This is a genomic window from Marinomonas pontica (assembly GCF_036322735.1).
Classification (GTDB): Bacteria; Pseudomonadota; Gammaproteobacteria; order Pseudomonadales; family Marinomonadaceae; genus Marinomonas; species Marinomonas pontica.
In genome coordinates, this window is sequence record NZ_AP027271.1 from 3,296,788 (window position 1) to 3,337,500 (window position 40,713).

Sequence of the window (40,713 nt, forward strand, 5' to 3'; positions counted from 1 at the left end):
CAACAGCCATACTGGCTGACTGAACAAGCGCAAGCAAAACAGTACCGTAACGGGTGTACTGAGTAATCTTGCGACGACCAGCCTCACCCTCTTTCTTTAACTGCTCTAGCTGCGGACTCACAACCGTCAATAACTGCATAATGATAGAGGCAGAAATATAGGGCAAAATCCCAAGCGCAAAAATACTCATGCGCTCAAGCGCGCCCCCTGAGAATACATTAAATAAACTCAGAATAGTGCCTTCATTTTGATCAAACAGGGCAGACAATCTATCCGGGTTAATACCCGGAACAGGAATGTGTGCACCAATTCGATATACAATAATCGCTATAAACACGAAACGGATACGAGACCAAAGCTCGCTTAGTCCGTTTTGCATTCCAGCAGGTAGTGAGCCACGCTTTGCCATTTATTCCTCGACTTTTCCGCCAGCAGCTTCGATAGCAGCACGAGCACCTTTAGTCACTTTAAGACCACGAACGGTAACAGCTTTGTCGATAGAACCTGACAAAATTACGCGTGCAGTTTTAATTTGATGACCAAGAATGTCGGCGCCTTTCAAAGCAGCCAAATCTACAACTTCAGCATTTACAGCAGCAAGTTCGTTTAAACGAACTTCAGCAACATACTTTGCCTGACGTGAAGTAAAACCGAATTTTGGCAGACGACGCTGCAAAGGCATTTGACCACCTTCAAAACCAGGTTTTACTGAGCCACCGGAACGAGACTTAAGACCTTTATGGCCACGTCCGCCAGTTTTACCCAAGCCGCTACCAATGCCGCGACCAACACGTTTAGGAGCATGCTTGCTACCTTCGCCAGGACGAAGTGTATTTAAGAACATGTTATTCTCCTACCACTTTAACCATATAATAAACTTTATTAACCATGCCGCGTACAGAAGGAGTATCTTCCAACTGACGTGTTTGGCCAACTTTACGCAAACCCAAGCCTTTAACAGTTTCACGGTGCTTTGGAAGACGACCGATCGGGCTGCGGGTTAGTTGAACTGTGATGGTATTATTCGCCATGACACATTACCCCAAAATTTGATCGACTGACTTACCGCGTTTTGCCGCGATTTGTTCAGGTGCTTTCATATCCTGCAAACCTTTGATCGTAGCGCGAACTACGTTTACTGGGTTTGTAGAACCGTAACATTTAGCCAATACGTTGTGAACGCCAGCGATTTCTAGAACCGCACGCATCGCACCACCGGCAATGATACCTGTACCTTGAGAAGCAGGCTGCATGTAAACATTAGATGCACCGTGGTTTGCTTTAACAGGATACTGAAGAGTATCGCCATCAAGCTTCACAGTAACCATGTTACGACGCGCTTGTTCCATCGCTTTTTGAATAGCTTGAGGAACTTCACGTGCTTTACCACGGCCGAAGCCTACTTTTCCGTTTCCATCACCAACGACCGTCAAAGCTGTGAAAGAGAAGATACGACCACCCTTTACAACTTTAGCAACGCGGTTTACTTGAACTAGCTTCTCTTGGAGGTCGCTAGTTTGTTGATCATTAACTGCCATTTGCTACCCCTTAGAACTCTAGACCGGCTTCACGTGCTGCGTCAGCAAGAACCTGAACGCGGCCATGGTATTTGAAACCAGAACGGTCAAAAGCGACCGTAGTGACACCTGCTTCTTTAGCGCGTGCAGCAATCAAAGTACCCACTTCTTTAGCGGCTGCTTTGTTACCTGTCGCTGTGCCACGAAGAGCTTCTTCAAGTGTAGAAGCGCTAGCTAGCACTTTACTTCCACAAGGAGAAATCACTTGAGCATACATATGGCGTGGTGTGCGATGTACAGTAAGACGATTCGCACCTAAGTCACGAATATGCAAACGAGCACGACGTGCACGACGAATCCGAGATTGTTTTTTAGTGTTCATGAATGCCTACCTACTTCTTCTTAGCTTCTTTACGACGAATTACTTCGTCTGAATAGCGAACACCCTTGCCTTTGTACGGCTCTGGTGGACGGAAACCGCGAACTTCTGCAGCAACCTGACCAACGGCTTGTTTATCAATACCACGGATCACGATTTCTGTTTGAGAAGCACATTCAGCTGTTACGCCTTCAGGTAATTCGTAATCTACTGGGTGAGAGAAACCCAGAGACAGGTTAAGTACATTGCCTTTAAGCGCAGCACGGTAACCAACACCTTGAAGAAACAATCTTTTCTCAAAACCCTGACTAACACCAACAACCATGTTGTTAATCAAAGCACGAGTTGTACCAGCTAAGGCACGGCTTTGTTTTGCACCATCGCGCGCAGCGAAGGTAATAACATTTTCTTCTTTAGACACTTGTACGCTTGCGTGAACATTAAACTCTAAAGAACCTTTACCGCCTTTAACAACTACGGCCTGTCCATTTAGAGTCAAATCTACACCACTAGGAAGCGTCACGGGACTATTAGCAACTCGAGACATACTAACTCCTAGAATACTGTGCAGATTACTTCGCCACCGATACCAGCAGCACGAGCTGCACGGTCTGTCATCACACCTTTAGAGGTTGAGATGATTGCAACACCAAGACCTGCTTCTACTTTAGGTAGAGATGCAGTGCCTTTGTATTGACGCAAACTTGGGCGAGATGCGCGTTTGATTTGTTCGATAACAGGCTTACCTTCGTAGTATTTCAACTCGATAGTAAGTGTTGGTTTTACTGCTTCATCTACAGAAAAGTCACCTACGTAACCTTCTTCGCGTAGTACAGCAGCAATCGATGCTTTCATTTTTGATGAAGGCATACTCACAGATGTCTTAGCAGCCATCTGTGCATTACGAATACGTGTAAACATATCCGCAAGGGTATCTTGCATACTCATTTAAGAGCTCCTAATTTAAAAAACCATTGTGCAGCAAATAGAGCTCGCGCATAGTACACAGCAGCGAGCAGAATGTCCAGTATTTAGACACCCCACTCACTGCCATGTATTATGATCGCGCTCTACTTGCTTACCAACTAGCTTTCTTCAAGCCTGGTACGTCACCGCGCATTGCTGCTTCACGCAACTTAATACGTGACAAACCGAAGCGACGGTAAACACCGTGCGGACGGCCTGTAACTTGGCAACGGTTACGCTGGCGTGAAGAAGATGAATCGCGTGGAAGCGCTTGCAATTTAAGCGTTGCTTCCCACTTTTCATCGTCCGATGCATTAACGTCGCTAATGATCGCCTTTAGAGCAGCACGCTTTTCAGCGAACTTTGCTACTAATTTGGTACGTTTTGCTTCGCGTTGAATCATTGATATTTTAGCCATGATTCCTACCTCTTATTTCTTGAAAGGGAAATTAAAGGCGGCTAACAAAGCACGACCTTCTTCATCGGTACGAGCAGTCGTTGTGATAGTAATGTCCATACCACGTACACGATCCACTTTATCGTAATCGATTTCAGGGAAGATAATCTGCTCTTTAACACCCATGCTGTAGTTACCACGACCGTCGAAAGACTTAGGATTAAGCCCTCGGAAGTCACGGATACGTGGAATAGCAACATCAACCAAACGGTCAAAGAAATCCCACATACGCTCACCACGTAGCGTTACTTTACAACCGATCGGGTAACCGTCACGGATTTTAAAGCCTGCTACAGATTTACGCGCCTTAGTCACTACAACTTTTTGGCCGCTAAGTGCTTCAAGATCGTTTACCGCATGCTCAAGAAGTTTCTTGTCTGCGATAGCTTCACCAACACCCATATTTAGTGTGATTTTAGTGATTTTCGGCACTTCCATCACGTTCTGGTAGCTAAACTCTTCTGTAAGTTTTGCTACCACTTGATCTTTATAAACTTGCTTAAGTCTCGCCATGGCTATAATTCTCGCTCTTAGGCGTCGATCGCTTCACTATTTGATTTAAAGATACGCACTTTAGTGCCGTCTTCGTTCAATTTAAAGCCGACGCGATCCGCTTTACCAGTAGCATTGTTAAAAATGGCTACATTAGAAACCTGGATAGGTGCTTCTTGTTCAACGATACCACCAGTTGAACCCTTCATAGGGTTTGGCTTTTCGTGTTTCTTAACAGTATTAATACCAGAAACAAGAACTCGGTTTTCGTCTACTACCTTAACAACTTTACCGCGTTTGCCTTTGTCTTTCCCAGCAATCACGATAACTTCGTCGTTACGTTTGATTTTGCGCATAATGTCCCCTCTCCCTCTTACAGCACTTCAGGTGCAAGAGAAACAATTTTCATGAACTGCTCAGTACGCAATTCACGTGTTACAGGGCCAAAGATACGAGTACCAATAGGCTGTCCTGAAGCATTCAATAGAACCGCTGAGTTTACATCAAAACGGATTACTGAGCCATCAGAACGACGAACACCTTTCTTAGTTCTAACAACAACTGCGTTTAGAACCTGCCCTTTTTTAACACGACCACGTGGGATCGCTTCTTTCACTGTGACCTTAATGATGTCACCGATAGCAGCATAACGACGATGTGAGCCACCCAGTACTTTAATACACTGAACACGCTTTGCGCCGCTGTTATCTGCTACATCAAGCATCGATTCTGTTTGAATCATTACTGCTCTCCAATCAAATTAGATAACAAGTCTCACGAAGGAAGGAGCAGCTTATACAGCTGCTGCTTTCTCGACAACTTGAACCAGATTCCAAGTCTTAGACTTAGAGTAAGGACGTGTTTCAACGACCTTAACGGTATCACCGATCTGACACTCATTGTTTTCATCGTGAGCGTGTAGTTTAGTAGAACGACGGATGAACTTACCGTATAAAGGGTGTTTCTCTGTACGCTCAACTAGTACCGTGATGGTTTTATCCATCTTATCGCTAACTACTTTACCAGTAGCTGTACGCGCTTTTGTTTCTGCCATCTTAGTTACCTGCCTTATCATTTAGCACGGTTTTAACACGTGCGATATTGCGGCGAACTTGCGAGAGCAAATGAGTTTGCGCTAACTGACCAGTGGCTTTCTGCATGCGCAGAGTAAATTGCTCACGTAGTAGTTCAATCAAGGTCGCTTGTAGCTCAGCTACAGACTTTTCTTGCAGTTCTTTTGCTTTCATCTACATCACCGTACGCGTTACGAAAGTTGTGGACAGAGGAAGCTTAGCAGCAGCCAACGCGAATGCTTCGCGAGCTAACTGTTCTGATACACCCTCAACTTCATAAAGCATTTTTCCAGGTTGAATCTGTGCAACCCAGTATTCTACGCTACCCTTACCTTTACCCTGACGAACCTCAAGAGGCTTTTGGGTAATCGGCTTATCAGGGAACACACGAATCCAGATTTTACCGCCACGTTTGATGTGACGAGTCATTGCACGACGCGCCGCTTCAATTTGACGAGCAGTAAGACGACCACGTTCAGTGGACTTCAATCCGAATTCACCAAAGCTAACTTGGTTTCCGCGAAGAGCAAGACCGCGGTTACGGCCTTTCTGCATCTTGCGGAACTTAGTACGTTTCGGTTGTAACATGACTTACCCCCTACTTAGACTTCTTCTTTTGTGCGCCTTTATCAGCACGCACTTGTTCAATACCGCCCAAGATTTCGCCTTTGAAGATCCACACTTTTACGCCAATGATGCCGTAAGTTGTAGCTGCTTCATAAGTAGCGTAGTCAATGTCAGCGCGTAGAGTGTGTAGAGGTACACGACCTTCACGGTACCACTCAGCACGTGCAATTTCTGCACCGCCCAAACGACCACTTACCTGAACCTTGATACCTTTCGCGCCTGCACGCATAGCATTTTGTACTGCGCGCTTCATAGCACGACGGAACATAACACGACGCTCAAGTTGGCTAGCAATGTTTTGCGCAACCAATTTCGCATCCATTTCAGGCTTACGAATTTCTTCGATGTTGATGTGGACAGGTACGCCCATCATTTCAGAAACTGCATTACGTAGTTTCTCAACATCTTCGCCTTTCTTACCAATCACAATACCTGGACGGGCAGTGTGAATAGTAATGCGAGCTGTTTGAGCAGGACGCTGAATCTCGATACGAGAAACAGAAGCCTGAACCAATTTTTTCTCCAAGTACTCACGAACCTGAAGATCATTTAATAACAGCTTAGAGTAGTTTTGATTATTCGCATACCAAGTAGAAGTATGATCTTTAACTATCCCTAGGCGTATACCAGTTGGATGAACCTTCTGACCCATTGGGTTTCTCCTAATTAGTCAGCGACTTTAACTGTGATATGGCAACCGCGTTTTAGAATACGGTCAGCACGGCCTTTGGCACGTGGCATAATACGTTTCAGAGTCATAGCCTCATCAACGTAAGCCGTAGACACACGCAAGTCATCTACATCAGCACCTTCGTTATGCTCAGCGTTAGCAATAGCAGACTCTAGTACTTTCTTGACAATTACTGCCGCCTTTTTAGGACTGAACGTTAAAATGTTCAGTGCTTCGCTAACAGATTTGCCGCGGATTTGATCTACAACCAAACGGGCCTTCTGCGCTGAGAGGCGAGCACCCTTCAATGAAGCGCTTACTTCACTCATGTTAATACCCCTTATTACCGTTTGGCTTTCTTGTCCGCAGCATGACCACGATATGTACGGGTCGGAGCGAACTCACCCAATTTATGACCGACCATATCTTCAGTTACTAGAACTGGAACATGCTGGCGACCATTATGGACAGCGATAGTCAACCCTACAAAATCAGGGAAGATAGTTGAACGGCGTGACCAAGTCTTAATTGGACGACGATCATTTTTCTCTACCGCAGCCTCTACCTTTTTCAACAAATGAAGGTCGATAAAAGGACCTTTTTTTAGTGAACGTGGCACAGTCGTTTCCTCTTATTACTTAGTACGGCGACGTACAATAAGTTTATCAGTACGCTTGTTGCTGCGCGTTTTGTAACCTTTAGTAGGCACACCCCATGGTGTAACTGGGTGACGACCACCTTTGCTACGACCTTCACCACCACCATGTGGGTGATCCACTGGGTTCATCGCCGCACCGCGAACGGTAGGACGAACACCACGCCAACGCGTAGCACCAGCTTTACCAAGAACTCGCAAGCTGTGCTCGGAGTTTGATACTTCACCTAAAGTAGCGCGACATTCTGTCAATACTTTACGCATTTCACCTGAACGTAGGCGAAGCGTTACGTAACGACCTTCACGAGCAACTAGCTGAGCAGAAGCACCAGCAGAACGTGCAACTTGTGCACCTTTACCTGGCTTTAGCTCGACACAGTGTACGGTACTACCAACTGGAATATTTTGCAGAGGCAAAGTATTACCCGCTTTGATAGGCGCATCTGCACCACTTAAAACAACATTGCCTGCAACCATACCTTTGGAAGCGATAATGTAACGACGCTCACCATCAGCAAATTTAATCAATGCAATATTTGCAGAACGGTTTGGATCATATTCCAAACGCTCAACTACCGCAGGAATCCCATCTTTATTGCGACGGAAATCTACCATACGATAATGCTGCTTATGACCACCACCTACGTGACGCGTAGTGATGCGTCCGTTATTGTTACGTCCACCTGATTTGCTTTTCTTATCAAGCAAAGGTGCATATGGTGCGCCTTTGTGCAAATCGTTGTTAGTAACTTTAACAACGTGACGACGGCCTGCAGACGTTGGCTTACTTTTTACAACAGCCATTGACCTATCTCCCCTTATTCAGCGACCATGAAATCAATGTCTTGGCCTTCTGCCAAACGTACGTACGCTTTTTTAACGTCTTTACGCTTGCCTAGACCACGAACTGTACGCTTTGTTTTACCTTTTTGGTTCAACGTACGAACAGACTCAACTTTGACTTCAAAAAGCGCTTCGATAGCTTGTTTGATTTCAGGTTTCGTTGCATCACCAGTCACACGAAAAACATACTGACCATTGCCTTCAGCTACGATCGTTGCTTTTTCGGAGATATGTGGACCCAACAGAACTTTATATATACGTTCGCCGATCATGCTAGTGCCTCCTCAACTTGTTTCAGAGCACCAACTGTCACCAACACTTTGTCGTAAGCAATCAAGCTAACAGGGTCGATAGACGCTGCATCACGCACATCTACGTTAGGAATGTTGCGAGCCGCTAAAAACAGATTGTCATCCAAATCATGGGAAACAATCAAAGCGTTCTCAATATTCAATTCTGTCATTTTTGCTATGAAGAGCTTAGTTTTTGGAGCTTCCAATTTAAGATCTTCAACCACAACAAGACGGTCTTGACGTACAAGCTCAGACCAGATGGTGCGCATTGCTGCACGATACATCTTCTTGTTCACTTTCTGAGAGTGATCCTGTGGTTTCGCAGCGAAAGTAACACCACCAGAGCGCCATAGAGGGCTACGGATAGTACCTGCGCGTGCACGACCAGAACCCTTTTGTTTCCAAGGTTTGCGTCCACCACCTGCTACTTCAGAGCGAGTTTTTTGTGCACGTGAGCCTTGACGAGCGCCAGCCAAGTAAGATGTAACTACTTGGTGAACCAACGCTTCGTTATATTCACGAGCAAAGGCTACGTCAGAAACTTCAACAGTCCCTTCTGCGCCTGTTAGATTCAAGTTCATTGTCTACCCCTCTTAGCGAGCTTTAACAGCTGATTGAAGAATAACATCACCATTTACTGCACCAGGTACGGCACCTTTCACAAGGATAAGGTTACGTTCTGTGTCTACACGAACCACTTCTAGTGATTGAGTAGTTACTTGTGCAGCACCCATATGGCCAGCCATCTTCTTGCCTTTCCAAACACGACCAGGTGTTTGACATTGGCCGATGGAACCAGGTGCACGGTGAGACAATGAGTTACCATGTGTAGCATCTTGCGTACGGAAATTATGACGCTTAATGGCACCTTGAAACCCTTTACCCTTTGATTGACCAGTTACATCAACCATTTGGATAGATTCGAAATCAGCAACAGTTAGCTCATCACCAACATTGATTTCTTTTTCATCACCAGAAAGGCGGAACTCCCACAAACCACGACCTGCTTCAACGTTCGCTTTTGCGTAATGACCTGCAGCAGCTTTGTTAACGCGGCTCGAACGACGAGAACCCACAGTAACCTGAACAGCTTGGTAGCCATCAGTTTCTGCTGTTTTCACCTGAGTAACGCGGTTCGGTTCAACCTCGATGACGGTTACTGGCACGGATACACCTTCTTCAGTGAAGATACGTGTCATTCCGGCTTTGCGTCCGACTAATTGAATAGCCATTTTTTACCTCATTTGCCAGTTGTGTATGGGGCTATCACCCGCTACGGCTGATCATTCCAGATCATTCCACTATTGTGCATATAGCCGACTGATTCCAGCCGGTTGTCGCACCCCAAACTTTGAGCTATTAACCCAAAGAAATTTGTACTTCCACGCCTGCCGCAAGGTCTAGCTTCATTAGAGCATCAACAGTTTTTTCTGTTGGCTCAACGATGTCTAGAACGCGTTTGTGTGTACGGATTTCATACTGATCACGCGCATCTTTATTTACGTGTGGAGAAATCAATACTGTATAACGCTCTTTGCGAGTAGGAAGTGGAATCGGTCCACGTACTTGCGCACCTGTACGTTTCGCTGTGTCCACAATTTCTTGTGTTGAAGCATCAATCAAACGATGATCAAATGCTTTCAGACGAATACGGATTTTTTGGCTTTGCATTTCCAACTCCAAATACAATGTTTTAATGACTTAACTGTACATTTATTAAGCCACAATCCTTTTTTAAGGACGGCGAATATTAGCCATTCAAAAACTGGTTGTCAAGTAACCAATTTCGAACAGACACAATAAACCACAAAATAAAAAGGCCACCCGATATGGGGTGGCCTTTTTGTTAAATCAAAACTAACAGATATATTTATCTATTACTTGATGATTTTAGCAACAACACCAGCACCAACTGTACGGCCACCTTCACGGATCGCGAAACGTAGACCTTCGTCCATCGCGATTGGGTGAATTAGAGCAACAGTCATTTGAATGTTATCACCAGGCATAACCATTTCTACGCCTTCTGGAAGAGAACAAGCACCAGTTACGTCAGTTGTACGGAAGTAGAACTGTGGACGGTAGCCTTTGAAGAATGGAGTGTGACGACCACCTTCATCTTTACCTAGAACGTACACTTCTGCTTCAAACTCAGTGTGAGGAGTGATTGAACCAGGCTTAGCCAATACTTGACCACGCTGAACGTCTTCACGTTTAGTACCACGTAGAAGAATACCACAGTTCTCACCTGCACGACCTTCGTCAAGCAACTTACGGAACATCTCAACACCAGTACAAGTTGTTTTAGTAGTATCAACGATACCAACAATCTCAACTTCTTCTTGGATTTTGATGATGCCGCGCTCAACACGACCAGTAACTACAGTACCACGACCTTGGATAGAGAATACGTCCTCGATAGGCATCAAGAAAGCACCGTCAATCGCACGCTCTGGCTCTGGAATGTACTCGTCTAGAGTTTCAACAAGCTTCTTAACAGCAGTTGTACCCATTTCGTTGTCGTCTTCGCCGTTCAATGCCATCAAAGCAGAACCTGGGATGATTGGAGTATCATCACCTGGGAAGTCGTATTCAGAAAGAAGGTCACGCAATTCCATCTCAACCAACTCTAGCATTTCAGCGTATTCTTCAGAATCCGCACCGCCACAGTCTTCAGCCAACAAGTCAGCTTTGTTTAGGAAAACTACGATGTAAGGTACACCTACTTGACGAGAAAGAAGGATGTGCTCACGAGTCTGAGGCATTGGGCCGTCAGTTGCACCACAAACTAGGATAGCGCCGTCCATTTGAGCAGCACCAGTGATCATGTTTTTAACATAATCGGCGTGTCCAGGACAGTCTACGTGTGCGTAGTGACGAGTTGGAGAATCGTACTCTACGTGTGAAGTAGAGATTGTGATACCACGCTCACGCTCTTCAGGAGCATTATCGATACCGTCAAAAGCAACAGCCGTTCCGCCGAATACTTCTGCACAAACACGAGTCAATGCTGCAGTTAGAGTTGTTTTACCGTGGTCAACGTGACCGATAGTACCAACGTTAACGTGTGGTTTATTACGTTCGAATTTACTCTTTGCCATGATACATACACCTTAAGAATTAGTAAGTATGATGATTAATCTTCATTTTTGATGATCGCGTCTGCCACACTAGCCGGTGCTTCAGCGTATTTCTCAAACTCCATTGCATAACTCGCACGCCCTTGCGACAAGCTACGCACGTCAGTCGCATACCCGAACATCTCCCCTAAAGGAACTTCAGCTCGAATTATTTTGCCTGACGGGGAATCGTCCATCCCCTGAACAAGACCACGACGACGATTCAGGTCTCCCATCACGTCACCCATGTATTCTTCAGGAGTCACAACTTCCACTTTCATTACAGGTTCAAGAATACAAGGATCAGCGTCAACCGCTCCTTTTCTTAATCCCTGAGAAGCTGCAATTTTAAAGGCCATTTCATTAGAGTCAACATCATGGAATGATCCATCGAATAACACAACCTTCAGCCCCAACAATGGAAAGCCTCCAATTACACCATTCTTCATTTGCTCCGAAACACCCTTTTCTACCGCAGGGATGTATTCTTTAGGAATAGCACCACCAACAATCTCGTTAACAAACTCAAGCCCATCTTTATCCGTTGGGATCAACTTCATTACGACGTGACCGTATTGACCACGACCACCGGATTGACGCACAAATTTGTGATTAACCACCACTTCTTTGCGAATTTTTTCCCGATAGGAAACTTGAGGCTTACCAATGTTCGCCTCCACCTTAAACTCGCGACGCATACGGTCGACAAGAATATCAAGATGCAGCTCACCCATACCGGATATAATTGTTTGACCCGTCTCCTCGTGCGTTTCCACACGAAACGACGGATCTTCTTGCGCAAGTTTACCCAGCGCAACACCCATTTTATCCTGATCTGCTTGAGACTTTGGCTCAACAGCAACAGATATAACAGGCTCAGGAAACTCCATTCGCTCAAGTACAACCACATCATCCATATCGCAAAGCGTATCGCCTGTGGTTACGTATTTCATACCCACAGCAGCAGCAATATCACCTGCTAATACTTCTTTGATTTCTTCGCGATTATTCGCATGCATCTGGACCATTCGACCAATGCGCTCACGCTTCTGCTTAACAGAATTGTAAACCGCATCACCAGAACGCAACATTCCAGAATAAACACGAATAAAGGTTAATGTGCCGACAAATGGATCCGTTGCTATCTTAAATGCCAATGCCGAGAACGGAGCCTCATCATCAGCAACTCGAGTAACAACAGTTTCACCATCCTCAAGCGTTCCTTCGATCGCTTTAACTTCAAGCGGCGAAGGTAAATATTCAACAACAGCATCCAGAACAGCTTGCACACCTTTATTTTTAAAGGCGGAACCACACGTCACCAAAACAATCTCGTTTGCCAACGTACGAGCACGCAAACCGCTCTTAATATCATCAACAGACAACTCACCTTCTTCAAGGTACTTATCCATTAACTCTTCATTCGCTTCCGCTGCGGCCTCAACCATCTGCTCACGCCATTCTAATGCTTCAGAAAGCATGTCAGCAGGAATATCCTCTAAAGAGAATGTCATCCCCTGATCGTCTTCATTCCACATCACAACTTTCATCAGCACCAAATCAATCACGCCTTTGAAGTCTTCTTCAGCGCCAATGTTGATTTGAATCGGAACAGCATTTGCGCCAAGTCGAGTTTTCAGCTGCTGTACAACTGAAAAGAAATCCGCCCCCGTACGGTCCATCTTATTGACGAACACCATACGTGGCACTTCATACTTATTCGCTTGACGCCAAACTGTTTCTGTTTGAGGCTGCACACCCGAAGATCCACAAAGCACAACAACAGCACCATCAAGAACACGCAATGAACGCTCTACTTCAATCGTAAAGTCTACGTGCCCAGGCGTATCAATAATATTAATACGATGCTCTTCAAACTGCTTATTCATCCCACTCCAGAAGCATGTTGTAGCCGCTGAAGTAATAGTAATACCACGCTCTTGTTCTTGCTCCATCCAATCCATTGTTGCGGCACCATCGTGCACTTCACCAATTTTATGAGACAAACCTGTGTAGAAAAGAACGCGTTCAGTTGTCGTCGTTTTACCTGCATCAACGTGCGCACAAATACCGATATTACGGTAGCGGTTGATAGGTGTTTTACGTGCCACTGTGTATCTTTCTCCGGATGATTAGAAACGGTAGTGAGAGAATGCTTTGTTAGCTTCTGCCATGCGATGAACGTCTTCACGTTTCTTAACAGCAGAACCTTTGTTTTCAGCAGCATCTAGAATTTCGCCAGCAAGACGCAAAGCCATGGATTTTTCACCACGCTTACGAGATGCATCAACCAACCAACGCATAGACAATGCTGCGCGGCGAGCCGGACGCACTTCAACAGGAACTTGGTAAGTTGCACCACCAACACGGCGAGATTTAACCTCAACCATTGGCTGGATAGATTCTAGTGCTTTTTCGAAGATAGCCATTGGCTCTTCAGTTTTTGCGCGAGTTGCAACAGTATTAAGCGCATTATAAACAATGCTTTCTGCTACAGATTTCTTGCCACTAACCATTACATGGTTGATGAATTTAGCAAGAAGTTGGCTTCCGTGTTTAGGATCCGGAAGGATCTCACGCTTAGCGACGACGCGTCTTCTAGGCATATCTATATCCTCTTCAGGTTCGCCCGAGACAATTAAAATATTGCTCGGCCTTACTGTATTAAAAAATTATGTCTAAACGATGACTCAAGAAGCTTACGCTTACTTAGGACGTTTAGTACCGTATTTAGAACGACCTTGCTTACGATTTTGTACGCCAGAAGTATCCAAGCTACCACGAACTGTGTGGTAACGAACACCTGGAAGGTCTTTTACACGACCGCCGCGAATCAGCACTACGCTGTGTTCTTGCAGGTTGTGACCTTCACCACCGATGTAGGAAGTTACTTCGAAGCCGTTAGTCAAGCGAACACGACATACTTTACGCAAAGCCGAGTTAGGCTTTTTAGGTGTAGTAGTATATACGCGAGTGCAGACACCGCGGCGTTGCGGACAAGCTTGTAACGCAGGAACGTCACTCTTTGCCACTTTACGTTTACGTGGTTTACGAACCAACTGGTTAACGGTTGCCATTAGACAAGCTCCACAAATCCAATTCTTATGGCGGAAATCGCCAAAATTAAGGAGGCGCAAGTTTAATTTGCGCCTATAAAACAGTCAATAGGGAGGCGACTAAAAAATCACCTCCCTCGCGATTTAACAGCAAATAACTAGTCTTTCAGCGCAGCACTCAATGCTTCTTCTACATCAGAGGCACTTACTGTTGAAATTCCGTCTTTTGCCGCTAACGCAAGCTCTTTCTTACGCTTGCGCTCATTGTGGTATGCCAAACCGGTACCCGCTGGGATCAGTCGACCTACTACAACGTTTTCTTTCAAGCCACGTAAGTGATCTTTCTTACCAGTTACCGCACCTTCCGTTAGAACTCGAGTTGTTTCTTGGAAAGACGCTGCTGATATAAAGGACTCAGTCGCCAAAGAAGCTTTTGTGATACCCAGAAGCACGCGCTCAAACTTAGCAGGGAACTTGCCTTCTGCTTCCGCTTTCTCGTTTGCATCCAGTAGTTGAGTGTACTCAACCTGATCACCTTGGATAAGATCCGTATCGCCAGACTCACCAACTTCCACTTTACGCAACATTTGGTTAACGATAACTTCAATGTGCTTATCGTTAATTACTACGCCTTGTAAACGGTAAACTTCTTGCACTTCATTCGTAATGTAGTCAGCTAACGCCTCTACACCCTGAAGACGCAAAATATCATGAGGGCTCAAAGGACCGTCGGCGATAATTTCACCTTTTGCCACTTCTTCACCATCAAAGATGTTGATTTGACGCCATTTCGGGATCAATGTCTCAACTGGGTCATCCCCATTTTGAGGCGTGATCACCAAACGGATCTTACCTTTTGTCTCTTTACCGAAGCTAACCACACCGCTGGTTTCCGCCATGACAGCTGGATCTTTAGGGCGACGCGCTTCGAATAGGTCTGCCACTCGTGGCAAACCACCGGTAATATCTTTGTTACCAATAGATTCTTGAGGAATACGCGCAAGAACCTCACCAGATTTCACCGTTGCACCATGATCTAGGCTCAACAATGCTTTTTCAGGCAACATATATTGCACTGGTGAATCTGTTCCCGGAATCAATACAGGATTACCCTCTGCATCTACTACCGCAATCATCGGACGAAGATCTTTACCTGCTGCTGGACGGTCACGTATTTCCATAACTTCAATCGTTGTCAAGCCCGTCATTTCGTCAGATTGACGACGAATAGTAACGTTCTCTTCCATACCACTGAACTCAAGGCGACCTTCCATTTCAGATACGATTGGGTGTGTATGTGGATCCCAGTTTGCTACGATTTGACCCGCAGTAACTTGATCACCTTCACGCACGCTCAAGACCGCACCGTAAGGAAGCTTATAACGCTCTTTCTCACGACCCGCTTCATCGGCAATAGCCAATTCAGAAGAACGAGATGCAACGACTAGATGACCTGTGTGGCGCTCGATACTCTTCATTTTATTGAAACGTACCGTACCTGCACTCTTCACCTGAACACTATCAATCGCAGACGCTCGAGATGCCGCACCACCGATGTGGAATGTACGCATCGTTAACTGTGTACCTGGCTCACCGATAGACTGTGCTGCAACAACACCAATGGCTTCACCAATGTTAACTTGATGACCACGAGCAAGGTCACGACCGTAACACTTAGCACATACACCATGACGTGTATTACAAGTGATTACAGAGCGAATGATCATCTCATCCACACCCGCCGCTTCGATCGTACGAACATCATGCTCATCAATCAAAGTGCCAGCCGCTAGAACCTGATTGCCTTTTGCATCAATCACATCTTGAGCCACTACACGACCCAACACACGATGACCTAAAGGAACAACCACGTCACCGCCTTCAATCATGGCCGCAACGGAAATACCGTTTGTGGAACCACAATCTACCTCAGTGATAACCAAATCCTGCGCTACGTCTACAAGACGACGAGTCAAGTAACCAGAGTTTGCTGTCTTCAATGCGGTATCGGCTAGACCCTTACGAGCACCGTGAGTAGAGGTAAAGTACTGAAGTACTGATAGACCTTCACGGAAGTTCGCTGTGATCGGTGTTTCGATGATGGAACCATCTGGTTTCGCCATCAGACCACGCATACCACCCAACTGACGCATCTGGGCAACACTACCACGGGCACCAGAGTCAGCCATCATGTAAACCGAGTTAAAAGATTGTTGCTCAACCGTTTCACCCGCTTTATTGACAGTCATCTCTTTTGCCAAGTTTTTCATCATGGCTTCAGTTACAGTTTCGTTCGTACGAGACCATAAATCGATTACCTTGTTGTACTTCTCGCCTTGCGTTACAAGACCATCAGCGTATTGGTATTCGATTTCTTTAACTTCCGCTTCTGCTTTGGCAATGATCGCCGCTTTTTCTGGTGGAATAACAAAGTCATCAACACCAACAGAAGAACCAGACGCTGTCGCGTAGGCAAAACCTGTGTACATCAATTGGTCAGCAAAAATACAGCTCTCTTTCAAGCCGACTTTACGGTAACACTCGTTGATCAAGTTAGAGATCGCCTTCTTCTTCATGGTTTGGTTAACCACAGAGAACGGTAGGCCATCAGGAACAATATCAAACAACAAGGCACGACCAACGGTAGTATCTGCAATGAAAGTAGACGGCACTTTGTCGCCATCAAGCGTGGTATCAACTTGGCTGATACGTACTTTTACTTTCGCGTGCAATTCAACTTGTTTAGCGCCGTACGCACGGTGTACTTCTTTGATGTCAGAAAATGCCATGCCTTCGCCTTTGGCATTGATTTTCTCACGAGTCATGTAGTACAGACCCAATACAACGTCCTGAGAAGGCACGATGATCGGTTCGCCGTTTGCAGGCGATAGGATGTTGTTCGTAGACATCATCAAGGCACGAGCTTCTAGCTGCGCTTCGATTGTCAACGGAACGTGAACCGCCATTTGGTCACCATCGAAGTCGGCGTTGTAGGCCGCACACACTAATGGGTGCAACTGAATCGCTTTACCTTCGATCAACATTGGTTCAAACGCCTGGATACCCAAACGGTGAAGTGTTGGCGCACGGTTCAACATCACTGGATGTTCGCGGATAACCTCATCAAGGATATCCCACACTTCAGGCGTTTCACGCTCAACCATTTTCTTCGCTGCTTTGATCGTCGTCGCCATGCCACGAAGTTCAAGCTTAGAGAAAATGAATGGCTTAAATAGCTCAAGTGCCATTTTCTTAGGTAGACCACACTGATGTAGACGCAGTGACGGACCTACTGTAATTACAGAACGACCAGAATAGTCAACACGCTTACCTAGCAAGTTCTGACGGAAACGACCTTGCTTACCTTTGATCATATCAGCCAAAGATTTCAAAGGACGCTTGTTAGAACCAGTAATAGCGCGACCACGACGACCGTTATCAAGCAAAGCATCAACAGATTCTTGCAACATACGCTTTTCGTTGCGTACGATGATATCTGGAGCAGAAAGCTCTAACAGGCGTTTTAGACGGTTGTTACGGTTAATCACACGACGGTAAAGATCGTTCAAATCAGACGTCGCAAAACGGCCACCTTCAAGTGGTACCAATGGACGTAGATCTGGCGGAAGAACTGGCAATACATCCAGCACCATCCACTCTGGATTGTTACCAGAATGATAGAACGCTTCAACTAGCTTAAGACGCTTAGAAAGCTTCTTAATGCGAGTTTCAGAATTCGTGCTGTTTAGTTCTTCACGCATGCTGTTAATTTCTACAGGCATATCCAAATCGCGAAGCAACATTTGAACCGCTTCCGCACCCATACGGGCATCAAATTCGTCACCGAATTCTTCTAGCGCTTCAAAGTACTGCTCGTCATTTAGCAACTGACCCTTTTCAAGCGTTGTCATACCTGGATCGATCACGATGAAAGATTCAAAATACAAAACACGCTCAATATCACGCAACGTCATATCCATGATAAGACCGATACGTGATGGTAGAGATTTCAAGAACCAAATATGTGCAACAGGCGATGCAAGCTCAATGTGACCCATGCGTTCACGACGCACTTTAGACAGAGCCACTTCAACGCCACACTTCTCACAGATAACACCGCGGTGTTTCAAACGCTTGTACTTACCACACAAGCATTCGTAGTCCTTAATAGGACCAAAGATTTTTGCACAGAACAAACCGTCACGTTCTGGTTTGAACGTACGGTAGTTGATGGTCTCTGGCTTTTTAACTTCACCGTAAGACCATGAACGAATCATATCTGGTGATGCCAAGCCAATGCGGATCGCATCAAACTCGTCAGATTGTCCCTGTGATTTTAGAAGACCTAATAAGTCTTTCATGGATATTCGCCCCACTCGTAAGGCCGGGGAGTCTTGCTCCCCAGCAGGTCAAATGTGATTCGTGCTTATTCGTTTTCCAGCTCGATATCGATACCAAGAGAACGAATCTCTTTCACCAACACGTTGAAGGACTCAGGCATGCCAGGTTCCATACGGTGGTCACCGTCTACGATGTTCTTATACATCTTAGTACGGCCATTCACGTCATCGGATTTAACAGTCAACATTTCTTGAAGCGTGTAAGCAGCACCGTATGCTTCTAGTGCCCATACCTCCATCTCCCCGAAACGCTGACCACCGAACTGCGCTTTACCACCCAACGGCTGTTGAGTGACCAAGCTGTAAGAACCAGTAGAACGTGCGTGCATCTTGTCATCAACCAAGTGGTTCAACTTCAGCATGTACATGTAACCAACGGTTACTGGACGCTCGAAAGCATCGCCTGTACGGCCGTTAAACAACTTAACCTGACCACTTTCGTTGATGCCAGCCAAGCGCAACATACGCTTGATCTCAGACTCTTTCGCACCATCAAAGGCACCAGACGCCATTGGAACACCACCCGTTAGGTTGGATGCCAAAGTCAAAATTTCTTCGTCTGTAAAGCTGTCTAGATCTTCTGTACGAGCGCAACGCAAATCGCCTTCGTAGCCATTGTAGATTTCATCAAGGAAACTACGTAGCTCAGCAACCGCTTCTGCTTTTTCACGTTCAACGGCCAACATTTCGTTGATCTTACGACCCAAGCCTTTAGAAGCCGCACCTAAGTGAGTCTCCAAAACCTGACCAACGTTCATACGCGAAGGAACACCTAGCGGGTTCAATACGATATCAACTGGATCACCGTTCTCATCGTACGGCATGTCTTCAACTGGCATAATTTTAGAAATTACACCCTTGTTACCATGACGACCGGCCATTTTATCACCTGGCTGGATACGACGTTTGATGGCAACATACACTTTAACGATTTTAAGAACGCCAGGTGCTAAATCATCACCTGTTTGTAACTTACGTTTCTTATCTTCGAATTTTGCGTCAAGTTCTTTACGGCGCTCAATCAAAGCGGCTTGAGCTTTTTCAAGCTGCTCACTCGCTTCTTCATTAGCGACACGAATTTTAAACCACTCAGGGTGATCAAGATTCGCCAAGTATTCTTCCGTAATAATCGCATTACGAGCCAAGCTAGGGCCGCCTTCCGCTTGCTGACCAACTAGGGCCTCAGCAAGACGTTCGAACGTCGCTTTCTCAACAATACGGAACTCTTCGTTCAAGTCTTTACGAACTTGATCAAGCTGCGATTTTTCAATGAACTTAGCGCGGTCATCTTTTTCGATGCCATCACGAGTAAACACTTGCACATCGATAACAGTACCGCGTGTGCCAGTCTTAACACGTTGCGACGTATCTTTTACGTCAGACGCTTTTTCACCGAAGATAGCGCGCAAAAGTTTTTCTTCAGGCGTTAGTTGCGTTTCACCTTTTGGCGTTACTTTACCAACTAGAATGTCACCTGGCTCAACTTCTGCACCGATGTAAACGATACCGGATTGATCCAACTTAGAAAGCGCACCTTCACCCACGTTAGGGATGTCGGCCGTGATCTCTTCAGGCCCAAGCTTAGTATCACGTGCAACACACGTTAACTCTTGGATGTGAATAGAAGTGAATCGATCTTCTTCTACAACACGCTCAGACACCAAAATCGAGTCTTCGAAGTTGAAACCATTCCAAGGCATAAAAGCAATACGCATGTTTTGACCAAGAGCCAAATCACCCATATCAACAGAAGGGCCATCGGCCATAATGTCACCAGAAGCAACCTTCTCACCTTTCATTACCAAAGTACGCTGGTTGATACATGTATTCTGGTTAGAACGCACGTATTTAGTCAGGTTATAGATATCTACACCCGCTTCACCAGCAATGGTTTCTTCTGAATTCACACGTACAACGATACGGCTCGCATCAACAGACTCAATCACACCACCGCGATTCGCAACGATACATACACCAGAGTCTTTTGCTACGTTTTTCTCCATACCAGTACCGACGACAGGTTTATCTGCCTTAAGTGTTGGTACGGCTTGACGTTGCATGTTCGAACCCATCAATGCACGGTTCGCGTCATCGTGCTCTAGGAACGGAATCAAAGAAGCCGCAACAGAAACAACCTGACGAGGAGAAACGTCCATTAGGTTTACTTTTTCTTTTGGAATCAAAGTGGTTTCGTGCATATGACGCACCTGAACCAACTCATCCACCAAACGGCCTTCCGCATCCACATTCGCAGACGCTTGGGCGATAACGTATTTCGCTTCATCAATTGCAGAGATGTAGACAGTTTCATCCGTCATCTTGCCATCAATAATCTTACGGTATGGCGTTTCTAAGAAGCCGTAGCTATTAGTACGCGCATAAGTAGAAAGCGAGTTGATCAAACCGATGTTTGGACCTTCAGGCGTTTCGATAGGACAAACACGGCCGTAGTGAGTCGCGTGTACGTCACGTACTTCAAAGCCTGCGCGTTCACGAGTCAAACCGCCGGGGCCTAACGCTGAAACACGACGCTTATGCGTTACTTCAGACAACGGGTTGTTTTGGTCCATGAACTGAGACAACTGGCTTGAACCGAAGAACTCTTTAATAGCGGCAGCAACAGGCTTCGCATTCAAAAGATCTTGCGGCATAAGGCCGTCAGCTTCCGCCATTGACAAGCGTTCTTTCACGGCACGCTCAACACGCACAAGACCAACACGGAATTGGTTCTCGGCCATTTCACCAACAGAACGAACTCGACGGTTACCCAAGTGGTCGATGTCATCCACCATGCCATTACCGTTACGGATATCAAGCAAGGTTTTCAAAACAGCAACGATGTCATCGTTATCAAGGATGCCGGCACCAGTGTCTTCTTCACGACCTAAACGACGGTTGAATTTCATTCGACCAACGCCAGACAAATCGTAGCGATCTTCAGAGAAGAACAAGCCTTGGAACAAACCTTCAGCAGACTCTTTGGTTGGCGGCTCGCCAGGACGCATCATGCGATAAATTTCAACCAATGCTTCCAACTGATTGCTTGTTGGGTCAATACGAAGTGTGTCAGAAATGAACGGACCGTTATCCAAATCATTTGTGTACAGAGTATCAACTTCTGTGATGCCCGAAGCGACTAACGCTTCTAGCAAATCAACAGATAATTCAGTATTCGCTTCAGCGATCAATTCACCCGTTGAAGGATGAACTAAGTTTTTCGCCGTCACTTTGCCCAGCATGTATTCAAGTGGCACAGCAAGACGTTCAAGGCCTGCTTTTTCCATCACTCGAATATGCTTAGCCGTAATACGACGACCTTCTTCAACGATCAGTTCGCCGTTCGCATCAGCAATATTAAATAACGCGGTATCACCACGCAGGCGATTAGCCACTAGATCCATTTCAAAGCCATCACGCTTCAAATAGAAACGCGTTGATTCAAAGAAAGTATCTAGAATTTGTTCTGTACCGTAACCCAAAGCGCGCAACAAAATCGTTGCTGGCAACTTACGACGGCGGTCGATACGAACAAACACGCAATCCTTTGGATCAAACTCGAAATCCAACCAAGAACCGCGATAAGGAATAATACGAGCAGAATGCAGTAATTTGCCTGAAGAGTGAGTTTTGCCACGGTCGTGATCAAAAAACACACCAGGAGAACGGTGTAATTGAGAGACGATAACACGCTCTGTCCCGTTGATTACAAAGGTACCATTGTCTGTCATAAGCGGAATTTCGCCCATGTAGACTTCTTGCTCGCGAATGTCTTTGATTGCTTTGTTGGACGACTCTTTATCATAAATGATCAGTCGAACACGAACACGCAAAGGTGCCGCGTAAGTAACACCACGCAACTGACACTCTTTAACATCAAAGACTGGCTTGCCTAAACGGTAATCGACGTATTCTAGCGCCGCATTGCCGGAAAAGCTGACCATTGGAAAGACAGATTTAAAGGCCCCATGCAGACCTAATTCCCCACGCTCTGCAAGACCTTTACCTTCCTGCAGAAAATTACGGTAGGATTCAAGCTGAATTGCCAGCAAGTATGGCACATCCAAAACGGGCGGCAGTTTACCGAAATCCTTACGGATACGTTTTTTCTCAGTGTATGAGTAAGCCATCAGCATTCCCCAGCTTGTGCACATTGACGCAAAAGGCCCAAATCAGGCCTTACCATATATGGGAGCATTATCTCCCACTTGAAAATTCTTCTAAGTTTTATTTGAGTTTCAGAAACCCAAAAAGGCCGGTGACAATAATGTCACCAGCCATTTCGACTATTGGTCGAAATCTGGAAATACAAGTATCATTACTTGATTTCGACAGATGCACCAGCTTCTTCAAGAGCCGCTTTAAGAGCAGCAGCATCTTCTTTAGAAGCAGCTTCTTTAACAGTCATTGGAGCGCCGTCAACGATAGCTTTAGCTTCTTTCAAGCCTAGGCCAGTCGCTGCACGAACAGCTTTGATTACGTTTACTTTCTTGTCGCCAGCAGCAGTAAGAACAACGTCAAATTCAGTTTGTTCTTCAGCAGCAGCGCCAGCGTCAGCAGCAGGACCTGCCGCTACAGCAGCCGCTGCAGATACGCCGAATTTTTCTTCCATTGCAGAAATTAGTTCAACAACGTCCATCACAGACATTTCTGCTACTGCATTGATGATATCTTCTTTAGTTAGAGCCATGACTCAGATTCCTAGCATTCTTTATAATCACCCAAGGGTGATAAAACAAATATTTATCAAGAAGGGATACGGCAAGCCGTATTAAGCCGCTTCTTGCTCTTTTTGATCGCGAACCGCTGCAAGAGTACGTACAAACTTGCTTGTTGCGCCCTGAATAACACTCATCAGTTTCGCAATTGCTTCGTCGTATGTAGGCAGTGTTGCCAAACGATCAATGTCGCCAGCTGGGATCAACTCACCGTTGAACGCCAACGCCTTTACTTCAAACTTGCTGTTCGTCTTTGCAAACGCTTTCAACAAACGAGCAGCCGCACCTGGGTGTTCATTTGAAAAAGCAATTAGCGTAGGACCAACAAAGCTCTCAGTTAGACATTCGAAGTCAGTGCCTTCAACTGCACGGCGAGCCAAAGTGTTACGTACTACACGTACATAAACACCCGCTTCACGCGCTTCTTTACGTAGTGCTGTCATATTGCTCACGGTAACACCGCGAGAATCAGCAACTACTGCAGACAATGCAGTTTTAGCAACTTCGCTAACTTCGGCGACAATGGCTTTTTTGTCTTCTAGACCTAATGCCACTGGTTTTCTCCTGGATTAGCAGGGAATAAATTCCCCTATTTTTACCAACTCTCCGATTACTCGAAGTACTTGCTGGTGAGTTAGATCCAGTTAATCTGAATCGGGCCACACCATCTGCGCAGGACAAACATTTTTCAACGTTGTGATTAAGCTATTAGGCTCCTGCGGTCTTTGACGGCCTGCTCAACAAATACATGAAGGCAGACCCCAAAGCTCATGAACTACACGTGCTTACTTCGTAGAGTTAAGCGCGCCTAGATCAATTTGTAGACCAGGCCCCATTGTAGAGGACAAAGTCACTTTTTTCAGGTAAACACCTTTAGAAGACGCAGGCTTAGCACGACGCAAGTCGGTCAAAAGCGCTTCCAAGTTACCTTTGATAGCATCCGCAGCGAACTCAATAGAGCCTACCGCAGCGTGGATGATACCATTTTTGTCTGTACGGTAACGTGCTTGACCTGCTTTAGCATTCTTAACTGCTGTTGCAACATCAGGCGTTACTGTGCCAACTTTAGGGTTAGGCATTAGACCACGTGGACCTAGAACCTGACCTAGTTGACCAACGATACGCATCGCATCTGGAGATGCAATAACCACGTCAAAATCAAGGTTGCCAGCTTTAACTTGTTCAGCCAAATCTTCGAAACCAACAACATCTGCACCAGCTTCTTTCGCAGCTTCAGCATTTGCACCTTGTGCAAATACAGCAACGCGAACATCTTTACCAGCACCATGAGGCAATACAGTAGAACCACGAACAACCTGATCAGATTTACGTGGATCAACGCCTAGGTTAACAGATACGTCAACAGATTCTTTGAACTTAACAGTAGAAAGCTCAGACAAAAGAGCAACTGCCTCTTCAACAGAGTACAACTTAGCCGCTTCTACTTTTTCTGCGATCAAACGAGCGCGTTTCGTTAATTTAGCCATTAGTTAACACCCTCAACTTCTAGACCCATAGCGCGTGCGCTACCAGCAATAGTACGAACTGCTGCATCCATGTTAGAAGCAGTCAAATCAGCCTGCTTAGCAACAACAATCTCTTCAAGCTGAGCACGAGTAACCGTACCAACTTTCTGAGTGTTTGGACGTGGAGAACCACTCTTCAAGCCAGCTGCTTTCTTAAGCAAAACGGCTGCAGGAGTAGATTTAGTTTCGAATGTAAAACTACGATCACTGTATACAGTGATGATTACAGGCGTTGGAAGACCTGGTTCAAGGCTTTGAGTTTTCGCATTGAACGCTTTACAGAATTCCATGATGTTCACACCGTGCTGACCCAATGCTGGACCAACTGGTGGACTTGGGTTCGCTTGACCCGCTTTAACCTGTAGCTTGATATAAGCTTGGACTTTCTTAGCCATTTTTCAACTCCAATTGGGTCACTGCCCGAAGGCTACCCGTTCAACAAAATCAGGCTTTCTCAACCTGACTAAATTCCAAATCAACTGGCGTAGAGCGCCCAAAAATAAGCACCGCCACTTTGATTCGACTTTTATCGTAATCCACTTCTTCCACAACACCGTTGAAGTCAGCAAATGGCCCTTCGTTAACACGAACCACCTCACCCACTTCAAACAAAGTTTTAGGACGCGGCTTATCAACCCCATCACTAACACGCTGTAGAATCGCATCCGCTTCGCGGCTTGTAATTGGCGATGGCTTATCCGCCGTACCACCAATAAAACCAAGCACACGAGACGTACCTTTAACCAAATGCCAAGAGGCGTCATTCATATCCATCTGAACCAATACATAACCTGGATAGAACTTTCTTTCACTCTTGCGCTTTTTGCCATCTCGAATTTCGACCACTTCTTCGGTCGGAACCAAGATATCACCAAAATTCTCTTCCTGCCCCATAACCTGCACTCGCTCTATTAGCGAACGCATTACGTGCTTTTCGTACCCTGAGTACGCCTGTACTACATACCATCGTTTGGTCACGAGCAACTCCTAACTAATTACTGAGGAAACGATCCAACCAAGGAACGAATCCACTCCCCATAGCACGAGAGACATAAAAACAACAACCGCTAATACTATCAACGTTGTTTGCATGGTTTCTTGTCTTGTTGGCCAAACCACTCTGCGAATTTCGGTCTTAGCTTCTTTTGCCAAAGTAAAAAAAGCTTTTCCTTTCACAGTTTGCAATGCAACAAAACCAGCGACACCAGCCAACACCAATATAGCGATTAAACGATACAATAGTGACTCAGCAGAATAATAGTTATTACCAATCACGCCTACCGCAACTAGCAGAACAACAATCGCCCACTTAAACACATCTCCGCGAGACGCTTGAGCTTCAGTACTCGAACTCATACTTTAGGTGATCCCTAACTAAGAAATAGGATACGAAAGATGGCAGGCCAAGAGGGACTCGAACCCCCAACAGCCGGTTTTGGAAACCGGTGCTCTACCAATTGAACTATTGGCCTACATTCGTATGGGCGGAGGATGATACCTAAACATGCTAAGTTTAGCAAGGGTATCTGCCCAAAAAACAGACAATAAAAAAGGCGGTTAAACCACCTATCTTTTGCATTGGAAATGCTGGAGCTCATGAGCAGATTTGAACTGCCGACCTCACCCTTACCAAGGGTGTGCTCTACCAACTGAGCTACATGAGCATGGAGCGGGTAGCGGGAATCGAACCCGCCTCTTCAGCTTGGAAGGCTGAGGTAATAGCCACTATACCATACCCGCAAATGGTGGAGGGAGGTGGATTCGAACCACCGAAACTTTCGTGGCAGATTTACAATCTGCTCCCTTTGGCCACTCGGGAACCCCTCCACGTACTCAGCGCTACAACGCAACACCCCAAAAGGTGGGAGCCATTATATGAATCGCTTTATCAATTGCAAGCACTAGCAGGGATTTTTTTCCAATTTTATCATCATCTTGCTCAGATCGAATCGAGAAACGAACGACTCCCAATCTTTTTCGTCCACTGGCTGCTCTATATCGACCTGCTGAAGCGGCACACTGCGCATATGCTCATAGACATCAACCGTAAAGCCAGACTTATCCTGAATGCGTTTTTTTGCCTGATCGGCTCGCTCCATCGATGAATACAAACCCAAAGAAATACGGTTTTTCATTTCAGCTCGGGTGATCACAAAACTATCAATGGATTTGGAGGCCAACTCTTTGACAATTTTTTCTGCCATCGCTGGCGTTTCAGGGGCGGCAATGTAGAGCCAGAACTTCGGTCGTTTGCCGGTGACTTCTCTATCCTGATAGGCCCACCCAAACTCTTTCAAGACCTGAGTAATTTGTCTTTTATCCTCCGCTCTCTCCGTCTCAACTCGAGGACAAAATAATTCAGGCGCGTCAGCAACCGCTTGTTCAACCACTCTATTCAAAGCGTCTTCAATACTCTCGCTAGTCATCAAGCCGCTTTTGCCATCTAACTCCTCCTGCGGCGCTTCTGATAACAAATGAATTTTCTCACTGACAGGCGGGCCATACACAGACTCGGCAGACCTTGTCGGCTTATCTTGCACAAAACTGTGCCAACTTAAGAAAGCGGCATTCAGCAATACGACAAACAAAAACAACCACTTCATTTATTGCCTCTTCTTAGTTCATCACCCACCCTTTTCGCTCCTATCGCCACCAAGTTTGGCTGGCATACAAAAGAAGCATTTAACCGGCGTAACAGCGCTTCTGCATCACCACCAGTCACAATCCAAGTAAAATCGGGGTAACGGCGGTGCACTCTTTCTAAAAAACCAAGCGCCATATCATGACACCCTTCCGTCACAGCTCGAGCGGTTGAATTAGGCAAGCCATCCCCAGCTACCACTTCCTGCGCATCATAGCGAATACGCGCTGTCTTTGAGAGCAAAGCGTCCTCCATCATAGCCAATCCAGGCGTAATATAACCACCAAGATGAACACCATCACCTTGAATGACATCCACCTTAATGGCTGTGCCCGCATCCACCACGACGACATCGCCTTTGACGATATGATGAGCGGCCACCACACCAAGCCAGCGGTCGATTCCCAATCGCTCTGGCTCAATATAAGCGTTCTTAACGCCACACGCCGTCGCCTGACTCGTCAAAGTAAACCATTCACTGCTTGGGTAATTCGCTTGTATGTCAGCGTGCAACAATGCACTTTGTTCTTTTGAACGGACACTGGCAAAATAAATCACATCAGGCACAAAAGACACGCCCTCAACACACACATCTCCACGATGTACCCACAATACTTTCGGGCCATCAAACGCTGTAAATTTGATGCTCGTATTACCGGCATCCACCACCAATACTCTAGCCGCGTCGGACACTAATCTCTCCTCCATGAAGCGCCACCAGCTCGCCATTTTCTTCAAGCAATAATGCGCCTTTCTGATCGATACCTCTGGCAACTCCTTGACGTTGTTGAGATACACTGGATACCGTTACTGGTTGATTGAACAGCACATCATGGGCTTGCCATTGATACTGAAAATGCTTCATACCATGGCCGTCTTCAAACAACTGACACACTTCGATCAGCTCTTTGGTTAATTCCGCTAATATAAAGTTTCGGCTTGGGCGCGACTTGAGACGAGAAACCAGATCCGTCCACGGCTGATCGACCTGCGTCATAAAGGCTTCGTCCATTTCAACATTCAAACCAACCCCAATAATCACATGGCAAACGTCCTGATCCGCGACCATCTCCAAGAGAATACCACACACCTTTTGCCCGTCGATCTGAACATCATTCGGCCATTTCAACCCCGGATTAGGTATGCCAACTTTCTTCAACACTCGGGCAACAGCCACCCCTACCGCCAAGCTCAAACCTTCTACCACAGCGGGCCCGTTCTCAAAACGCCAAGCAAAAGAAAACGTCAAATTTTTCGCCACGCCAGATTCCCATTGACGACCGCGACGGCCTTTCCCTTGCGTTTGTCGCTCCACCGAAATCATCACAGGCAAAGGAAGACCTTGCGAAATGTATTGCTTCGCATCGCCATTGGTTGATTCCGTTTCAAACGCCAATTGCAAACTCACCGAATCGGGCAAACCGTGGGCTTCCAACGCGTCCGCCGACAAGAGCTCCACAGGAGAAGGAAGACGATAGCCACGCCCTTTCACAGAATGAACAACCAACCCAATGGATTCTAGCTTTTTCAATTTTTTCCAGACGGCCGCTCGTGTGACACCTAAAGCGGCACCAAGCTCTTCACCAGAGTGGAATTCATTATCACTAAGCAAGGCCAAAACAGCTCGCATCAACACACTCCACGCTTCATTATCATCTAATTATTCACATCAAATACCGGAAATGCTTTTCCGGCTCAATCTGCAACCCACCCTTCGTTGCGGGCAGTGCAGCCTTCCATTCTTGGCTCCCTGCATTATTTCCTACTGTTCGCATTCGTATTAATAAAGAATGCAACTTCCTGCATTAAGGGTTGAAAGTCAGGATTCCACGATATTCGCGCTGCGTGAGGACTTTTTTCAGATAGCGCATCGGAACGCTCACCGAACCAATTGTTAGCGTCCGCGCGACAGGCATCATAAGTAGGCTTATCCGATAGATACCAGCCACAAACACGGTACTCGCCTTGCTCACCATAATAAGGGTTAGCAGGGTCACCATGTATCGCCATGTGCGACAATCCCAAAATCCTAGATTCAGGCCAATTCGTGTTATGCACTTTTATACGATCCGTATTTGCGCTCATTTGGTCTCGACTGTACAACACCATTTGACTCATAGCGCCCACCATACCTCGGTGAAAGACCTCTTCTGAGACGGCAGAATCAACCGTTTGATCGTCCTCAGACAACGCAATAAACACAGGCAGAGACTTGGGGTTATCCACAATCCTCTGTCGCACTTCTTTCGATAACTTATACACTTCCGCAATCGCAGGCAGAGGAATGGACGCGTACTTCGCAAAGTCATCCGTTGGCTCATGATCCAACCAATCTTTCACCAATGCCAACCATGGAGCCAGCCAATCAATGCGGCTGTTTACTTTAAACACGGGGGAAAACAAGATGGCGCCGGCAACGCGGTCCGAATGCTGCCACGCGTATTCTGCGGCCAATGCACCGCCCGTAGAAAAACCGCCAACATACAACACATCAACGTCTTTGCTGAATTGGTCTGCCGCATTTCGGAACGCCGCACGCCAATCATCGCGAGAAACATTAAGCAAATCTTCCGCTTTGGTGCCATGACCCGGCAGCAAGATAACACGCACCTGATAACAGGCTTGCTGCAACGCCTTCGCAGGGTCTCGCATTGAAAAAGGCGAATCAGACAAACCATGCGATAACAACACACCAATTTTCGCGCGCCCCTCGCACAGCACTGGGTCCGGCATGAGTTCAAAAGGCTGGACTGCCGCCAACTCTCTCGCTCTGCCCTCTGTGTTTACCCAAACCTTATTGTCGTTGATATACGCTTCTGCACGATGAATATACTCTGAGAATGGCTCATCTTGTTCGAAGACAAACGCCGCAGGTTGCGCAGCGTAGCCAACGCCTGAAAACGGCAACACCAACAAACACAGGCAACAAAATATACGTTTATGTCGCATGACATTTCCTCTCATCCTGATTGATTCAAACCGATCAACAGGCTTACTTTTGCGCGATGTGCTATCATCGCGCTCCCAGTCAACACACTATCTGATCATGAAGCCATCCTACCCTAATGCCGAGCAGGTTCCCTCACTTTGGTTTCCGCTCGTCAAAAAATTCTATCAAGAACATTATCCCAGCGGAAAACCCAATAAAGCCGATCCTATATGGGTGATAAAAGACCAAGGCCGAATTCTCTGCGCGGTCAGGCTCAAGCAAATCAACACCATTCAGCTATTGACCGCCATGGTGACCAAACCATCCCATAGAAACATGGGCTTAGGAAGCCACCTAATCAACGACATCCATGCTGCCTTGAGCAAGACGCCATGTTATTGCTTTGCGTTTACCCACCTTGTACCGTTCTATACCGCCAATCATTTTACGGCGATTCCTGTCGAAATATTACCAGAAGAAGTGCGAACGCGCTTTCTGGCTTACACAGCTCAAGGAAGAGAGTTAACGCCAATGCACTATATACGCAGGTAAAACTCTCTTAAATCACACTTAACATCGCTTAAATTACTAAAAGCCACTGGCGGTTATTGACGCTTTTCGCCCGACTCCATTACCTTTGAACCTAAGACTTTCCTATCGGAATAATGATAAATATCGAGGGCTTCATGTCTATTACCTTACCAACACAGTCAACCATGCTCACGTCGGACTTTATCTTTGGCGTCGCCACCGCTTCCTTTCAAATAGAAGGCGCCACCCAAATCGACAATCGACTGCCTTCTATCTGGGATACTTTTTGCGCCACACCAGGCAAGGTCAAGGGCGCCGATAACGGAGACATCGCCTGCGACCATTACCACTTATGGGAGCAAGACATCCAGTTGATTAAAGACCTCGGTGTCGACGCCTATCGACTATCGATTGCTTGGCCTCGCGTTATGGACAAAAACGGTGAAGCCAATCAAGCGGGGTTGAATTTTTATCGCCAACTACTGAAAAAACTCAAGGCGGAAGGGCTGACCGTCTTTGTGACGCTTTACCACTGGGATCTCCCACAGCACTTAGAAGACAAAGGCGGCTGGCTTAACCGCGAAACAGCCTACCGATTCAAAGACTACGCAGACCTTGTTACCCAAGAATTGGCCGAGTGGGTAGACAGCTGGGCCACTTTTAACGAACCTTTCTGTGCAGCCATTCTAGGCTACGAACTGGGCATTCACGCACCGGGGTTGAGCAAACCTGAATACGGACGACAAGCGGCTCATCACATTTTGCTGGCACACGGTTTGGCATTGCCTGTCATTCGAAAAAACGCGCCAGCGTCCCAAGTTGGCATCGTACTTAATATGAACCGCTCCTACGCTGCCAGCGAAAAAGCCGAAGACCAATTTGCTTGTTTGATGCGCGACACCTTGGACAACCAATTTTTTATCGAGCCTCTGATGACGGGCCAGTATCCGCAGATTCTAAAAACCGTCGCACCGCACTATTTTCCCATGATTTTGCCAGGTGATATGGACATTATTTCCCAGCCAATTGATTTCTTAGGCATGAACTTTTACACCTGCAACCATAATGCCTATGATGCCGATCAGCTATTTAAAAACGTGCCCAACGCAGCCCCTGTTGAATATACCGACATCGGCTGGGAAATTGCTCCTCATGCGTTCACCGAGCTACTGGTTACCTTGAACAAGCAATATTCGCTGCCGCCAATGTACATCACCGAAAATGGTGCGGCTTGTGCTGACCACATTATTGATGGCGAAATCAACGACGATCAGCGGGTTCGTTATCTAGAGGGCCATCTCAATGCCGTCCATCAAGCCATAGAAGAAGGCGTGGATATTCGTGGGTATTTCGCTTGGAGCTTAATGGATAACTTTGAATGGGCTGAAGGCTACAGCAAACGCTTTGGCCTCACTTACGTCGATTACCAGACACAAGAAAGAACCATCAAACGCAGTGGTCACGCTTATCGCGCGCTATTGAATAGTCGCAAGCCTTAGCAAAGCTCGAACAGCAGCACAGAAAAACGCCCGATACTCTCACATCGGGCGTTTTTTCCGTTACTTCAAATGACCGGCATTATGAAGCTCCCTGTCTTTTTCTGCTGGAGGAACCCATTGGTATTGCCACGTTTCCGTGAGTGGCTGCCCATTCGCCTCTAAATACACACGCAAGTTAATCGGCTTCGATTCCCCGTTCGGTGGCACCAAATCAAACATAGCGCGGTAGCCATTAATGGAATGCAATGGACGGGCCGATTCAATTTCAACTCGCCCTTCGGACGATGTAATTACCGCTTTCACCTCTGTGTCTCGACCCAGCATAGACAAAGAACCACCGGCAAAATCGATCACAAAACGTTTGCTGTAATACTGGCGCTTTTTACCAATTACCCCACCAATACCAGTAAAAGTATCCACTACACGAGCACGGTTCGATTGCACCGGAGGGTGGCTCCCCCAATACATATTGTAGCTGTAGAGCAGTTCTTGGCCAGCTTCGACCGGTGCCGCGGGGTTCCAAAATGCGACAATGTTATCGAAAGTCTCATCCAGTGTCGGAATTTCCACCAACTGCACTGACCCCTTACCCCAGTCTCCTAGCGGTTCAATCCACAAGCTTGGGCGTTTCTCGTAGAAGACACCATCATCTTGGTAATGATCGAAGTGGCGATCACGCTGTAACAAACCAAAGCCTTTTGGATTGCTATCACTGTACGCATTAAATTGTAGGTTGGCCGGATTACCGAGCGGTCGCCAGATCCATTCGCCATTGCCTGTTTGCATTGCAAGACCGTCGGAGTCATGAATCTCAGCCCGCCAATCATAATTCGTTCGACGATCATTTTCGCCAATCATAAACATACTGGTCATGGGAGCAACGCCCAAACGCTCAACCGATTTACGGGGATAAATAGCAGAGTCGACTCTCATTTTAAACGGTTCGCCCGGCGTCATATCAAAGCGATACGCCCCCGTCACACTGGGAGAGTCCATCAATGCGTATACGGTCACCACATCAGAACCTGTGGCTGGCTTTTCTAACCAAAAGTGAGTGAATACTGGAAACTCTTCAGGACGAGGCAACGCAGTATCGATCGCCAAGCCTCGTGCAGAAAGCCCATACTGCATTTCACTGCCGACAGCACGGAAATAGCTCGCCCCTAAAAACGCGACAACATCACGCTGCCAATCCGTCGCAAATTGCATTCTAAACCCCGCAAAACCTAGGTCTTCGGGAAGCTTACTCGCATCAACGTTGGATTTACCGTAACGAAACTCTGAAGGCATATACGGGATCGGTGTCGACTTGCCTTTTTCAAGTTCATACATATGAATAGGGGTATCAAAGCCCAAACCTAGGTGAAACAGCTCGGTACGAAATTTCGAGTGTTGATCTCGCCACAATGCCGCGTCTTTATTGAACTGTATTTCTTGGTAGTCATCCCAATCCAAACGCTGCAAACTGTCAGGTAACTCACCTTGCTGGCTCTGATAAGGCGACGTCGCCAATTGACGCGCATACCCTTTTAACCAAGCATAACTGAACGCCTCACCGTCTTTGGGTTGAACCGGGTCAACGGTGGCGCAAGCGGTGACACTAAACAACACACTTAGCGCTAATAATGACCGGCTCGCACAATGACGAAAACGCGTTAGCACATGTGTTTTTCGGGGTTCTTGTTGTTCCTTTAACCCGTCAAAATTGTTGTCCTTCATGGACGCTGAAAAACAATGAGAAAGCATACAAATAAACTCTGTCTGATAATGATTTGACGCCTATATTAGCGAATTTAAGCGTCAGCAAGTGTTGAGATAGAGTAAACATTTAATACTTTTAAGCAGAGAATTCGGGCTGAAACCTGACATAGTTTATTTCAAGAAAGACAACGACACACTCGGTCATAATATAGGCGACCAACTTCTATTAACGCTGGCGGACAGAATGCGGGCGCTAGTTGGCGATCTTGGCTACGTTGCGCGACAAGGGGGGGATGAATTCATGATTCTATTACCCACTGATCATGAAGCCGACTTAATCGAAAAAACGAATACCATTAAAGACGCGTTATGTTCACGCTACAACATCGATCAGCATGAGTTTTTTATCACGCCTTCTATCGGTGTGAGTTTGTACCCAAGAGATGGAACAGACTTCGACACGCTATACCAACAAGCAGACACGGCTATGTATCATGCAAAACACGCGGGTAGAAATAGGTTCGCCTTCTTTACTGAGAAAATGCAAGCCACATCGACACGAGCACTTACCTTAAGCAATGCATTGCATGACGCGCTAGAACAAAATGAATTTTCATTACACTATCAACCACAAGTGTCTCTTATTTCTGGCAAAGTCATTGGAGCGGAAGCGCTCATTCGATGGCATAGCAAAAAACTCGGTCACGTAAGCCCAGGGGAGTTTATCCCCTTAGCCGAAGAAAGTGGACAAATCTTAGCCATTGGTGAATGGGTAGTACGTACCGCTGTGCGCCAAATACAGCAGTGGATAGAAGCGGGAATTACACCAGTCAGAATTGCCGTTAATTTGTCCTCTGCCCAGTTTCAAGTCGGTGATCTTCCAAAAACGACCATCAAAATACTAAACGAATATCGGATTCCAGTCGAATATTTAGAGCTCGAGCTTACCGAACGCATTGTAGCGAAAGACCCTGAACATACGGTGATTATTCTAGAATCTCTACAAGAGCTCGGCATACGCACCTCCATTGATGACTTTGGGACGGGGTACTCTTCTCTGAGCTACCTCCAACGTTTTTCCGTTTATAAACTCAAAATAGACCAATCTTTTGTCCGTAACATGACAACCAACACCAACGATCAAGTCATCATCGGCACCATCATTCTGCTTGCCCAACAACTTGGTATGACCACCATTGCTGAAGGCGTGGAAACAAAAGCACAATTAGACATGCTCAATAACATTGGTTGCGATGATATTCAGGGCTATTACATCAGCCGTCCAATTCCAGCGGAAGCGTTTAAAAAAGCCTATTTAGAAAATAAACAGCGCATCATCGCCGTTGATGACTAAACCCATACAGGCTGAGCGAATCGACTTAATCGCGCTTTAGACTTTCTGGCACTTGGACCAACTTGCCTATAAAATCCTTCGCAATAAAACCTCAAAGAGAATCGACTATGAAAAATGCTATTTTAGGCGTTCAGATGCTGTTTGTTGCATTTGGCGCTCTGGTACTTGTGCCACTGCTAACTGGGCTAGATCCCAACGTTGCACTTTTTGGTGCTGGCGTCGGAACGCTATTGTTCCAAATCACCACTCGTCGTACCGTGCCAATTTTCCTTGCCTCGTCATTTGCTTTTATCGCCCCCATTATGTACGGCGTTCAAACATGGGGTATTCCTGCAACCATGGGTGGTTTAATCGCAGCAGGTTTTGTCTATGTCATTCTAGGTGGGGTCATTCGCCTGAAAGGCGCAGGCTTTATTCACACCATATTACCACCCGTTGTTATTGGCCCAATCATTATGGTAATTGGCCTTGGGCTAGCACCCGTGGCTGTCAATATGGCGCTAGGCAAAGCGGGAGACACTCAAGTTATCGATGCCAATATTGCTATATGGATTGCCCTTGCCTCATTACTAACCACAATTTTAATTAGCGTCTTTGCCAAAGGCTTATTTAAACTCTTACCTGTTTTTGGGGGGATTATCGTTGGTTATGTTCTGAGTTTATTCTTCGGCATAGTCAATTTTGATCCTATCTACAATGCAGCATGGTTTGCTATGCCAAACTTTAGCGCGCCTGAATTTAACATTAATGCGATCTTGTTCATGCTGCCAGTTGCTATTGCCCCTGCGGTTGAACATGTTGGCGATATCCTATCTATCTCAAACGTAACAGGAAAAGACTACCTTAAAAAGCCAGGTTTGCATCGCACTATCACAGGCGACGGTGTGGCAACCATGGCTGCTGCAATGGTTGGCGCGCCACCAAATACAACCTACAGCGAAGTAACAGGCGCCGTCATGCTCACCAAAGCATTTAACCCCGTCATCATGACATGGGCAGCAGTTGCAGCCATTGTCCTAGCGTGGGTTGGTAAATTAGGGGCGGCTCTACAGACCATTCCACTACCAGTTATGGGTGGCATCATGATTCTTTTATTTGGGTCTATTGCCGCAGTGGGACTTAACACCTTGATTAAGAATCAAGTAGACCTTCATAAGTCTCGAAACTTAATCATCGTAGGCGTCACCTTGGTATTTGGTATTGGTGGTATGGCCTTCGGCATTGGTGAGTTTAGCCTTCAAGGCATCAGCCTATGCGGCATTGTGGCAATTACACTGAACTTAATCTTACCCAAAGACATCGGCGACAATCACATTGTTGATAACGCCCAAATAGAAGACTAGTATTTCTAATGAAACGTCCTAAATGAAAACGGCCCTATTTGGGTCGTTTTCATTGACTAAGCTAGCATAGGATAAGTGAAGAAAAGGAAATGCAGTCCATTCAAGATAAAATGACACAAGATCGCGTATTCAATTCTTTTAGTTAGATAATAAACGCCACCGTAGCCTAGACCAGCGACACTCGCCACAATCGCATACTCCACTCCGCCACCCATGTGAGCGATACCAAAAAGCATTGCCGACACAATAGGAGCCACCCAAATACAGGTCTTTCCCGCTAACCAGATTGATAGCTCTCTTTGCAAAAAACCTCGAAAGAAGGCCTCTTCAGCAACACACGTAAATAACAAATTAATACCAAGGAAAGCCAGCCAGAAATTCGGCAACTTAACGTCAAACTGAATCAGCCCTAACACCAGAGCCAAACCCAAGGCCAAACATGGTGTCATAATCAGCACCATTACTGCCCTTCTAGGTTGTTGCAAAGCCTGAAAGTATCCGATTGTAACCTGTCCTTTAAAAAAGTAGCCCAATAAGAACAAGCCAACCAACCCTTTATCAAAATTCGCATACAAACTAAAAGGTCTTCCATCAACACTCACAACATGATCCTGCACCATAACCTGATTTGTAAAGCCAGGTAACAAATGCATTGCCAAAGTGAGGGATAGGATAGCAAATGCACAGACTGCTGCTCTTCGAAGCCATACTGAATGCGTTTTTAACGAAGCAAATAACAAACTCGTATAAACCAAGACAACAAGTACCCCTTGGACACTCAAAACGTCATCCATAAAGCCAGAAAAAACCGCCAGTAAACAACAAACACACCACAGTGGCGCTTTTATAGCAGGAAGCTTATAAGGCACAAAAACCAATAAAATAGACAAACCAAGTAAGTAAAAGGGCACAACAACCTCAATAGGAATAGAGAAAAGGTGCCGAATAGTACATTTCGACCTATCTAGAAGAAAGCTCTATTTTTGTAGCGGTCATTAGAAGAGGAGTAGGCTAGGTTGAAGTAACATTGATGACCGCCCATAATGAAAAAACCCCACCCTGCATAGCAGGATGGGGTTTCTCTTTGTTTAAAGCTTGACGACGACCTACTCTCACATGGGATCTCCCACACTACCATCGGCGATGGCGCTTTTCACTTCTGAGTTCGGGATGGGATCAGGTGGTTCAACGCCTCTATGACCGTCAAGCAATTCGTTTTGCGTTTGTTCTGAGCTGCACTGTGTTGTGCGCTGACCTTTTAAGGTTAGCTTGACTCAAAACACGCGAATACGTGCTTGGATCTTTAACAATTCATTTTGAAATAGTGATAACCAAGTATCAAACCGATGCTCATCATTGCTGATGTTGTATCGTATCTGTGTCTTTGTCATTTTGATGATCTTGAGCTTTCACTCTCTTCATCTAAAACCACTTTGGTGTTATATGGTCAAGCCTCACGAGCAATTAGTATTGGTTAGCTCAATGCCTCACAGCACTTACACACCCAACCTATCAACGTCCTAGTCTCGAACGGCTCTTTAGGGGACTTATGTCCCAGTGAGATCTTATCTTAAGGGAGGCTTCCCGCTTAGATGCTTTCAGCGGTTATCCCGTCCGAACATAGCTACCCGGCAATGCCACTGGCGTGACAACCGGAACACCAGAGGTTCGTCCACTCCGGTCCTCTCGTACTAGGAGCAGCTCCTCTCAAATCTCAAACGTCCACGGCAGATAGGGACCGAACTGTCTCACGACGTTCTAAACCCAGCTCGCGTACCACTTTAAATGGCGAACAGCCATACCCTTGGGACCGGCTTCAGCCCCAGGATGTGATGAGCCGACATCGAGGTGCCAAACACCGCCGTCGATGTGAACTCTTGGGCGGTATCAGCCTGTTATCCCCGGAGTACCTTTTATCCGTTGAGCGATGGCCCTTCCATACAGAACCACCGGATCACTAAGACCTACTTTCGTACCTGCTCGACGTGTCTGTCTCGCAGTTAAGCGTGCTTTTGCCTTTACACTCTATGCATGATTTCCGACCATGCTGAGCACACCTTCGTGCTCCTCCGTTACTCTTTGGGAGGAGACCGCCCCAGTCAAACTACCCACCACACAGTGTCCTCGATCCGGATTACGGACCTGAGTTAGAACCTCAAACATACCAGGGTGGTATTTCAAGAGTGGCTCCATGCAAACTGGCGTCTGCACTTCAAAGCCTCCCACCTATCCTACACAAGTAGGTTCAAAGTTCACTGTGAAGCTATAGTAAAGGTTCACGGGGTCTTTCCGTCTAGCCGCGGATACACAGCATCTTCACTGCGATTTCAATTTCACTGAGTCTCGGGTGGAGACAGTGTGGCCATCGTTACGCCATTCGTGCAGGTCGGAACTTACCCGACAAGGAATTTCGCTACCTTAGGACCGTTATAGTTACGGCCGCCGTTTACTTGGGCTTCGATCAAGAGCTTCGCTTGCGCTAACCCCATCAATTAACCTTCAAGCACCGGGCAGGCGTCACACCCTATACGTCCACTTTCGTGTTTGCAGAGTGCTGTGTTTTTAATAAACAGTCGCAGCCACCTGGTATCTTCGACCGACTAGTGCTTACGGAGCAAGTCCTTCACACCGGCCGGCGTACCTTCTCCCGAAGTTACGGTACCATTTTGCCTAGTTCCTTCACCCGAGTTCTCTCAAGCGCCTTGGTATTCTCTACCTGACCACCTGTGTCGGTTTGGGGTACGGTTCCTGCATATCTGAAGCTTAGAAGTTTTTCCTGGAAGCATGGCATCAACCACTTCGCCCAAAAGAGGGCTCGTCATCAGTTCTCGGTCTTAAAAGGGCCCGGATTTGCCTAAGCCCTAAACCTACCGCCTTAAACACAGACAACCATCGCTGTGCTGGCCTAGCCTTCTCCGTCTCTCCATCGCAATATGCACGAGTACAGGAATATTAACCTGTTTCCCATCGACTACGCATTTCTGCCTCGCCTTAGGGGCCGACTCACCCTGCCCTGATTAACATGGGACAGGAAACCTTGGTCTTCCGGCGGGGGAGTTTTTCACTCCCCTTATCGTTACTCATGTCAACATTCGCACTTCTGATACCTCCAGCCTGCCTTACAGCTTGACCTTCAACGGCTTACAGAACGCTCCTCTACCATGCCTAGTAAACTAAGCATCCGTAGCTTCGGTGGCCAGTTTGAGCCCCGTTATATCTTCCGCGCAGGCCGACTCGACTAGTGAGCTATTACGCTTTCTTTAAAGGATGGCTGCTTCTAAGCCAACCTCCTAGCTGTCTAAGCCTTCCCACATCGTTTCCCACTTAACTGGCACTTTGGGACCTTAGCTGACGGTCTGGGTTGTTTCCCTTTCCACGACGGACGTTAGCACCCGCCGTGTGTCTCCCGTAATTGCACTCATTGGTATTCGGAGTTTGCATGGGGTTGGTAAGTCGGGATGACCCCCTAGCCCAAACAGTGCTCTACCCCCAATGGTGAGATACGAGGCGCTACCTAAATAGCTTTCGAGGAGAACCAGCTATCTCCGAGCTTGATTAGCCTTTCACTCCTATCCACAAGTCATCCCCAGCCTTTTCAACGGATGTGGGTTCGGTCCTCCAGTTAGTGTTACCCAACCTTCAACCTGCTCATGGATAGATCGCCCGGTTTCGGGTCTATTCCCAGCAACTAAACGCCCTATTAAGACTCGGTTTCCCTACGGCTCCACTAAACGCTTAACCTTGCTACTGAAAATAAGTCGTTGACCCATTATACAAAAGGTACGCAGTCACGGAACAAGTCCGCTCCCACTGCTTGTACGTACACGGTTTCAGGATCTATTTCACTCCCCTCACAGGGGTTCTTTTCGCCTTTCCCTCACGGTACTGGTTCACTATCGGTCAGTCAGGAGTATTTAGCCTTGGAGG

Annotated in this window: 44 protein-coding genes, 4 tRNA genes and 2 rRNA genes (2 of these 50 cut by a window edge); 4 read left to right on the plus strand and 46 right to left on the minus strand. The window is 46.5% G+C overall.

The features are described from left to right. The 42 genes from secY to AABA11_RS15730 form a co-directional block, all read right to left on the minus strand. Nucleotides 1-409, minus strand: partial view of a preprotein translocase subunit SecY gene (gene secY / locus AABA11_RS15525; protein ID WP_265730345.1) — the 5' end (the start) only. 923 nt of this gene lie to the left of the window's left edge; only the first 409 of its 1,332 coding nucleotides appear in the window; the start codon lies at nucleotides 407-409; its stop codon lies off the left edge, out of view. Continuing rightward, complete coding sequence (gene rplO, locus AABA11_RS15530) at nucleotides 410-844, minus strand: 50S ribosomal protein L15 (protein WP_111608640.1); 435 nt, start codon at nucleotides 842-844, stop codon at nucleotides 410-412. It abuts the gene before it with no gap. 1 nt (nucleotide 845) lies between these two features. Beyond that, nucleotides 846-1,031 (minus strand): 50S ribosomal protein L30, encoded by a 186-nt coding sequence (gene rpmD, locus AABA11_RS15535; protein WP_111608639.1) that lies wholly within the window; start codon nucleotides 1,029-1,031, stop codon nucleotides 846-848. A 6-nt stretch (nucleotides 1,032-1,037) separates the two neighbouring features. Further along, complete coding sequence (gene rpsE, locus AABA11_RS15540; RefSeq protein ID WP_265730346.1) at nucleotides 1,038-1,538, minus strand: 30S ribosomal protein S5; 501 nt, start codon at nucleotides 1,536-1,538, stop codon at nucleotides 1,038-1,040. Nucleotides 1,539-1,548: 10 nt separating this feature from the next. Next, nucleotides 1,549-1,899, minus strand: coding sequence for a 50S ribosomal protein L18 (rplR, locus tag AABA11_RS15545; RefSeq protein ID WP_265730347.1), 351 nt, complete (start codon nucleotides 1,897-1,899; stop codon nucleotides 1,549-1,551). 10 nt (nucleotides 1,900-1,909) lie between these two features. Beyond that, complete coding sequence (gene rplF / locus AABA11_RS15550) at nucleotides 1,910-2,443, minus strand: 50S ribosomal protein L6 (protein ID WP_265730348.1); 534 nt, start codon at nucleotides 2,441-2,443, stop codon at nucleotides 1,910-1,912. 8 nt (nucleotides 2,444-2,451) lie between these two features. Then, nucleotides 2,452-2,844 carry a 30S ribosomal protein S8 gene (rpsH, locus tag AABA11_RS15555; RefSeq protein ID WP_265730349.1) on the minus strand — a complete coding sequence of 131 codons (393 nt, stop codon included), beginning with the start codon at nucleotides 2,842-2,844 and terminating at the stop codon, nucleotides 2,452-2,454. Between the two features lie 130 nt (nucleotides 2,845-2,974). Continuing rightward, a complete protein-coding gene (gene rpsN / locus AABA11_RS15560) occupies nucleotides 2,975-3,280 on the minus strand; it encodes a 30S ribosomal protein S14 (protein WP_226754447.1) in 306 nt (101 codons plus the stop codon). A 12-nt stretch (nucleotides 3,281-3,292) separates the two neighbouring features. Next, complete coding sequence (gene rplE, locus AABA11_RS15565) at nucleotides 3,293-3,832, minus strand: 50S ribosomal protein L5 (protein ID WP_265727228.1); 540 nt, start codon at nucleotides 3,830-3,832, stop codon at nucleotides 3,293-3,295. A 17-nt stretch (nucleotides 3,833-3,849) separates the two neighbouring features. Continuing rightward, nucleotides 3,850-4,167, minus strand: coding sequence for a 50S ribosomal protein L24 (rplX, locus tag AABA11_RS15570; protein WP_317005395.1), 318 nt, complete (start codon nucleotides 4,165-4,167; stop codon nucleotides 3,850-3,852). A 17-nt stretch (nucleotides 4,168-4,184) separates the two neighbouring features. Continuing rightward, the gene (gene rplN / locus AABA11_RS15575; protein ID WP_067020125.1) at nucleotides 4,185-4,553 is read right to left on the minus strand and encodes a 50S ribosomal protein L14; all 369 of its coding nucleotides are present in this window, start codon (nucleotides 4,551-4,553) and stop codon (nucleotides 4,185-4,187) included. A gap of 51 nt (nucleotides 4,554-4,604) precedes the next feature. After that, nucleotides 4,605-4,865, minus strand: a complete 261-nt coding sequence (gene rpsQ, locus AABA11_RS15580; protein ID WP_110577371.1) for a 30S ribosomal protein S17 — start codon at nucleotides 4,863-4,865, stop codon at nucleotides 4,605-4,607. A gap of 1 nt (nucleotide 4,866) precedes the next feature. Then, entirely contained in the window at nucleotides 4,867-5,058 is a 192-nt protein-coding gene (rpmC, locus tag AABA11_RS15585) for a 50S ribosomal protein L29 (RefSeq protein WP_110577370.1), read from the minus strand. Then, the gene (rplP, locus tag AABA11_RS15590; RefSeq protein WP_110577369.1) at nucleotides 5,059-5,472 is read right to left on the minus strand and encodes a 50S ribosomal protein L16; all 414 of its coding nucleotides are present in this window, start codon (nucleotides 5,470-5,472) and stop codon (nucleotides 5,059-5,061) included. It lies immediately after the preceding gene. A 10-nt stretch (nucleotides 5,473-5,482) separates the two neighbouring features. Continuing rightward, on the minus strand, nucleotides 5,483-6,163 hold the full coding sequence (gene rpsC / locus AABA11_RS15595) for a 30S ribosomal protein S3 (RefSeq protein WP_110577368.1): 681 nt from the start codon (nucleotides 6,161-6,163) through the stop codon (nucleotides 5,483-5,485). 14 nt (nucleotides 6,164-6,177) lie between these two features. Then, nucleotides 6,178-6,510: a 50S ribosomal protein L22 gene (gene rplV, locus AABA11_RS15600; RefSeq protein ID WP_110577367.1), complete on the minus strand. Its 333-nt coding sequence runs from the start codon at nucleotides 6,508-6,510 to the stop codon at nucleotides 6,178-6,180. A gap of 14 nt (nucleotides 6,511-6,524) precedes the next feature. After that, nucleotides 6,525-6,800: a 30S ribosomal protein S19 gene (gene rpsS / locus AABA11_RS15605; RefSeq protein WP_012071932.1), complete on the minus strand. Its 276-nt coding sequence runs from the start codon at nucleotides 6,798-6,800 to the stop codon at nucleotides 6,525-6,527. Between the two features lie 15 nt (nucleotides 6,801-6,815). Continuing rightward, nucleotides 6,816-7,640, minus strand: a complete 825-nt coding sequence (gene rplB, locus AABA11_RS15610; RefSeq protein WP_265727226.1) for a 50S ribosomal protein L2 — start codon at nucleotides 7,638-7,640, stop codon at nucleotides 6,816-6,818. A gap of 14 nt (nucleotides 7,641-7,654) precedes the next feature. Next, entirely contained in the window at nucleotides 7,655-7,951 is a 297-nt protein-coding gene (gene rplW, locus AABA11_RS15615; protein WP_265727225.1) for a 50S ribosomal protein L23, read from the minus strand. Continuing rightward, nucleotides 7,948-8,553 carry a 50S ribosomal protein L4 gene (gene rplD / locus AABA11_RS15620; protein ID WP_265727224.1) on the minus strand — a complete coding sequence of 202 codons (606 nt, stop codon included), beginning with the start codon at nucleotides 8,551-8,553 and terminating at the stop codon, nucleotides 7,948-7,950. The genes rplW and rplD overlap by 4 nt, the downstream gene beginning before the upstream one ends. Before the next feature lie 12 nt (nucleotides 8,554-8,565). Then, a complete protein-coding gene (rplC, locus tag AABA11_RS15625) occupies nucleotides 8,566-9,204 on the minus strand; it encodes a 50S ribosomal protein L3 (RefSeq protein ID WP_111608628.1) in 639 nt (212 codons plus the stop codon). A gap of 127 nt (nucleotides 9,205-9,331) precedes the next feature. Next, nucleotides 9,332-9,643 carry a 30S ribosomal protein S10 gene (gene rpsJ / locus AABA11_RS15630; protein ID WP_012071937.1) on the minus strand — a complete coding sequence of 104 codons (312 nt, stop codon included), beginning with the start codon at nucleotides 9,641-9,643 and terminating at the stop codon, nucleotides 9,332-9,334. A gap of 206 nt (nucleotides 9,644-9,849) precedes the next feature. Next, nucleotides 9,850-11,073, minus strand: a complete 1,224-nt coding sequence (tuf, locus tag AABA11_RS15635; RefSeq protein WP_265727223.1) for an elongation factor Tu — start codon at nucleotides 11,071-11,073, stop codon at nucleotides 9,850-9,852. A 35-nt stretch (nucleotides 11,074-11,108) separates the two neighbouring features. Continuing rightward, nucleotides 11,109-13,202, minus strand: a complete 2,094-nt coding sequence (fusA, locus tag AABA11_RS15640; RefSeq protein WP_338269342.1) for an elongation factor G — start codon at nucleotides 13,200-13,202, stop codon at nucleotides 11,109-11,111. Between the two features lie 21 nt (nucleotides 13,203-13,223). Next, nucleotides 13,224-13,697, minus strand: a complete 474-nt coding sequence (rpsG, locus tag AABA11_RS15645; RefSeq protein WP_111608625.1) for a 30S ribosomal protein S7 — start codon at nucleotides 13,695-13,697, stop codon at nucleotides 13,224-13,226. A 99-nt stretch (nucleotides 13,698-13,796) separates the two neighbouring features. Next, nucleotides 13,797-14,168 (minus strand): 30S ribosomal protein S12, encoded by a 372-nt coding sequence (gene rpsL, locus AABA11_RS15650; RefSeq protein WP_013659444.1) that lies wholly within the window; start codon nucleotides 14,166-14,168, stop codon nucleotides 13,797-13,799. A gap of 137 nt (nucleotides 14,169-14,305) precedes the next feature. Beyond that, nucleotides 14,306-18,508: a DNA-directed RNA polymerase subunit beta' gene (gene rpoC / locus AABA11_RS15655; protein ID WP_338269345.1), complete on the minus strand. Its 4,203-nt coding sequence runs from the start codon at nucleotides 18,506-18,508 to the stop codon at nucleotides 14,306-14,308. A 65-nt stretch (nucleotides 18,509-18,573) separates the two neighbouring features. After that, entirely contained in the window at nucleotides 18,574-22,674 is a 4,101-nt protein-coding gene (rpoB, locus tag AABA11_RS15660; protein ID WP_265727221.1) for a DNA-directed RNA polymerase subunit beta, read from the minus strand. A gap of 188 nt (nucleotides 22,675-22,862) precedes the next feature. After that, on the minus strand, nucleotides 22,863-23,234 hold the full coding sequence (gene rplL / locus AABA11_RS15665) for a 50S ribosomal protein L7/L12 (RefSeq protein ID WP_265727220.1): 372 nt from the start codon (nucleotides 23,232-23,234) through the stop codon (nucleotides 22,863-22,865). A gap of 81 nt (nucleotides 23,235-23,315) precedes the next feature. Further along, complete coding sequence (gene rplJ, locus AABA11_RS15670) at nucleotides 23,316-23,816, minus strand: 50S ribosomal protein L10 (RefSeq protein WP_265727219.1); 501 nt, start codon at nucleotides 23,814-23,816, stop codon at nucleotides 23,316-23,318. 231 nt (nucleotides 23,817-24,047) lie between these two features. Next, on the minus strand, nucleotides 24,048-24,749 hold the full coding sequence (gene rplA, locus AABA11_RS15675; protein ID WP_265727218.1) for a 50S ribosomal protein L1: 702 nt from the start codon (nucleotides 24,747-24,749) through the stop codon (nucleotides 24,048-24,050). Continuing rightward, nucleotides 24,749-25,183: a 50S ribosomal protein L11 gene (gene rplK / locus AABA11_RS15680; protein WP_012071947.1), complete on the minus strand. Its 435-nt coding sequence runs from the start codon at nucleotides 25,181-25,183 to the stop codon at nucleotides 24,749-24,751. The genes rplA and rplK overlap by 1 nt, the downstream gene beginning before the upstream one ends. Before the next feature lie 49 nt (nucleotides 25,184-25,232). Beyond that, nucleotides 25,233-25,766, minus strand: coding sequence for a transcription termination/antitermination protein NusG (gene nusG, locus AABA11_RS15685; protein ID WP_012071948.1), 534 nt, complete (start codon nucleotides 25,764-25,766; stop codon nucleotides 25,233-25,235). 9 nt (nucleotides 25,767-25,775) lie between these two features. After that, nucleotides 25,776-26,144 (minus strand): preprotein translocase subunit SecE, encoded by a 369-nt coding sequence (gene secE, locus AABA11_RS15690; protein WP_072841851.1) that lies wholly within the window; start codon nucleotides 26,142-26,144, stop codon nucleotides 25,776-25,778. Nucleotides 26,145-26,184: 40 nt separating this feature from the next. After that, nucleotides 26,185-26,260 (minus strand) — tRNA-Trp (locus AABA11_RS15695). Nucleotides 26,261-26,376: 116 nt separating this feature from the next. Next, a tRNA-Thr gene (locus AABA11_RS15700) sits at nucleotides 26,377-26,452 on the minus strand. 1 nt (nucleotide 26,453) lies between these two features. Further along, nucleotides 26,454-26,528 (minus strand) — tRNA-Gly (locus AABA11_RS15705). A 3-nt stretch (nucleotides 26,529-26,531) separates the two neighbouring features. Further along, a tRNA-Tyr gene (locus AABA11_RS15710) sits at nucleotides 26,532-26,615 on the minus strand. Between the two features lie 74 nt (nucleotides 26,616-26,689). Next, nucleotides 26,690-27,391, minus strand: a complete 702-nt coding sequence (locus AABA11_RS15715; protein WP_265727217.1) for an SPOR domain-containing protein — start codon at nucleotides 27,389-27,391, stop codon at nucleotides 26,690-26,692. Continuing rightward, entirely contained in the window at nucleotides 27,388-28,122 is a 735-nt protein-coding gene (locus tag AABA11_RS15720) for a type III pantothenate kinase (RefSeq protein ID WP_265727216.1), read from the minus strand. The genes AABA11_RS15715 and AABA11_RS15720 overlap by 4 nt, the downstream gene beginning before the upstream one ends. Beyond that, nucleotides 28,106-29,059 (minus strand): biotin--[acetyl-CoA-carboxylase] ligase, encoded by a 954-nt coding sequence (locus AABA11_RS15725; RefSeq protein WP_338269354.1) that lies wholly within the window; start codon nucleotides 29,057-29,059, stop codon nucleotides 28,106-28,108. The genes AABA11_RS15720 and AABA11_RS15725 overlap by 17 nt, the downstream gene beginning before the upstream one ends. Nucleotides 29,060-29,184: 125 nt before the next feature. Next, the gene (locus AABA11_RS15730; protein ID WP_265727213.1) at nucleotides 29,185-30,378 is read right to left on the minus strand and encodes an alpha/beta hydrolase; all 1,194 of its coding nucleotides are present in this window, start codon (nucleotides 30,376-30,378) and stop codon (nucleotides 29,185-29,187) included. On the opposite strand from AABA11_RS15730, the gene AABA11_RS15735 reads away from it, so the two are divergent. Together AABA11_RS15735 and AABA11_RS15740 are read left to right on the plus strand one after the other, a co-directional pair. After that, nucleotides 30,377-30,910: a GNAT family N-acetyltransferase gene (locus tag AABA11_RS15735; RefSeq protein ID WP_265727212.1), complete on the plus strand. Its 534-nt coding sequence runs from the start codon at nucleotides 30,377-30,379 to the stop codon at nucleotides 30,908-30,910. The two genes, AABA11_RS15730 and AABA11_RS15735, sit on opposite strands and share 2 nt — an antisense overlap. 134 nt (nucleotides 30,911-31,044) lie before the next feature. Further along, the gene (locus AABA11_RS15740) at nucleotides 31,045-32,388 is read left to right on the plus strand and encodes a GH1 family beta-glucosidase (protein ID WP_338269357.1); all 1,344 of its coding nucleotides are present in this window, start codon (nucleotides 31,045-31,047) and stop codon (nucleotides 32,386-32,388) included. A gap of 60 nt (nucleotides 32,389-32,448) precedes the next feature. Here AABA11_RS15740 and AABA11_RS15745 read toward each other — a convergent pair whose 3' ends face one another. After that, on the minus strand, nucleotides 32,449-34,134 hold the full coding sequence (locus AABA11_RS15745; protein ID WP_265727210.1) for an OpgD/OpgG family glucan biosynthesis protein: 1,686 nt from the start codon (nucleotides 34,132-34,134) through the stop codon (nucleotides 32,449-32,451). 121 nt (nucleotides 34,135-34,255) lie between these two features. Here AABA11_RS15745 and AABA11_RS15750 point away from each other — a divergent pair, with 121 nt between their 5' ends. Together AABA11_RS15750 and AABA11_RS15755 are read left to right on the plus strand one after the other, a co-directional pair. Continuing rightward, nucleotides 34,256-35,443, plus strand: coding sequence for a putative bifunctional diguanylate cyclase/phosphodiesterase (locus AABA11_RS15750; RefSeq protein WP_338269701.1), 1,188 nt, complete (start codon nucleotides 34,256-34,258; stop codon nucleotides 35,441-35,443). Between the two features lie 107 nt (nucleotides 35,444-35,550). Continuing rightward, a complete protein-coding gene (locus AABA11_RS15755; RefSeq protein ID WP_265727208.1) occupies nucleotides 35,551-36,786 on the plus strand; it encodes a uracil-xanthine permease family protein in 1,236 nt (411 codons plus the stop codon). Between the two features lie 56 nt (nucleotides 36,787-36,842). Here the strand turns inward: AABA11_RS15755 and AABA11_RS15760 are convergent, their stop codons facing one another. The 3 genes from AABA11_RS15760 to AABA11_RS15770 form a co-directional block, all read right to left on the minus strand. Beyond that, entirely contained in the window at nucleotides 36,843-37,697 is an 855-nt protein-coding gene (locus AABA11_RS15760) for a CPBP family intramembrane glutamic endopeptidase (RefSeq protein WP_338269360.1), read from the minus strand. Between the two features lie 182 nt (nucleotides 37,698-37,879). Next, nucleotides 37,880-37,994, minus strand: a 5S ribosomal RNA gene (rrf, locus tag AABA11_RS15765). A 235-nt stretch (nucleotides 37,995-38,229) separates the two neighbouring features. Next, nucleotides 38,230-40,713 (minus strand): 23S ribosomal RNA (locus AABA11_RS15770) (it continues 406 nt past the right edge of the window).

Coding starts and splice junctions, on each gene's coding strand:
- rplO (WP_111608640.1), bottom strand. CDS start 844: ATGTTCTTAAATACACTTCGTCCTGGCGAAGGTAGCAAGCATGCTCCT.
- rpmD (WP_111608639.1), bottom strand. CDS start 1,031: ATGGCGAATAATACCATCACAGTTCAACTAACCCGCAGCCCGATCGGT.
- rpsE (WP_265730346.1), bottom strand. CDS start 1,538: ATGGCAGTTAATGATCAACAAACTAGCGACCTCCAAGAGAAGCTAGTT.
- rplR (WP_265730347.1), bottom strand. CDS start 1,899: ATGAACACTAAAAAACAATCTCGGATTCGTCGTGCACGTCGTGCTCGT.
- rplF (WP_265730348.1), bottom strand. CDS start 2,443: ATGTCTCGAGTTGCTAATAGTCCCGTGACGCTTCCTAGTGGTGTAGAT.
- rpsH (WP_265730349.1), bottom strand. CDS start 2,844: ATGAGTATGCAAGATACCCTTGCGGATATGTTTACACGTATTCGTAAT.
- rpsN (WP_226754447.1), bottom strand. CDS start 3,280: ATGGCTAAAATATCAATGATTCAACGCGAAGCAAAACGTACCAAATTA.
- rplE (WP_265727228.1), bottom strand. CDS start 3,832: ATGGCGAGACTTAAGCAAGTTTATAAAGATCAAGTGGTAGCAAAACTT.
- rplX (WP_317005395.1), bottom strand. CDS start 4,167: ATGCGCAAAATCAAACGTAACGACGAAGTTATCGTGATTGCTGGGAAA.
- rplN (WP_067020125.1), bottom strand. CDS start 4,553: ATGATTCAAACAGAATCGATGCTTGATGTAGCAGATAACAGCGGCGCA.
- rpsQ (WP_110577371.1), bottom strand. CDS start 4,865: ATGGCAGAAACAAAAGCGCGTACAGCTACTGGTAAAGTAGTTAGCGAT.
- rpmC (WP_110577370.1), bottom strand. CDS start 5,058: ATGAAAGCAAAAGAACTGCAAGAAAAGTCTGTAGCTGAGCTACAAGCG.
- rplP (WP_110577369.1), bottom strand. CDS start 5,472: ATGTTACAACCGAAACGTACTAAGTTCCGCAAGATGCAGAAAGGCCGT.
- rpsC (WP_110577368.1), bottom strand. CDS start 6,163: ATGGGTCAGAAGGTTCATCCAACTGGTATACGCCTAGGGATAGTTAAA.
- rplV (WP_110577367.1), bottom strand. CDS start 6,510: ATGAGTGAAGTAAGCGCTTCATTGAAGGGTGCTCGCCTCTCAGCGCAG.
- rplB (WP_265727226.1), bottom strand. CDS start 7,640: ATGGCTGTTGTAAAAAGTAAGCCAACGTCTGCAGGCCGTCGTCACGTT.
- rplW (WP_265727225.1), bottom strand. CDS start 7,951: ATGATCGGCGAACGTATATATAAAGTTCTGTTGGGTCCACATATCTCC.
- rplD (WP_265727224.1), bottom strand. CDS start 8,553: ATGAACTTGAATCTAACAGGCGCAGAAGGGACTGTTGAAGTTTCTGAC.
- rplC (WP_111608628.1), bottom strand. CDS start 9,204: ATGGCTATTCAATTAGTCGGACGCAAAGCCGGAATGACACGTATCTTC.
- rpsJ (WP_012071937.1), bottom strand. CDS start 9,643: ATGCAAAGCCAAAAAATCCGTATTCGTCTGAAAGCATTTGATCATCGT.
- tuf (WP_265727223.1), bottom strand. CDS start 11,073: ATGGCAAAGAGTAAATTCGAACGTAATAAACCACACGTTAACGTTGGT.
- rpsG (WP_111608625.1), bottom strand. CDS start 13,697: ATGCCTAGAAGACGCGTCGTCGCTAAGCGTGAGATCCTTCCGGATCCT.
- rpsL (WP_013659444.1), bottom strand. CDS start 14,168: ATGGCAACCGTTAACCAGTTGGTTCGTAAACCACGTAAACGTAAAGTG.
- rpoC (WP_338269345.1), bottom strand. CDS start 18,508: ATGAAAGACTTATTAGGTCTTCTAAAATCACAGGGACAATCTGACGAG.
- rpoB (WP_265727221.1), bottom strand. CDS start 22,674: ATGGCTTACTCATACACTGAGAAAAAACGTATCCGTAAGGATTTCGGT.
- rplL (WP_265727220.1), bottom strand. CDS start 23,234: ATGGCTCTAACTAAAGAAGATATCATCAATGCAGTAGCAGAAATGTCT.
- rplA (WP_265727218.1), bottom strand. CDS start 24,749: ATGGCTAAATTAACGAAACGCGCTCGTTTGATCGCAGAAAAAGTAGAA.
- rplK (WP_012071947.1), bottom strand. CDS start 25,183: ATGGCTAAGAAAGTCCAAGCTTATATCAAGCTACAGGTTAAAGCGGGT.
- secE (WP_072841851.1), bottom strand. CDS start 26,144: ATGAGTTCGAGTACTGAAGCTCAAGCGTCTCGCGGAGATGTGTTTAAG.
- AABA11_RS15715 (WP_265727217.1), bottom strand. CDS start 27,391: ATGAAGTGGTTGTTTTTGTTTGTCGTATTGCTGAATGCCGCTTTCTTA.
- AABA11_RS15725 (WP_338269354.1), bottom strand. CDS start 29,059: ATGCGAGCTGTTTTGGCCTTGCTTAGTGATAATGAATTCCACTCTGGT.
- AABA11_RS15735 (WP_265727212.1), top strand. CDS start 30,377: ATGACATTTCCTCTCATCCTGATTGATTCAAACCGATCAACAGGCTTA.
- AABA11_RS15730 (WP_265727213.1), bottom strand. CDS start 30,378: ATGCGACATAAACGTATATTTTGTTGCCTGTGTTTGTTGGTGTTGCCG.
- AABA11_RS15740 (WP_338269357.1), top strand. CDS start 31,045: ATGTCTATTACCTTACCAACACAGTCAACCATGCTCACGTCGGACTTT.
- AABA11_RS15745 (WP_265727210.1), bottom strand. CDS start 34,134: ATGCTTTCTCATTGTTTTTCAGCGTCCATGAAGGACAACAATTTTGAC.
- AABA11_RS15755 (WP_265727208.1), top strand. CDS start 35,551: ATGAAAAATGCTATTTTAGGCGTTCAGATGCTGTTTGTTGCATTTGGC.